The organism is Rhodococcus sp. 4CII (assembly GCF_014256275.1).
Classification (GTDB): Bacteria; Actinomycetota; Actinomycetes; order Mycobacteriales; family Mycobacteriaceae; genus Rhodococcus_F; species Rhodococcus_F wratislaviensis_A.
Genome location: NZ_JACCFE010000002.1, coordinates 6322308 through 6378998, shown reverse-complemented (window position 1 = coordinate 6378998; position 56691 = coordinate 6322308). Strand labels below are relative to the sequence as shown.

Genomic DNA, 56691 nt, shown 5'->3' with positions numbered 1-56691 from the left:
AGGCGCGGCTGAAGTTCCTGATCAAGGACTGGGGCATCGAGAAGTTCCGCGAGGTGCTCGAGACCGAGTACCTGAAGCGGAAGCTGATCGACGGGCCGGCACCGGCCAAGCCGGAGCGCCCGATCGACCACATCGGGGTGCAGAAGCTGCGCAATGGGCTCAACGCGATCGGCTTCTCCCCGATCGCGGGCCGGGTGTCGGGCACCATTCTGACCAAGGTTGCCGAGGCGGTGGCCGCCGTCGGTTCCGACCGCGTCCGCTTCACCCCGTACCAGAAGCTGATCGTGCTCGACGTGCCGGACGACAAGGTCGAATGGCTGATCGACGAGCTCAGGCCCCTCGGGCTGCACGGGCGTCCGTCGCACTGGCGTCGAAACCTGCTGGCATGCAGCGGCATCGAGTTCTGCAAGCTGTCGTTCACCGAGACCCGCAAGCGTTCGCAGGTGCTCGCGCCGGAACTCGAGGAGCGCTTGGCGGACATCAACGCCAACCTGGACGTGCCGATCACGGTGAACATCAACGGCTGCCCCAACTCCTGCGGCCGGTCCCAGATCGCCGACATCGGGTTCAAGGGCATGCTCGTCGACGACGGTGCGGGCAACCAGATCGAGGGCTTCCAGGTGCACCTGGGCGGCAGCCTCGGCCTCGACGCCGGTTTCGGCCGCAAGCTGCGCCAGCACAAGGTGACCAGCGGGGAGCTGGGCGACTACATCGAGCGCGTGGTGCGCCAGTTCGTCAAGCACCGCAACGAGGGCGAGCGATTCGCCGAGTGGACCGTCCGAGCAGACGAGGAGGACCTGCGATGAGCGTCGACCTTTCCAGCGCAACCGAGGACGACCTGAGGCTCCTTGCCGCGCAGGCGGCGGCGAGTCTCGAGGGGGCGTCCGCTCGCGAATTGTTGCAGTGGACGGAGGACACGTTCGGGAACGGGGCGAGCGAAGCGACGGGGTATCGCAATAGCTTCATCGTCGCGTCGAACATGCAGGACGGCGTTCTGGTTCACCTCGCCGCCCAGGTTCATCCCGGTGTGGACGTGCTGTTCCTCGACACCGGCTACCACTTCGCGGAGACCATCGGCACCCGTGACGCGGTCGAGCAGGTGTACGGCGTCAACGTGATCAACGCGCGCGCCGAGGCGAGTGTCGCCGAGCAGGATGCGGCGGAGGGCAAGGATCTGTTCGCCCGCGAACCCAACCGGTGCTGCGCGCTGCGGAAGGTCGCCCCGCTGAAGAAGACGCTCGCCGGCTACAAGGCGTGGGTCACCGGGATCCGCCGGGTCGAGGCCCCCACACGCGCCAACGCCCCCCTGATCTCGTTCGACGACGCGTTCGGTCTGGTGAAGATCAATCCGATCGCCGCGTGGTCGGACGAAGACATGCAGTCCTACATCGACGAGCACTCGATTCTGGTGAATCCCCTCGTCGACGAGGGCTATCCGTCCATCGGGTGCGCTCCGTGCACCAGCAAGCCAGCCCCCGGCAGCGATCCGCGCAGCGGTCGCTGGGCCGGTCAGGCCAAGACAGAATGCGGGTTGCACGCCTCATGACCATCGACATCTCCACTTCCCTCGCAGAAGCCGACGCCCGGCCGCAACTGGACGGGACGCAGTTCGACACGCTCGACGCACTCGAGTCGGAAGCGATCCACATCTTCCGTGAGGTCGCGGGCGAGTTCGAGCGCCCGGTGATCCTGTTCTCCGGCGGCAAGGACTCCACGGTGCTGCTGCACCTGGCGATCAAGGCGTTCTGGCCTGCGCCGCTGCCGTTCGCGCTGCTGCACGTCGACACCGGGCACAACCTGCAGGAAGTCCTCGATTTCCGCGATCACGTCGTGTCCAAGTACAACCTGCGCCTGCACGTGGCGAAGGTCGAGGACTACCTGGCGGACGGCCGGCTCACCGAGCGTCCCGACGGGATCCGGAACCCGCTGCAGACGGTTCCGCTGCTCGACGCGATCTCCGAGAACCGTTTCGACGCGGTCTTCGGCGGCGCTCGCCGCGACGAGGAGCGGGCCCGGGCCAAGGAGCGCATCTTCTCGCTGCGCAACAGTTTCGGCCAGTGGGATCCGAAGAAGCAGCGCCCCGAACTGTGGAACCTGTACAACGGCAAGCACTCCCCCGGTGAGCAGGTCCGCGTCTTCCCCCTCAGCAACTTCACCGAACTCGACATCTGGCGGTACATCGCCCGCGACAACGTCGAACTGGCCAGCATCTACTACGCGCATCAGCGCGAGGTGTACCAGCGTGACGGCATGTGGATGACGCCCGGCGTGTGGGGCGGACCGTCCGAGGGTGAAGACCTGCAGACGCTGTCGGTGCGCTACCGCACCGTCGGCGACGGGTCGACCACCGGCGCAGTGCTGTCCGAGGCCGGCGACAACGAGGCGATCCTCGCCGAGGTCGCGGCGTCCCGGCTGACCGAGCGCGGCGCGACCCGCGGCGACGACCGAGTTTCCGAAGCGGCCATGGAAGACCGCAAGCGAGAGGGCTATTTCTGATCATGAGCGACCTCCAGGCGCGTAGCCCGCGAAGCGCGCAGTTACTTCGGCTTGCCACCGCCGGCAGTGTGGACGACGGCAAGTCGACCCTCGTCGGCCGTCTGCTGTACGACACGAAGTCGGTTCTCGCCGACCAGATCGACGCCGTCACCCGCGCGTCGGTGGACAAGGGCCTGTCCACTCCGGACCTGTCCCTGCTGGTCGACGGCCTGCGCGCGGAGCGCGAGCAGGGCATCACGATCGACGTGGCGTACCGGTACTTCGCGACGCCCAATCGCACCTTCGTGCTCGCCGACACCCCCGGGCACGTGCAGTACACCCGGAACACCGTGTCGGGTGCGTCCACCGCGCAGTTGGTCATCCTGCTGGTCGATGCCCGCAAGGGTGTCATCTCGCAAACGCGGAAGCACGCCGCCGTCCTGGCCCTGCTGGGTGTCCCCAAGCTGGTGCTGGCCGTCAACAAGATCGACCTCGTCGAGGACCCGGCCACCGTGTTCGCGAACATCTCGGCGGAATTCAACTCGCTGACCAGTTCGCTCGGCTGGGCGTCCGAGGACGTCGTCGAAATCCCCGTGTCGGCCCTGCACGGCGACAACGTGGCCGTGCGCTCCGAGAACACCCCGTACTACGACGGTCCCACCCTGATCGAACACCTCGAGTCGATCCCAGTGGACGCCGAACCCCACCGGGTCGGTCTCCGTTTCCCCGTCCAGTACGTGATCCGTCCGCGGACCGCCGAATTCCCGGATTACCGCGGGTACGCGGGACAGGTCGCCGCGGGTGAGGTGACCCCGGGCGACGAGGTCGTGATCCTGCCGTCGGGTGTCCGCACCACGGTCACCCGCATCGACACGGCGGACGGCGAGCTCGACAGTGCCCACGCCGGCCGCAGCGTCACCCTCGTGCTGGCCGATGACGTCGACGTCTCTCGCGGCGACGTCATCGCCTCTCCCGCCGACGCCCCGGAGCCGCTCGGCGAGTTCGACGCGACCGTCTGCTGGCTGGCAGAGAAGCCGCTCCGTCCCGGTGCGCGCCTGCTGCTCAAGCACGGCACCCGCACCACGCAGGCTATCGTGGGCACGCTCGTCGAGCGTTTCAACGAGCAGGAGCTCACGTCGGAGCCCGCACCGGAGTCTTTGGAACTCAACGAGATCGGCAAGATCTCGGTGCGTGTCGCGGAGCCGATCGTCGCGGACGACTACACCGTCAACCGCCACACCGGCAGCTTCCTGCTGATCGATCCCGCCGGCGGAAACACGCTCGCCGCCGGTCTCGTCGGAGATGCCATCGCAGCGGTGGAGCTCGGCGAGCGCGTCTAGTGCGATGACCCCGCTGATCGCTGTCGCCCACGGCAGTCGCGACCCCCGCAGTGCGCGGGTGGTGGCGGCTGCAGTGTCGGCGCTTCGCGTGCGGCGACCGGACCTCGACGTCCGCCTGTGCTTCCTCGATCTCAACGCACCGTCCGTCGACCAGGTGATCGACGCGGTCGCCGCCGAGGGTCATGCTTCGGCGGTGGTCGTTCCGTTGCTGCTGGGCAGTGCATTCCATGCCCGCGTCGACCTTCCGGCGCTCCTCGACGCCGCCCGCCTCCGTCATCCGCACCTGCACGTCCGGCAGGCCGATGTCCTCGGGCACGACGCGCGGCTGGTCGACGCGGTCCGTGAGCGGATCGTCGAAGCCGGCGGTCCTCTGGGCGAGTCCGGCCTCGGGGTGGTGCTCGCCGCAGTCGGTTCGTCCGATCCCGCGGCGAACGGCCGGACCCGCGGGCTGGCCGAGTCCGTCGTGGCGGGCACCCGTTGGTCGGGTGGCGTCACGTGTTTCGCGACAGCGGCCGAACCGACGGTCCGGCAAGCGATCTCGACTCTGCGCCGCACGGGGGCCGAGCGCATCGTGATCGCACCGTGGTTCCTCGCGCCCGGACTGCTCACCGACCGGTTGAGCCGCGCCGCAGAATCCTGCGGCCCCGGCATCACCTACGCCGCCACCATCGGGCCGCATCCCCGGCTGCTCGACGTCATCCTCGACCGGTACTCGCACACCCGGGTGGAGTTGCAGCGGGACCGCGCACTGTCGGCCTGAGCGCGTCGGCCACCGCCCGCCCGGCGTCCGGATCCCCGACCGCGATCCGCGCGTCACCGTGGGGATAGGTGCGCGCGTGAATTCCGGCGCGGGCCAGCGCGTCGCCGACACCGGAACCGGGGAGATACAGGAAGTTGGCGTGACTGCGCGGGGCCGGAACCCCCGCCGCGCGCACGATGCGCCACAGTTCCTCGCGCTCGACGACGATGGCGGACACCCGGGCACGAAGCTCGTCCTCGGCGGCGTACGACGCCGCGACCGCGGGAACGGCGGCGCTGCCCATCCCGAACGGCAGTTGCCGTTGTCGAATCGTTTGCGCCAGAGCCGCATTCGCGAAGCCGAATCCGATGCGCAACCCGGCCAGTCCGTACGCTTTGGAGAACGTGCGCAGGAACACGACATTCGGATGTTCGGCGATGATGCGGTGCACGTCCAGGATCAGCCCGCGGTCGACGAATTCGACGTACGCCTCGTCGAGGATCACGATCACCCGTTCCGGGACACACCGGAGGAAGGCCCGCAACTCGGCGGCGTCGACGAGCGTGCCGGTGGGGTTGTGCGGACGGCACACGACGACGAGCCGGGTGCGGTCGTCGATCGCGGCCGCCATCGCCGCCAGATCCTGCCCTCCGTCGGGGAGGATCGGCACCGGCACGGCGTCGAGCGACGCAATGTCCGCCATGATCGGGTACCCGTCGAATGTCGGGGCGGTGTAGACGATCCGCTCCCCCGGCTCGGCGACGGAGTGCATGATCTGCAGGGCGACGCCGGTGGCGCCTGCCCCGACCATTACCTGATCCTGTTCGAGCGCTTCGTGATTCGCGATGATCTCGACGAGCCGGTCGGGCAGGAACTCCGGGTAGCGGTGCGCGCGGCGCATCACGTCGTCGAGCGCGGCGAGCACAGACGGCAGCGGCGCGAACGGGTTCTCGCTCAGGGCGAGATCGAATCGGACACCGGGCCCCGCGAGGGTCGGCGCCGTCATCGCACACCCCCGGCCGGGGCGGCGCCCCATCGGATCGCCCCGGCGCCGGCGAAATCGCCGGCGTGCGCGAACGCGGACATCATGACCAGCGATCCGTTGGGGATCCGGCCTGCCCGGTTCTCGATGTCGAGCGTCACGGGGATCGCGGCGCCGAACAGATTGCCGCACTCGTCGAAGGTGTCGGGGTGTCGTTCCGCCGGGAGTTCGAGTGCGTCACGCCAGTTGCGGAGGAACAATCGGTTGGGCTGGTTGGTCACAAGGGTGTCGATCTCGTCCGGGGCGATGCCGATCTGCTTGCACACCGCCATCGCCACCTCGGGGACGAGCCGGTTTCCCCGGGCGAACACCTTCGCGATCTTCGATTCGGTGAATCCGATGTGCAGTTGACCGGTTCCGGTCTCCCAGTATTTGCGGGGCGGATCGACCGCGGCGGTCATGTCCCCCGCGAACTCGGGGTAAGTCCGGCACTCGAGGCCGAGTACGGGCGCCGCGGCCGACTTCACGAGCAGGCAGGCACCGGCGCCGTCCCCCGGCACCGCCGACTGCGCCAGCGTGCGCACCTCGGATTGCGTGAAGATCTGACCCGCACTGTTCTGCACCGACACGATCAGCGCCGTCGAGGCGTCGCTGGTCTGCATGATCTGACGCGCCAGTTTGATCATGTACACGAACGACGCACAGCCACCGTTGTGCAGGTCCACCACCCACTCCGGGGTGATGCCCATCCGGCGCGCCAGTTCGCCTCCGGTGCCCAGGATCGGGACGTCGGGCAGCTGGGTGTGCGTGATGAGGATGTCGACGTTGGAGATCAGCTCGGCACCGTTCCGTTCGGTGAGCGGGGCGACCGCACGCTCGGCCATGTCGACGGCGTTCTCGTCGCTCGCGATGTGGTGGCGGAACTTCGGCGCCCGGAACATGATGTTGTCGGCCAACCGGTCGGTGGCGGCGAACTGGGCGAAATAGTCGGCGCCCACCCTGTTCTCGGGCAGATAGCCGGCGATGTCGATGAGGCTGACGGTGTCCATGCTCACTCACCCATCCAGTTCGGGGTCACCGGCAGGTTGTTCGCCCACCGGTATTCGCAGATGGCCTTGAGGTTGCTCATCTCGAGTTGGTGTCCGGCGGCGAACATGTCCCAGAAATCGCCGACCCACGGCACCCGGTCCGCCGGCGCGGTCTCGGGGTACGGATTCTCGTCGTAGAACGGGTGGTGGCAGTTCGTCCACAGCACGACCGATCCCTCGACGTCGAGTACCGTGCGGGCGTCCACCACCCGCATCAGGTACACCATCCACAGGTGCTTTCCCTGGTCCCAGGCGCAGTGATAGTCGACCGTGCGCGCATCGGCGTGAGCGACGGTGCGCGTGTAGATCTCGGTCGAGTCGCCGAGGCGGTCGTACGCGAGCCACAGCCCGTCCTCGTCGGTGGGGGTGAATCCCCGCAGGCTGTACGTCCACTCCTCCAGGCTGCGCGTGTCCGAGAGGTAGCGGAACACCTCGTCGGGTGGGCAGTCGATGTATTCGTTGACGGTGCAGTACTTTCCGAACACCTGGTCGTGGGGGTACACCGACCGGAGCATGTCCATGATGATCGGTGTCGTGGCGTGTCGGTCGGAGGTCTCGATGCGGACGAGGCCGGGCAGGTCGGCGGGAAGGTCGGGCAGGGCTGCGATCTCGTGGGCGGTCATCGGCGTGCTCCTTCTCGGGTTTCGGTTCTCTCGGCGGTGCCTCGGGCGGGCAGGAACGGCAGGAACGGTGGTAGCTCGTCGGCATCGCAGACGACTTCGATGACGGCAGGCCCCACCGATTCCGTCGTGGTCCGCAGAGCGTCGGCCAGGGCGGCACGAGTGTGGGCCGTGTGCGAGGGCAGCCCGGGAAACAGGGCGCCGACACCCGCCGCGATGTGGGCCGGGCGAAACCGGCTGAAGGTGTAGGTGCCCTCGAAATACACCTGTTCGCGTGTCAGGCACATCGCGTGGGCGTTGTTGTTGAACACGACGAACGTGACCGGTACGTCGTACTCGACCGCGGTGTGGATCTCGAGCCCGTGCGCGTAGAACGCGCCGTCGCCCGCGATCACGAAAGTGCGGCGGCCGCGGGAGAACGCGGACCCGATCGCCGCGCCGAACGTGTAGCCCATCCCGCCCATTCCCAGTGCCACGACGAACCGGCCTCCGGGCCGAACCGGAAGGTGATGCACCACAGCCGCACCCGTGTTGCCTGCGTCCGCGAACACGTCGGCGTCGTCGGGCAATGCCCCGGCGAGCGTCCGCACCGCGTCCGTGTAGTGCAGGCCGGACGTGTCCGATCGTGGTACGTCGATCGACGTCGGCTCGCCCGGCACGACGGGTACCGGCGAGGCCGGCGGGCCGATCTCCGTGACGAGCCTGCGCAGCGTCGCCCGCAGATCACGGGTCGGCAGGTGACGCGTCTGCAGATACGGTTGCGCCGACCCGACGCTGTACACCAGTGTCTTCTCCAGTGCGGCGTCGAGCCCGCCGCGTGCCATCACCGGCAGTCGCGTGCCGACGAGCAGGCAGACGTCGGAATCCTGCAGCGCGTCGATCACATCCGGGTTTCCCATCGCGCCGGTCACCCCGAGCCGCCCCGCCGCGGCGGGATCGATCACGTCCTTCGCGTCGGGAGTGACGGCCACCCGCGCACCGAGTGTGTGTGCGAGCGCGGCGAGTTCGGTGCGCGCGTCTGCGCGTGCGATTTCGTCTCCGGCGATCACCGTGATCCGGCCGTAGTCGTCCCGGAGCGCCTCGGCGAGCCGCGTGACATCCGTCGCGGCGGCGCATGGTTCCGACCACACCGTACGCGACGGCACGTGAAATTCACCGACTGCTTGCTGAATGTTCTTCGGCAACAGCAATACTGCCGGCCCCCCGCGACGTGCTGCTGCCAGCGCCTCGGCGAGCCGGCGCGGGGCGTCGAGTGGCGACTCGACGCGCGCGCAGTACAGCGACACCTCGCCGAACAACCGGGACGCGTCGATCGACCCCGCCAGTCCACTCGTGTCCTGGAACGCGCCCGCCCCCTCCAGCATCGTCGGTGGTTGGCCGACCAGGGCGAGGAGCGGCACCCGCGAGGCGAAGGACTCACCGAGCCCGGCTACCAGATTGAGTGCTCCCCCGCCGGACGTCGCCGCGACGACGCCGATTCGGTTCGAAGTCCGGGCATACCCGTCGGCCATCGTCGTCGCCGAGAATTCGTGCTTGGCGACGACGCCCTCGACGTCGTGGGAACGGTGCAGCGCGTCGTACAGGTCCTCGATGTTCGCGCCGCCCACACCGAAGACGTGGGTCACCCCCTCCGCGGCCAGTGCCGCGACGATGTAGTCGGCGACGCGCATGCTCTGCTGGGATTTCCGCGGCTCGTGATAGGTGGGATTCATCGGCAGACCCCCGTGTCGTGGATCGGGTCGGGGCGACCTGCGGCCGCCCACTGGATATACACACGAACGACGTACCGGTCGGGTTCACCGGTGGCAGAACATTTTTCCGGGAACAATCACGATGAACGAAACACGGCGACGAACCGTGGAAGGAGTATGAAACCCTCCACCGCACCTTTCCTCGCGTCGGTGTTCGTCGCTGTGTGCGCACTCGCCGCCTGTAGCGACGACGGCGCCTCGTCGACCCCGTCGTCGGACACGACCATGCCCACGACCATGACCATGCCCGCGGCGGCGACCGGAACCGCCGCAGCACCGGACGAGATCGTGATCGCGGGATTCGCGTTTTCCGTTCCCGCGACGGTGTCGCCCGGTGATCGGATCACCGTTCGCAACGACGACACCGCGGAACACACCGTGACCTCGGACGTGGCGGGTGCGTTCGACGTCGAGATCGAGGGCGGCGAGACGGCCACCCTCACCGTTCCGTCGACGCCGGGAACCTACGGGTTCCACTGCACGTATCACCCGAACATGCACGCCGGCCTCGTCGTCGGCTGACCGATTGCCGCACCCGCTCCGGAATCGGAGGAGCCCCGGCCCCATCGGCCGGGGCTCCTCCGTCCGTGGCCCACTCTCACAGCGTCAATTTTTCACAGCATCGCGGTCAGCAGCACCTGGTGATCGTCCGAGGACCGCACGTCGATGCTCGCGATCGAGTCGACGGGCAGGCTGGTGGTGGCGGTGGGCCGCACCGTGCGGCCGGCCTCACCGGTCCAGGTCGCCAGGGTCGTCACGGCTCCCGTGCGATCGGTGACGGTCAAGGTGTACTCCTCGGTGGCGGCGCCGTACCGATCGTCGCCCGGCCACGTCTCCTTGTAGGAGCATTCGACGAAGACCACCGTGCCCCAGGACGTCGACGCGACGGAGGCACTCGCGGTGATCGCGGTCGGAACCACGGGTGTGAACACCGCGTCGACGGTGTTCGCGCGGTCCGGGGCAGGCATCGCTGTCGCGGGCGTGGCCGGGGGCCGGTCCTGCGTCGCCAGCACCGCGGCGGGGACGGCGACGGCCACCACGGCGGCAGCGGCAGCGAGTGCGGTGGCCGCCCGCCGGCGGCGTCTGCTCCGCTGCACCGTGCCCACCAGTTGGGTCAGCACGCGGGGTGCGGGCGCCTGCTCGTCCTCGCGTGCCTCGTTCCCGGGCAGCGTTCCGAACGCCTCCTCGGGCGTGATGAGCGCAAGCAACCCCGGCATTCCCGCCAGTTCCGACACGGCCTGCGAGCACTCCGCGCAGTGCGCGAGGTGCGCCTCGTATTCGCGCCGATCGCCGGCGGACATCGCCCCCAGCACGTACGCCGCGTCCCATCGGGCGTAGGGATCCTCGTGCGACTCGAAGTCGTCGAACGTCATCGGGTCACCCCCATTTCCTGCAGTGCCAATCGAAGGGCCCGCAATCCGTAATGCATGCGGGATTTCACCGTTCCTTCCGGGATCCCGAGTTCGCCGGCGATCTGATGCGTCGACATTCCCCGGTAGTAGCCGAGGACGAGGACGGCACGGTGGTCGGGGGTCAGCCGGGCGAGCGCGTCGCCCATCATCCAGGCGTCGAGCGCACCGTCCGAACTGTCGGGTGCGGCTCGTTCGGGTGTCGAGCTCATGCCGATTTCCCGCTGGGAGCGGGCGCTGCGGTGCTCGTCGAACACGAGATTCCGGGCGACGGTGAACAGCCAGGCCCGGGCCGACGATTCCGATTGGTCGAGCACGTTCGGGTGCTTCCAGGCTCGCAGCAGCACTTCCTGCACGATGTCCTCGGCGCGGACGCGGTCGCCGGTCAGCCTCAGGGCATACCTCCATACCGCGGGGGCATGCTCCTCGTACAGGGCATGCATGAGCTCCGTCTGGGCATCCGGCATCGGTCACCACCTCCCAGCTGTACACACGCTACAACCGTGCTTCCGGTTCACCGTTCGGCCGGAACCTGGTGAATCCCCAGGTGACACCGGAACGGCCGACCGCATCGCGCGCGCGGTCGGCGATTTGCCTCTGGCGCGCCACCGCCGTCCTGGATCAGACTGGAATGGAGGTGAGGAGCACCCCCATGACCACAGCACGGATTCGACGCGGCATCGTGGCAGGTATCGACGGATCGGACGGGGCGTTGGAGGCAGCGGCGTGGGCCGCATCCGCGGCGCGGCGGTTCGAGGAACCGCTTCGCCTCGTGCACGTGCTACCGAAGCATCCGAACTCCCGCGGCGGCGACGGCGCCCCGGACGGCGACGAGTTACTCGCCGCAGCCGAGAAGGCCGTCCTCGACGGGCAGCGAGACCTCGAGGTGGAGCGGAGCACCCATCCCGGCCCTCCCGCCCAGGCGCTGGTGGAACTGTCCAAGACGGCCCGCATGCTGGTACTCGGACCCGCGGCGACGAGCGAGATGAAATCGGTGGTCGCCGGTTCCGACGTCGTGCGGGTGTCGAATCGCGCCGAATGCCCGGTCGTCGTCTGGCGCGGCATCCAGGGCCACGAGGTCAGCGGAACCCGTCCCGTCGTGGTGGGGGTGGACGGAAGCGAACTGAGCGACATGGCCGTTGCCCATGCGTTCGAGTTCGCGGCGTTCTTCGGCGTTCCCCTCGTCGCGGTCCACACCTGGGCCGAGCACTCCACGCTCGGGGCGTGGTATTCGGAGGAACGACGTTTCACCGACTGGTCGGATCTGGTGCAGCACGAGGAAGCCTGGCTCGCCGAGAGCCTCGCGGGGTGGCGTGAGAAGTATCCCGACGTAGAGGTCACCCGCTGCCTCGAGCGCGGTGGGCCGATGAAGGTGCTCCTCGAGTACTCGTTCGGGGCGCAGTTGATCGCCGTCGGCAGTCACGGGCGCAACCCGTTCACCGCCTCGATCGTGGGCTCGACGAGCCAGAGCCTCATCCACCACGCGCGGTGCCCGGTCCTCATTTGCCGCAAGGGCTGACACAACGCCATATTCGCACCTCATTGCGATCAGCCTGATTCTTTGTTCGCACGCCGCAGCGTCATTGCTCGGGTGAGAATCGGCGCCCCGGTCCACTGCCGGAAAACGGCCGTGAACTGCGGAATCGGAATACGCCGCGTCGCGTGTCCGACGAATACATATGTCGCGGAATAATCAAGTGTTTCGATCACGATAATTTGATTTCGCTCCGATTGCTGCCCCCGATTCCGCGTTTATAGTTTCCGGCATGTCGGAGCCACGCTCGTATCTCGTTTGCGCGTCTCAGCGCAGCGGCAGCACCCTGCTCGTCGAATCCCTGCGCGCCACGACCGTGGCCGGCAACCCCGAAGAATTCTTCCAGTACCTGCCGTCCACCAGTCGCTCACCGCAACCGCGGCAGTGGTTCGACGGGGTCACCGACGAGGCGGTGCTCTCGCGGCTCGCCCCGCTCGAACCGGGAACGGTCGACACCCGGACGTCCGAACAGTGGCGCGACCAACTACTCAGCCTCGGGCGCACACCCAACGGCGTGTGGGGCGGCAAGCTGATGTGGAACCAGGTCCCGCTACTGCTCGATCGCGTTGCCGGACTGCCGAATCGCACCGGCAGCGGTCTGCGCTCCGCGCTGGGCGACCTGTTCGGGTCCGACCCGACGTTCGTCCACGTGTTCCGGCCGGACCTCGTTGGACAGGCGGTGTCCATGTGGCGCGCCGTGCAGACGCAGGTGTGGCGCGACGACGCCACCCCACCCGCCCCGAACGACGGAGCCGAGTACAACGCCGAAGGCATCGCGCACCTCGCCGCGATTCTGCGTGACCAGGAACTCCGCTGGCGCAACTGGTTCGCGGCCGAAGACATCTCACCTCTGGAGATCAGCTTCACCGACCTGGTGGCGGACCCGCAGGCCACGACGGCGAAAGTGCTTGTGGAACTGGGCCTCGACGCCGACCTCGCGCCCCCGCCACCCCTGAAACGGCAGAGCGACGGCCGCTCCCGGGAATGGGCGGAGCGCTACCGCATCGAGGCGGCCGAGAAGGGGTATCCGGCATGACCACCACCGCTCTCCTTGCGGCCGTCGACGAACTCCGCGCGCTCGAAGCCGAGGCGGTGCACATCATTCGCGAGGTGGTCGCCGAACTCGAACGACCCGTGCTGCTGTTCTCCGCGGGCAAGGACTCGATCGTTCTCCTCAGGCTGGCGGAGAAGGCGTTTCGGCCCACACCCGTGCCGTTTCCGGTGCTGCACGTCGATACCGGCCACAACTTCCCCGAGGTGATCGAATTCCGCGACCGCCGGCTCGCCGAGGACGGGCACCGGCTGATCGTCGCGTCGGTGCAGGAGTCGATCGACAAGGGCCGCGTCACCGAATCGGGCAGCCCGGGCGCGTCCCGCAACCGCCTGCAGATCCGCACCCTGCTCGACGCTCTCGAGGAATACCGCTTCGACGCCGCATTCGGTGGGGCGCGCAGAGATGAGGAACGAGCCCGCGCGAAGGAGCGGGTGCTCAGCTTCCGCGACGAGTTCGGGCAGTGGGATCCGCGTGCCCAGCGTCCCGAACCGTGGTCGCTGTACAACGGGAGAATCCGCCGGGGCGAACAGGTTCGGGTGTTCCCGCTCAGCAACTGGACCGAACTCGACATCTGGCGGTACATCGAACTCGAGAACCTCGAACTGCCGTCGATCTACTTCGCCCACGAGCGGCAGGTGTTCGAACGGGACGGCATCCTGCTCGGGTTGTCCGAATACACGCTGCCCACCGAAGACGAACTGGTGCAACGACTCCGGGTGCGGTACCGCACGGTCGGAGACCTCACCATCACCGGTGCCGTGCGCTCGGACGCCGGCGACGTCGCCGGGGTGATCGAGGAGATCGCCGCGGCCACGGTCTCCGAACGCGGCGAGACCCGGGCCGACGACAGGACTTCCGTCGCCGCGATGGAAGACCGCAAACGCGAGGGGTACTTCTGATGACCACCATCGGCCGGCCCCGCCAATTGCTGCGCCTCGCCACGGCGGGCAGCGTCGACGACGGCAAGAGCACCCTGATCGGGCGGCTCCTCCACGACACGGGCAGCCTGCCCACCGACCACCTCGAGGCGGTGACCGACGCCGACGGCGAGGCCGACCTCGCCGCCCTGTCCGACGGACTGCGGGCCGAACGCGAGCAGGGCATCACCATCGACGTCGCGTACCGCTTCTTCTCCACCCCCACCCGGAGTTTCGTCCTCGCCGACACCCCCGGCCACGAGCGGTACACCCGCAACATGTTCACCGGCGCGTCGAACACCCACGTGGCCGTGCTGCTGGTGGACGCGCGTGCCGGTGTGCTCCGGCAGACCCGGCGCCACGCCCGGATCGCCGACCTCCTCGGCGTGCCGCACCTGGTCGCGGTGGTCAACAAGATCGACCTCGTCGACTTCGACGAGACCCGGTTCAAGGAAGTCGAGGCCGAACTGGGCCTGCTCGCGCAGCGCCTCGGCGGCCGCGACCTCACGGTGATCCCGGTGTCCGCCACCCGTGGCGACAACGTCGTGGCCCGGTCGGATTCGACACCCTGGTACGACGGACCCACGATCCTCGAGTACCTCGAGGGGGTGGAACTGGCCGCACCGTCGGCCGTCGCGTCCGAACTGCGACTGCCGATCCAATGGGTCGCGCGTCCCACGGACCACCAGCGGCGCCGCTACACCGGGCGACTGTCCGCGGGCACCCTCTCCGTCGGGGACGAGGTGCTGGTGCTGCCCGCCGGTTCCCGCAGCGCGGTCACCGCCCTCGACACGCTCGATCCGAACCGGGCCGTCGCGGTCGCACCGCTGTCGGTGTCGTTCGAACTCGCCGACGACCTCGACGTCGCCCGCGGTGATCTCGTCGTCAGCGCGGCCGCCGACGCCACCGCGCCCGTCGCCGCCCGCGAGATCGACGCGACCGTGTGCTGGCTCAGCGAGACCCCGCTGCGGGCGGGCGACCGGGTGGCGCTGAAGCACACGAGCCGGATGGTCCGCGCCACCGTCCAGGCGCTACATACCCGGCTCGACCCGGAGACCCTCGAAGAACACGACTCCCCCGGCGAGCTCGCCCTCAACGACATCGGCCGGATCACGCTCCGGACGAGCACGGTGGTGCTCGCCGACCCCTACGCCACCAATCGCGACGCAGGCGCCTTCATCCTCATCGACGAGCAGAGCAACGACACCGTCGGCGCCGGCACCGTCAGCGACACCCGCGAAGTCGTGCCCGGCGCGCAGACCCGCAACGACATCAAGTGGCACCCGTCGTCGCTCGATCGGGAGCGCCGCTGGACGGCCACCGGGCAGCGGGGCGCCACGATCTGGCTGACCGGGCTGCCGGCCTCCGGCAAGTCGACGGTGGCGGTCGCGCTGGAACGGACCCTCGTCGATGCCGGTCGCGCCGCGTACCTCCTCGACGGCGACAACGTCCGGCACGGAATCTCGGACGACCTCGGGTTCACCCCGGGCGACCGTGCCGAAAACATCCGGCGCGTCGGCCATCTCACCCGGTTGTTCGCCGATGCCGGGGTGGTGGCGATCGCCTCGATGGTGTCGCCGCTCCGATCGGACCGGGCAATCGCCCGCGCCCTGAACGAGGCCGCGGACCTGCCGTTCCTCGAGATTCACGTCAGCACCCCCGTCGAGGAGTGCGAGCGACGCGACCCGAAGGGCCTCTACGCCCGCGCGCGGGCCGGCGAACTCCGCGGCCTCACCGGTATCGACGCCCCGTACGAGGCCCCCGAGAACCCGGACCTCGCGTTCGACACCACCGGCGCCGACCTCGACGACCTCGTCGCACGCGTCCTCGCCGAACTCGCCCGGCACGAGGCCCGGCGGTAGCTCAGCGTTCGGCGAGGCTGAGCAGGGCCTCCCGGAGCGCGCCGCGGTCGTCCTGTAACCGTCGGTGGCGGCCGCACTCCTGGACCGGATCGTGCCCGCGGCCGGTGATCACCACGACCTCGCCCGGGCCGGCGAGCCGAGCCGAGCGGCCGAGTCTGCACACCACCTCGCGCAGACGCGTCGGTGGATTCCACCGCGGGCCGTCGGCGCTCACGGTTCCTGTGCACCACCGCCGTGCAGGTCGCGAGCGCGGAACCGGCACATCATCCGCTCGCGGCACCTACGTGACCACGCCGCTCCGCGGCTCGTCGAGGATTCCGCGTTCCGCGCTGTAGGCCGAACGCACGTCCGGCACCCGACCGAGAGTGGCGAGGTATTCCTCCATGGCCTTCCGGGCGTACGCCGTTCCCTCCTCCTCGCTCGGGATCGAGTCACCCGTCGACCGCCGCCACGCCGCCAGTTCCAGCGCGAGCTCGGCCTGGGTCTCCGCGAACTCCTCGGTGTCGGCGAGGTTGTCGCGCTCGCCGGGATCGGCGCCGAGGTCGTAGAGTTCCCTGCTCGGGCGGGGATCGAGATGCTCGGGGCCCAATGCCTCCCCGGACAGGCTGTTCGCGATGTCGAGGGGCAGGTCGAGCCTGGGCCGGGGCGCGTAATTCTCGATGTAGCTGAACCGCTTGGTGCGGACGGCCCGGATCGGGTCGAAGCTGTCGTGGAAGGTCTTCTCCGTGAACAGCGCGTCGCGCGCGGTCGACGCCGATCGCCCCAGCAACTGCGCGGCGTGGGAGATGCCTTCCACTTCCTCGGGTACCGGCACTCCGAGCAGTTCGAGGAGCGTGGGAACCAGATCCACCCCGCTGAACAGGTCATCGTACACGCGGGGCTCCGCCCGCAACCGTCGCGGGGGCCGAATGATCGTCGCGATTCCGGTACCCGGCGCGTACAGGGTCGACTTCGCGCCGGGGAATGCCTCACCGTGGTCGGTGAGGAACACGACCCACGTGCTGTCGTCGAGGTGCTCGTCGTCCAGTGTCTGCAGCAACCGGCCGACAGCGGCGTCTGCCACCTCGATCGAACCGTGGAATCCGGCCAGATCCTCGCGGACCTTCGGTCGGTCGGGGAGGTACGACGGGACGTCGAACCCGTCGGGATCGGCGGCGGGATAGCGGTCCACCGGGTACGGGCGGTGTGTCTCGAAGAAGCCCGCCGTCAGCAGGAACGGTCGCGTCGGGAAGCGCGCCAGCCACCGCGACGCTCGATCGGTGACGTAATCGCAGTAAGAATTGGTGACGTCGTACTCGTGGTAGCCGAGCCGCGTGGGATAGGCGGTCTCGTGCTGCATCCCGAACAGCGCCGTGTACCAGCCCGACTCCGCCAGCAGGGACGGCAGGGTGCGGACGTCGTCGTGGTACTGCCAGCCGTGGTGGGCGAGACCGATCAGGCCGTTGCTGTGCGGATACCGGCCCGAGAACAGGGCGCCGCGCGACGGCGAGCACAGCGGTGCCGCCGCGTGGGCGTCGGTGAGCAGGACGCCCTCGGCGGCGAGCCGGTCGAGGTGGGGACTGTGCACCCCGGACGCCCCGTAACATCCGAGGTGACGGCCGAGGTCGTGCCAGTGCACGATCAGGACGTTGTCACGGACGGGATTCGCCGGGGTCGGCACAGTCGCCTCCTACCTCACTCGGAAATTACAGGGATACCGGAACTTCGGCCTCCGGGAGTTCGGGGACCCGCGTCGCCCGGGCGTACACGGTCTCGCCTTCCTGCAGGCCCAGCGCGGCGCTGTCGCCGCGCGTCACCTGCGCGGAGAAGGGTTCGCCGGTGGCCTCGTTGCGCAGGTCCACCCGCACCTCGAAACCCAGATGCACCACCCGCTCGACCGTCGCCCGCGTGACGCCCAGCGATTCGGCCGTCCCCGACTGCTGCGCGAGGGCCATGTCGGGGTCGCGGCCGAGGCGGATGTCGTGCGGGCGGACCAGTTGCCCGTTGAGCTTGGCAACCGACCCGAGGAACGACATCACGAAATCGTTGTCGGGCCGGTCGTAGAGGTCTTCCGGTTGACCGATCTGCTCGATGCGGCCCTTGTTGAGAACCGCGATGCGGTCGGCGACGTCGAGCGCCTCCTCCTGGTCGTGGGTTACGAGCACGGTGGTCACGTGCACCTCGTCGTGCAGCCGGCGCAGCCAGGTGCGCAGGTCGGTGCGGACCTTCGCGTCGAGCGCGCCGAACGGCTCGTCGAGGAGAAGGACCTTCGGGTCCACGGCCAGTGCCCGCGCGAGCGCCATGCGCTGACGCTGACCGCCCGACAGTTGCGCCGGGTAGCGGTGCTGGAATCCGTCGAGGCCGACGATCTCGAGAAGCTCGTTGACCTTCTTGTCGATCTCCGGCTTCGGACGCTTGCGGATCTTCAGACCGAACGCGACGTTGTCGCGCACCGTCATGTGCTTGAACGCCGCGTAGTGCTGGAACACGAACCCGATGTCCCGCTTCTGCGGCGAGATGTTCGTGACGTCGGTCCCGCCGATCACCACGGTTCCGGAGTCGAGGGTTTCCAGGCCGGCGATCGACCGGAGCAGGGTCGACTTGCCGGAACCGCTCGGCCCGAGGAGCGCGGTCAGCGAACCCGAGGGGATGTCGATGGTGACGTCGTCGAGGGCAGCGAAGGACCCGTAGTTCTTCCGGGCGCCGGTCACGGTGATCATGTGGTGCTCCTCTTGCGGTCGAGCAGGGTCATCAGAAGCAGGGTGATCAGCGCGATGCCCATCAGCAGGGTGGCTGCGGAGTACGCACCGAACGTGTTGTGGTCGTCGATGTAGCGCGAATGCACCAGCAGGGTCAGGGTCTGGGAGACGCCGGGGAATCCCGACGACACCATGATCACCGCACCGAACTCGCCCAGCGACCGGGCGACGGTCAGGACCACGCCGTACGTCAGGCCCCAGCGGATGGCGGGCAGGGTGATCAGCCAGAAGGTCTGCCAGCGGCTCGCGCCGAGCGTCGCCGCGGCCTGTTCCTGTTCCTCGCCGATCTCGTGCAGGACGGGCTCCACCTCCCGCACGACGAACGGCAGCGTCACGAACAGGGTGGCGATGACCATGCCGGGCAGCCCGAAGATCACCCTGAATCCCAGCGATTCGAGTCCGCCGAACCAGCCGTTGGCGCCCCACAGCAGGATCAGCGACACACCGACCACGATCGGCGACACGGCGAACGGCAGGTCGACCACCGCCTGCACCAGACCACGTCCGGGAAAGCGGCCCCGCACCAGTGCCAGGGCCGTCACGATCCCGAACACCACGTTGACCGGGACGACGATGGCCACGATCAGCAGGGACAGATTGAGCGCGGAAATCGTGGCGGGCGTGCTGATCGATTCGACGAAGGCGCCGATACCGTTCTCGAACGTGCGGAACAGGATGATGACGATCGGCACCACCAGCAGCCCGAACAGATAGAGCAGCGCGACCGCACGCAGCGTGATCCGGGTCGATCCCGAGAGCTTCATTCCGCCTGCTCCTCACGACGCTGCCCCCGGCTGGCGAAGACCCGGAGGACGAACAACGTCACGAACGCGATGGCCAGGAGGGCCACCGACACGGCCGCCGCAGCGGCCGGCCGATCGATTTCGATCTGCTGTTGAATGTACTGGGAAGCGACCTGAGTCTCTCGGGGAATGTTTCCGCCGATCAGGACGACCGATCCGTATTCACCGATCGCGCGGGCGAACGCGAGCCCGGCGCCGCTGATGACGGCCGGTGTCAGGGTCGGGAGCACCACCCGGCGGAAGATCGTCACATTGTCCGCGCCCAGTGAGGCCGCGGCTTCCTCCACCTCCTTGTCCACCTCGATCAGCACCGGCTGCACCGAGCGGACGACGAACGGCAACGTCACGAATGCCAGGGCCACGATCAGACCGGGCTGCGTGGCGTTGAGATGAATCCCGATCGGGCTCTCCGGGCCGTACAGCGACAGCAGCACGATGCTGGCCACGATCGTCGGCAACGCGAACGGTAGGTCGATCAACGCGTTCACGATCCGCTTCCCGGGGAACTCGTCGCGGACGAGAACCCACGCGATGAGTGTGCCCATGACCACGTTGATCACGGCCACCACCACCGACACCAGCACGGTGACGCGCAGGGATGCCAGCGCCACCGGGGAGGTGATCGCGTCCACGAACCCGCCGATCCCGTCGCCGAACGACGCCACGGTGAGTGCGGCGAGAGGCAGAACCACGATGATGCTCAGCCAGAGCGTCGCGATGCCGATGCCGAGCGGGCCCACCGCACCGGTGACCCGGGCGACCTTCTTGCGAGCGGGCGGAGCGGGCGGAGACGGCACCGTGGTGCCGCGTCCGCCCGCCGTCGTCGTCGTCGGTGTGTTGCTCATGTCGGTCTTACTTGGTGGCGTTGTCGTAGATCACAGCGATCGACCCGGTGTCCTTGGCGAATACCTCGGAGTCGACCTTGGCCCAGCCGCCGAGATCGGCGATGGTCCACAGCTTGGCCGGCGCCGGGAACTTGTCCGCGAACTCCGTGGCCACGGCGGGATCGACCGGCCGGAATCCGGCCTCGGCCCACAGCTTCTGGCCGTCGGTGGTGTACAGGAAGTCCTTGAACGCGTTGGCCTTCGCCAGGTTCTTGCTGTTCGACAGCACCGCTACCGGGTTCTCGATCTTGAACGTGGTCGGCGGGGTCACGTGCTCGACGGGGTCACCGTTGCCCTCGATGAACAGCGCCTCGTTCTCGTAGCTGAGCAGCACGTCACCGGTGCCCTGCAGGAACGCCTCGGACGCCTCGCGGCCCGACTTCGGCTGAATCTTGACGTGGTCGTTGACCAGCGAGTTGATGTAGTCGAGACCGGCGGCCGGGTCCTGGCCGCCGTTGCTCTTCGCCGCGTACGGTGCGAGCAGGTTCCACTTCGCGGATCCGGAGCTGAACGGGTTGGGGGTGACCACCTCGACGCCGGGACGCAGCAGGTCGTCCCAGTCGTGAATGTTCTTCGGGTTGCCGTCGCGCACGATCATGGTGACCACCGAGCCGAACGGAATTCCGTTGTAGGCGTCCTGGTTCCAGCTCTTGTCGACCAATCCGGCGTCGACGAGGCGGGTGATGTCGGGTTCGACGGAGAAGTTGACGAAGTCTGCGTCGGCGCCGTCCTTCACCTTGCGGGACTGGTCGCCGGAAGCGCCGTAGGACGGCTGGAAGGCGACGCCCTTGCCCTCGTCGGTGGAGTTGAACGCGGGGATCAGCTTGTCGAAGCCCGGCTTCGGCACCGCGTACGCGTACAGGTTGATGGTGCCGGCACTGCCGTCGGCACCGGCGGAGTCGCCGCCGACCGTGTCGCTCGCGCCACCGCTGCACGCGGTCAAGGCCACGGCTCCGAGCGTCACGAGGGCCGTGAGAAGACTACGAGAACGGCGTTTCATGGGAGAAACCTTCCTGGGAACTGTCACAGAGGAGTGGTGCGAAAAAAAATTCGATGAAGATGCCGAGCGAGGGAACGCAGAGACGGCCCGAGCGGGCAGTCAGGGGTGCGGACGACGATCGGTGGTGCGAGGCAGGTCGAGCGTGCGTGGCGCCACCCGGGCGCATTCGTGTGCGCGGGGAGAAATCAACAACAGTCGATGTCGGCGACTGCGAGCATGCCGACAGCGATCAACGCCAATTCATGGCGGACCTGATGTACAGCGGCTTCAGACACGCCGTGGACTGTAGCAGAGGCTGAACCAAGTGCTCACATCGAACGGGATTTACCGGCTGAGCAGCCACGCGACGACGACGAGGACGAGCAGCGCGAGCAGCGCGAGTGTGACGCGTGAGCGCGGCATCAGGGTTCCTCCACCTTCGAGACGTCCCGCCTGAGCAGGACGAAGACTGCGGCCAGGCCACGATCGAGCAGCCACGCCAGTCCTCGGCACACCGGCACCGTCACCAGCAGCACGAGAGCGACCTGCGGAACGAACGGGAGCCCGGCGATCCACAGCTCGAAGCCGTCCCACCAACTCGCCATCCGGTCCACCGTGCCACCCTATCGTTCGCCGGCACGTGGTCGGCGCACAGGTGGACGCCGCGACGACGACGGCCGATGATGAGGAGATGGTGTCTCTCGACGCGCACTCGGACGACCAGCCCCGCTCCGCCGCGCATCGCCACCGTCGCGTGTTTCCGCCGATCGACGATTACGCATTCCTGTCGGACTGCGAGACCACCTGCCTGATCGCCCGGAACGGGGCCGTCGAGTGGATGTGCCTCCCCCGGCCCGACTCGCCCAGCATTTTCGGCGCCGTCCTCGACCGCAGCGCCGGCCACTTCCGGATCGCACCGTACGGGCAGAACGTGCCCGCCGCCCGCCGCTACCTGCCGGGCGGACTGATCGTCGAGACGACGTGGCAGACCGAGACGGGGTGGCTCATCGTGCGCGACGCCCTCGTGCTCGGACCGTGGCACAACGTCCAGCAGCGCTCGCGCTCGCACCGCCGCACCCCCACCGACTGGGACGCCGAGCACATCCTGCTGCGGACGGTGAAGTGCGTCAACGGCACCGTGGAACTGGGGATGAGCTGCGAGCCCGCGTTCGACTACCACCGCGGCGACGCGGTGTGGGAGTACACCGGCAAGGTCTACGAGGAAGCCACCGCCACCTGCAAGTCGAGCGGTCCGGGCGACCACCCGACACTCCGGCTGACCAGCAACATGAAGCTCGGGCTGGAAGGGCGCGAGGCCCGCGCCCGGACCCGGATGGTCGAGGACGACACCGTGTTCGTCGCACTGTCCTGGTCGCACCTGCCTGCGCCGCAGACGTACGACGAGGCTGCCGAGAAGATGTGGCAGACGGCGAAGTTCTGGCGGGAATGGATCACGACCGGCCGATTCCCCGACCACAAGTGGCGTGGCTACCTGCAGCGCAGCGCCCTGGCCCTGAAGGGGTTGACGTACGCCCCCACCGGCGCACTGCTCGCCGCGTCGACCACGTCGCTTCCGGAAACCCCCGGTGGCGAACGGAACTGGGACTACCGGTACGCGTGGGTGCGCGATTCGACGTTCGCCCTGTGGGGTCTGTACAGCCTCGGACTCGACCGGGAGGCCAACGATTTCTTCGCGTTCCTCTACGACGTGTCCAGTGCCGACGACGGCAAGTACCGGCCGCTGCAGGTGATGTACGGCGTCGGCGGCGAGCGGACCCTCGTCGAGGAGGAACTGCCGCACCTGTCCGGCTACGACGGCGCGCGTCCGGTCCGGATCGGAAACGGCGCGTACGACCAGGACCAGCACGACATCTGGGGAACGATCCTCGATTCCGTGTACCTGCACGTGCGATCGCGCGAGCGGGTGCCCGAGACGCTGTGGCCGATGCTCAAACGTCAGGTCGAGGAGGCGATCGAGCACTGGCGGCTCCCCGACCGCGGAATCTGGGAGGTGCGTGGTGAGCCGCAGCACTTCACATCGTCGAAGATCATGTGCTGGGTGGCGCTCGACCGGGGCGCGAAACTCGCCGAACAGCAGGGCGAGACGAGTTACGCGGACCGGTGGGCCGAACTCGCCGACGAGATCAAGGCCGACATTCTCGAGCACGGCGTCGACGCACGCGGAGTCCTCACCCAGCGGTACGGCAGCGACGAACTCGACGCCTCACTCCTCCTCGCTCCGCTCCTGCGGTTCCTGCCCGCCGACGACCCGCGCATCCGCACCACCGTGCTCGCCATCGCGGACGAGCTGACCGAGGGCGGGCTGGTGCTGCGCTACCGGGTGGAGACCACGGACGACGGGCTGACGGGCAAGGAGGGCACGTTCACGATCTGTTCGTTCTGGCTCGTGTCGGCGCTGGTGGAGATCGGCGAGGTCGACCGCGCCAAACGCCTGTGCGAGCGGCTCCTCGGGTTCGCCAGCCCCCTCGAGTTGTACGCGGAGGAGATCGATCCCGAGTCGGGGCGGCACCTGGGCAACTTCCCGCAGGCGTTCACCCACCTGGCACTGATCAACGCGGTGGTCCACGTCATCCGCGCCGAGGAGGCGGCAGCGGGCGGCTTCCAACCCGCCCACAACACCGTCTGATCACGCCCCGACCGCCTCTTTCGGCGCCACGGGTTACTCCGCGAAGCGGTGCAGCAACCGCTGCGCGTCGGTGGCGATGCGGCGCACCACGTCACCCGCCGGGCGCTCCGACGTGACGAGGCCTGCCGCCTCCCCGGCGTAAACGACGCCGAGGTCCTGGTTCGCGGGGTCGTACGCGGTGGCGAGTTCCGTGTCGGGCGCATCGGCGCCGTGCCAGCGCGACGTGAACTCGTTGGCGAGGGCCCGTCCGCCCCACCGGGCGGGCCACGGCTGGCTGCGCGCCTGGTCGAACACCGACGTGTACACCGTGTCGGCACTGCCGGCGGCGATCAGCCTGGCGCGGGCGTACTCCGGTCCGATGGTTTCGGGGCTGGCCAGCAGCGCGGTCCCGATCATCGCGCCCTCGGCGCCGGCGGCGAGGACCGCGGCGAGTCCGCGGCCCGCCGCGATCCCGCCCGCGGCCAGCACCGGCAGCGCGGTGGCCTCCAGGACCTCCTGCAGCAGCGGCAACGTCCCGATGCGGCCGGTGTGGCCGCCCGCCTCACCGCCCTGGGCGATGACGACGTCGACGCCCGCCGTCTCCGCGACCCGCAGGTCGTCGATCGTATTCACCTGCGACACCACCAGCGCCCCGACCGCGTGCACCCGCTCCACGTACGGCGCCGGATCGCCGAACGACAGCGACACGACGCGGGGATTCTCGGCCAGCGCGGCGTCGAGCAGAGTGTCGTCGTCATCGAGTGCCCAGGTCATCAACCCGATCCCGAACGCGTCGCCGCCGATGCTCCGCGCGACCGCCGTCTCCTTCGCGACCCACTCCGGGGTGGCGTAGCGGGCCGCGCCGAGCAGTCCGAGCCCGCCCGCCTTCGACACCTCACCGACGAGGGTCCCGCCTGCCCGTCCGCCCATCGGGGCACCGAAGATCGGCACCTCGATTCCCAGTGTTCGGGTGAGCCAGGTTTCGAGGGCCACGGGCAGCACCTACTTTCGATCGGACGTCAGGGCAACAGGATCGAGCGACTACTTCTTCGGCTTGTCCCCGACCGACTCGGACGACAACGCCGCCACGAAGGCCTCCTGCGGAACCTCGACGCGACCGATGGTCTTCATCCGCTTCTTGCCCTCCTTCTGCTTCTCGAGCAACTTGCGCTTACGGCTGATGTCGCCGCCGTAGCACTTGGCGAGCACGTCCTTGCGGATGGCGCGGATGTTCTCGCGAGAGATGATCTTCGACCCGATTGCCGCCTGGATCGGCACCTCGAACTGCTGACGGGGAATGAGCTCGCGCAGCTTCGACGTCATCCGGCCGCCGTACGCGCCGGCCGCGGAGCGGTGCACGATCGACGAGAACGCGTCGACGGCCTCGCCCTGCAGCAGGATGTCCACCTTCACCAGATCTGCCTGCTGCTCGCCCGCCTCCTCGTAGTCGAGGCTGGCGTAGCCCTTGGTCCGCGACTTCAGGGCGTCGAAGAAGTCGAACATGATCTCGCCCATGGGCATCTCGTAGCGCAACTCGACACGGGTCTCGGACAGGTAGTCCATCCCTCCGAGTTCGCCGCGCCGGTTCTGGCAGAGCTCCATGATCGCGCCGATGAATTCGCTGGGCGCGATGACGGTGCACTTCACCATCGGCTCGTACACCTCGCGGATCTTGCCCTCCGGCCAGTACGACGGGTTGGTGACGACGTGCTCGGAGCCGTCCTCCATCACCACCCGGTACACCACGTTCGGCGACGTCGAGATCAGTTCGAGCCCGAACTCGCGCTCGAGCCGGTCCCGGGTGATCTCCATGTGCAGCAGCCCGAGGAATCCGCAGCGGAACCCGAATCCGAGCGCCACCGACGTCTCCGGCTCGTAGGCGAGGGCGGCGTCGTTCAGACGCAACTTGTCGAGGGCGTCGCGCAGCACCGGATAGTCCGAGCCGTCGAGCGGGTAGAGGCCGGAATAGACCATCGGCTTGGGGTCGCGGTAGCCGACGAGGGGTTCCGTCGCGCCGCCCCGCGCGGCGGTGACCGTGTCACCGACCCGCGACTGGCGCACGTCTTTCACACCTGTGATCAGGTAGCCCACCTCGCCGACGCCGAGGCCGATACTGGCCTTCGGTTCGGGCGAGATGATGCCGACCTCGATCAGGTCGTGGGTGGTACCCGTCGACATCATCGTGATCTTCTCGCGGGGCGAGATCCGGCCGTCGACGACCCGGACGTAGGTGACCACGCCGCGGTAGGCGTCGTAGACCGAGTCGAAGATCATGGCACGCGCCGGACCGTCGGGATCGCCGACGGGAGCCGGAATCTGCTTCACGACCTCGTCGAGCAGTTCCTTCACGCCCATGCCCGTCTTGCCGGACACGCGCAGCACGTCCCCCGGCTCGCAGCCGGTGATGTGCGCGATCTCCTCGGCGTAGCGGTCGGGGTCGGCCGCGGGCAGGTCGATCTTGTTGAGCACCGGGATGATGGTGAGGTCCTTCTCCATCGCCAGGTACAGGTTGGCGAGAGTCTGCGCCTCGATGCCCTGCGCGGCGTCCACCAGCAGGATCGCGCCCTCGCACGCCTCGAGCGCACGGGAGACCTCGTACGTGAAGTCGACGTGCCCCGGCGTGTCGATGAGGTGGATGACGTACTCCTCGTCGCCCACCTTCCACGGGAGCCGGACGTTCTGCGCCTTGATCGTGATTCCGCGCTCGCGCTCGATGTCCATGCGGTCGAGGTACTGGGCACGCATCTGCCGCTCCTCGACCACGCCGGTGAGCTGAAGCATGCGGTCGGCCAGCGTCGACTTGCCGTGATCGATGTGCGCGATGATGCAGAAATTCCGGATCCGGGCAGGATCCGTGAACGTCTTGTCGGCGAAGCTGCTGATGGGGGACCCCTTACCTGGACCGGCACCGGCCCGGTTCCGGGCCACTGTCACCTGTCAGGATATCCAAGTCACCGCATTGCGGCTGCTGCGGCATACACGCACTAAGCTCGGCGGCCATGGCGAGCACGTGGAGCAGCATCGGGAAGACGTTGGGCCGACTTGTACGAGACAAGGGCCCCCAGCTTCTGGCGCAGTTACAGAAGTCCGGCGCACTGGACCGCGCGGCCGGTGTCCTCACCGGGTCGGCCGCGACCGCACCGAAGCCCGCCCCGGGGCGTCCGGTCACCGCCGATTCCGCGCCGACGGCTCATCGGGCCCGGAAGATCGAGTACTCCCCCGACCTCGACGGCCGCGCGGATCCGGGCGAGATCGTCTGGACGTGGGTGGCGTACGAGGAGGATCCCAGCCAGGGCAAGGACCGGCCGGTGCTCGTGGTGGGGCGCGACGGCGACACCCTGCTCGGGTTGATGTTGTCGTCGCAGAGCAAGCACGACGGCGACCGGGACTGGATCGCGGTCGGGTCGGGCTCGTGGGACGCGGAGGGCCGTCCGAGCTGGATCCGTCTCGACCGGGTGCTGGATGTGCCGGAGGCGGGGATCCGCCGCGAGGGCGCCGTCATGGACCGCGACAAGTTCGAGGTCGTGGCGACCCGTCTGCGCGCCGATTTCAGCTGGCACTGACGGCTCACCGTCGCAGGTCGTCGGCGACCATCTCGGCGATCGCCGTCATCGCGAGCGCGTTCGGGTGCGCCGGCTCCGCGGGTGACTGCGGCACCATCCCCTCGAACCAGCGCTGTCCCGTCGGCGCGCACGCGTCGTGGCCGCCCTCGACGGCGGCCTTCGCGATGTCGATGTAATGGACTCCGTACCGGGCGGCGGCGTCGACGTAGATCTGGTTGAACCGCTCGAAGTACCGCTCGAGCCAGACCGCGTCGGCGTCGGACACCGGCAGGTTGGGCCGGCATCCACGGTGCCCGACGGAACCGCCGTGCCCGATCACGTACACCTCGGCACGCGGCGCCTTCGCGACGATCGCGGCCACCACGGCGTCGACCTGGGGCGCCATCTTCGCGATCCCCTCGACCGTGAGCTGCTCCGCCCGCGGGTCGTCGCGGCAACCGGCGTCCGCGCCCGGAACGACGGCGACGCAGCGCACCGACACGGGCAGGTGGTTCGAGCCGCCCCCGCCGATGCTCAGCGTCACGACGTCGGTATCCGCCCGGAGCGCATCGATCTGCGGCGGAGCGAAGTGCGTCCCCACGAACTGCGGGGTACTGATCACGTGCGCGGGTGTGGCCGCGGAACAGGTGACGTCGGTGACGGTGGCGGCGCCGATCAGCCGTCCGAGCTTCGCCGGATAGTTCAGGTCCGGCGACCGCAGGCACAGGTCCCGGTGCGCGGACACCTCGATCAGCGGCCCGGCGGCCCGGGAGTCGCCGAGAGCGACGTAATTCGGCCCCCGCCGCGGTGTCTCCTCGGCTGCCGCCGCCGCGGGCATCGCCCCGGTGAGCACGAGCATTGCGCACGCGAGAATGCCGGCACGCATGGATTCGGGCGACGCTCAGCTCTGCAGTCGGTCGTACCGGCCGAACAGCGATCGGTAGGCCAGGGCGCCCACCGCGCCGCCGATCAACGGGAACACGATGAACAGCCACACCTGGGCGAGCGCGCCGTTCTGGTAGGGCGCGACGGCGAGGCTGCGGGCGGGGTTGACGGACGTGTTGTCGATCGGGATCGACGCGAGGTGGATCACGGCGAGGGTGAATCCGATGGAGACGCCCGCCAGGGGGACGTCGGAGATCTGGTCGGTGGAGGCGAGAACCACGAACACCAGCAGCGCGGTGAGGAGGATTTCGATGATCATCGCCGCACCGATGCCGTAGCCGTTCTCGATGACCCCGCCGAGCGGTCCCTTGATCGCCGACGGGCTGTGGGCGCCCCAGCCGTTGGCGCCGAGACCGTCGGCGGCCCTGTTGTAGGACGGCAGACTCTGCGCGATCGCGTAGATCACCACGCCGGCGACGAGGCCACCGACGACCTGGGCGACGACGTACAAGCCGGCCTTCGCGACCGACAACCGGCCGAGCGCGAGGTGCCCGACGGTGACGGCCGGGTTGACGTGGCAGCCCGAGATGGGGCCGATGGCGTAGACGAGGAAGAGGAGAGTCAGTCCGAATGCCAGTGCCACACCGAGGTTCCCGACCTTGGCGCCGGCGAAGACAGCCGTCCCCACCGCCGCGAAGACCAGTACGAACGTACCGATCGCCTCTGCTACGTATTTCTTGAGGTCCGAGATCGGTTCGACTTCTACGTATTCCTGTGCGGTTGGAGACATTGAACCCACCTTCGTCCGTCGAAATGGATCGTTAGTCCTGCTTTCCACAGAGATCTGGGTGGCACTTTACGCCAGACGCGTGATCTCCACGACGACTTCGAGATCAGTTGCCCGGCCTCCGGAGAAGATGCCCTTGAGCGGCGGAACGTCCGCGTAGTCCCGTCCGATGCCCACCGACACGTGCTGTTCGTTGACCGCCACCGCGTTGGTGGGGTCGTATCCCCACCACGCACCGGTCCACGCCTCCACCCAGGCGTGACTCTCGCCGGCCACCGTGTCGTCCACCGCCGCATCGGGTTTCGGGTGCAGATAGCCGGACACGTACCGGCTCGGAATTCCCATGCTGCGCAACAACACCAGCGTCAGGTGCGCGTAGTCCTGGCACACGCCCTGCCGCTCGGCCCACGCGTCGACGGCGGACGTGTGGACGCCCGTCGTCCCCGGGACGTAGTCCATTTCCCGATGCACCCAGTCCGCCGCCGCGACAACGGCTTCGTCGGGAGTGCGGCCCTTGCGCAGGTCCCGGGCGATGCCGTCGAGTTTGCGGCTGCGCGGCACGAACGTGGTGTTGCTCAGCTGTTCGTTGAACCGGTCGGTGAGCGGTGGACTGGCCAGCTCGTCCCAGTCCGCCTTCTCCTCCGGCTCCCAGAACGGTTCGGTCTCAACGACGGACAGCCCGGTGACCTCGAGTTCCTTGTGCGGCGCATGGAGATCGAATGCGGTGACGGCGGTGCCCCAGTAGTCGGTGTAGCGGTACGAGCGCGTGGCGGGCGTCGTCTCTACCCGGTTCAGGATCACCGTCTGTCTGCTGTCACCGCGCGGGGTCAGTCGCGCCTCGTTGTACGAGGACGTGACCGGTGCGTCGTAGGCATACCCGGTGGTGTGCACGACTCTCATACGCCAACTCACAGTTCTCCCTCCACCACGGCGTCGTCGCCGGCGGCCCGTGCATCGGTCCACGCCACCCACGGCGCGGCGTGAAAATATTGCAGCGCGATGGCTTCTCCGAGCTCGCGGCAGGTTTCCTGCAACCCCGCGAGCCGATCCTGGAGATCCTCGAGCAGCACGCCGGGCGGCAGGAACTCGAGTTCACTCCGGGCCCGGCCGAGGAGACGTTGCGCCTCGGCCCGGGGGCCGACGCGGCTGTCGGGCTGGTGGTCGAGTTCGGCCAGGCACAACTCCGCCTGCCGGATGGCGTGGAACACCGACCGCGGGAACAGGCGGTCCAGCAGGATGAACTCGACCACCCGGTTGGCGTCCAGCGCACCGCGGTACGTCCGCAGATACGTGTCGTGGGCTCCCGCGGAACGCAGCACCGTGACCCACGCCGGCGACGACGGGCGGTCGCCGGCACGGGAGAGCAGCATTCGCGCGAGCATGTCGACGCGTTCGATCGAGCGGCCCAGCAGCAGGAAGCGGTACCCGTCGTCGCGGCTCAGGGTCGAGTCGGCCAGACCCGCGAACATCGCCGCACGTTCCTCCACGTACCGGAAGAACTCGTGCGGCCCGAGACGCTTGGCCGCCCGCTCCCGTTCCGCGAGCCCGTTGTACGTGGTGTTGAGGCACTCCCACATCTCGCTGGACGTGACCTCGCGGGCGCCGCGCGCGTTCTCGCGGGCACTGGCGAGGGAATCGATGATCGAGCCCACCTGGTTGCGGCTGAACGCCACCAGTTCGGTCACCGACCGGACGTCGAGCGGGGTGTCGGGCGCGTCGATGCCGAGGACCCGCAGCAGCAACCGCGACGTGCGGTCGGGGTCCACCGAGGCGTCGTCGAGGAGTTGGTGCACGGCGACGTCGAGAATGCGGGCCATGTCGTCGGCCCGCTCCACATACCTGCCGATCCAGTACAGCGATTCCGCGTTCCTCGCCAGCATCAGCAACCACCTCCCTGCCCCTGTTGCTGCTGCTGTTGCTGTTGTTGCTGAAGTTGGGTGGTGCTGAGTTCGGGCCCCTGCTCGGCCTCGGCGGACTGCGCCGGCTCGGCCACGAGTTCCTCGCCGGCGAGTTCCCGCTCCTCGTCCGAGCTTCTGCTCGCCAGCACCCACGTGTCCTTGCTGCCGCCGCCCTGGCTGGAGTTCACCACGAGCGACCCCTCGGGCAGGGCCACCCGGGTGAGCCCGCCCGGCAGCACCCACACGTCGTCGCCGTCGTTGACCGCGAAGGGCCGCAGGTCGACGTGCCGGGGAACCAGTTCGTCCCCGATCTTCGTCGGCACCGTGGACAGCTGGACCACCGGCTGGGCGATCCACCCGCGCGGATCCGCCTTGATCTTCCGCGTGATCGTGTTCAGTTCCTTGGGCGACGCGTCGGGGCCGAAGACGATGCCGTAGCCGCCGGAGCCCTCCACCGGTTTGATCACCAGTTCGTCGACCCGGTCCAGGACCTGTTCGCACTCCTCGTCCAGCCAGCAGCGGAGCGTGTCGACGTTCGCGAGCAACGGCTTCTCCCCGAGGTAGTAGTCGATGATCTGCGGGACATACGTGTAGACGAGTTTGTCGTCGCCGACGCCGTTCCCGACGGCACTCGAGATGACGACGTTGCCCGCGCGCGCCGCGTTGAGGACGCCGGCCACCCCCAGCACGGAGTCCGGCCGGAAGTGCATGGGGTCGAGGTAGTCGTCGTCGATGCGGCGGTAGATGACGTCGACCTGCCGCTCCCCCTCCGTCGTGCGCATGTAGACCATGTTGTCGCGGCAGAAGAGGTCACGGCCCTCGACCAGTTCGACACCCATCTGCCGTGCGAGCAGCGAATGCTCGAAGTACGCGGAGTTCGCGACGCCGGGGGTCAGCACGACGACGGTCGGATCGGCTTCGTTCAGGGCAGCCGACGCGCGCAGCGCCCGCAGCAGGTGCGAGGCGTAGTCGCCGACCGACCGCACGCGGTGCGACATGAACAGGTCGGGGAAGACCCGCGCCATCGTGCGACGATTTTCCATGACGTACGACACCCCGGACGGGGAACGCAGGTTGTCCTCGAGAACGCGGAACACTCCGTTCTCGTCGCGGACGAGGTCGATCCCGGCGACGTGGATCCGCACACCGTTCGGCGGGACGATCCCCGCGGCCTCCCGGTGGAAGTGCTCGCACGACGTGACCAGCCGCTTCGGCAGGACGTGGTCACGCAGGATGCGCTGTTCCCCGTAGACATCGTCAAGGAACAGCTCGAGCGCATGCACGCGCTGTTTGATGCCCTTCTCGAGGCGCGTCCATTCCGCTGCGGCGATGACCCGCGGCACCAGGTCGAGCGGGAAGGGCCGCTCCTGACCGGACAGCGAGAACGTCACACCCTGGTCGATGAACGCCCTGCCCAGGGCGTCGGAGCGGGCGGCGAGGTCGGCTCGGTCCGCCGGCTCGAGCGCTTTGAACACGCCCTTGTACGGCGGGCGGACGGTGCCGTCGCGGTCGAACATCTCGTCGAACGCCAGCCCGTACCGCCCGATGTCGGTGTAACCGTCGAACACGTGGGCGGGTTCTGCCGGCTTGCGCGGCCGGGCAGTCACCCGAGTCCGCGACTGGGTTCCCGATGCCTTCGCACCCGCCGCTGCGCTTCCCCCCGATTTTCGGACGGGGGCTTTCGCGGTTGCCGACGATTTCGCTACTGTTGACGACTTCGATGCTGGGGGCGTCATCCCAGACATGCTGCTACATGCACACCCGTTCAGCAGCACAGCTGCAGGATTTGTCGGCGCGTCCCCGCGCCGGTTTGAGATCGGACACCGATCACTGGTAATCTCGCCTGTCGGTGCATATGTGTGCGCCCAGAGCTTTCTCGACCGTAACCAGCTTAAGACGACAGGATTTTACGCGTGGCCAACATCAAGTCCCAGGTGAAGCGGATCCGTACCAACGAGGCGGCCCGACTCCGTAACCAGTCGGTGAAGTCCTCGCTGCGCACGGCGATCCGCTCGTTCCGCGAGGCTGCGGCGGCCGGTGACAAGGACAAGGCCAACGAGCTCCTCGTCGCCACCAGCCGCAAGCTCGACAAGGCAGCCAGCAAGGGCGTCATTCACGCCAACCAGGCTGCCAACAAGAAGTCTGCTCTCGCGCAGGCTGTCAACAAGATCTGACGGTTCTTCCGTCGTAGGCTCCGACAGCCGCTCGATCCTCGGATCGAGCGGCTGTTGTCGTGTCTGCGTCCGTCGTGTCGCCGTCAGATCTGACGTAACCGGGAGACGCGTCCCACAGCACTCTCCACGGCGTAGTCGGCGTCGGCGGCGGCGCCTTTGACGTCGGCGTTGAGTGCGGCGACCACGCGCAGGGCCTCCCCCACCGAGGTGGGCGTCCACCCCTTCGCGAGGGCCTGCGCCTTCTTGATCTTCCAGGGCGGCATACCCAGTTCCGATGCCATCCGGAACGGGTCTCCCCGCCCGGCCGGAGCCACCCGAGCGATCGAGTGCACCGCATCGGCGAGTGCATCCGCCAGCAGCACGTGCGGCACACCCCGCAGCATCGCCCAGCGCAGCGCCTCGATCGCACCCGCGGTGTCGCCGGCGACGGCCTTGTCCGCGACGTCGAATCCGCTGACCTCGGCCTTGCCCGAGTAGTACCGCTGCACCGCCGCGACGTCGATCTTGCCGCCGGTGTCCGCCGTGAGCTGCGAGCACGCCGCGGCCAATTCCCGCAGATTCGATCCCACCCCTTCGAACACGGTCTGCACCACGTCCGGCGACACCCGGACCCCGAGAGTGCGGAACTCGCCGCGGATGAAGCCGATGATGTCGCCGGACTTCAGTTTGGCGCACGGGTGGACCGCGGCCCCGAGCTTCTCCAACGCCCCGGCCATCGCCTTCGCGCGTCCGCCGCCCGAGTGGAGAACGACGAGAACGACGCCCGGCGGCGGGTCTCCGGCAGCGTCGAGGACCAAGGCCACCGCGTCCTTGCCCGCCTCGGCCGCGGCCTCCAGCACCACCACCCGGTCCTCGGCGAACAGGGAGGGACTGAGCAGTTCGGCGAGTTCCGCCGCCCCCGCATCCCCCGCCCGCAGCCGGTTGACGGGAAGGTCCGCGCCCGCGGCCACGTCGGCCGTCGCGCGGACCCGGCTGATGATCTGCGCGACCGCGCGTTCGACGAGGAACTCCTCGTCACCGAGGACCAGATGGAGCTGTTCGAGCTGAGTTGGAGTGCTCACGCGACGATCGTGCCACGTGGGGCGGACACGTTCGCCGACACCCCGGAACCGACTATCGCCATCGCCGCCCGGACACCGCGTCGGCGGTGGACACTCGATCACATGACCGCGGATATCGGGGTGGACGGCATCGCCCCCGAGGATTACGCGCACACGATCGACCTCGACGACGATCGCGCGGCCGGGCAACGGTACGAGCTCGGTCTGCGGTACACCTGCCGCGGCGGCCTGCTCGTCCGCTGGTCGGTGCAATTGGTGGCCCGCTGCTCCGTGACCGGGCATACCGAGACCGTGTTCGCTCGCGGTCACGGCCCCCTCGAACCCGAGCCGGACGGGTCGGGAAGCAGCGCCGCGAAGCGCACCGACTTCGACGCCGCGTGCGAGTACTTCGAAACGCAGTGGCGGACGCTGCTCGACCTGCCGCGCGGCACGGTGAGACCGGTCACCGATCAGCGGCACCACACCGACGCGCTCACCCGGTACGGGCAGACGTGGCGCAGCGTATCCGGGCGCGAGGTCGCGGACCGGCTCGCGTCGTTCGCCGAGATCACCGTGCTCGCCCTGGCCACCGACCCCGCACTGCAGGTGATGCGACGCGCCGCCGCCCACCACCCCGAACCGGTGATCCTCGCGCTCTACCACCCCGCCCCGCAGCGCATCGACCTCGCCCTCGTCGACACCGCGACCATGGAGGCGTTGAGCGACGACCCGGGACCGCTCCGCGCCGGGCCCGATTCCAGTGCGGGCACCCTGTTCACGGGGCCCCGCTCCGCCGGGCTGCTGCATCCCGGCTACCTCAGCTCCCTACCGGCTCTCAGCTGACCACTTCGCGGGTCAGGAGGCCCACCACCGAGGCCAGGGCGCCACCGCGTTCGAACTCGGCGCGTTGCCGCTCGGCGCCCGTCCCCTCCCGCAGAACGGAGTCGAGTCCCGATTCGAGGAAGGCGCGGTCGCTAGCCCCCAGTCCGGGGGCGATGCACTCGTTCAGCAGTTCCAATTGCCGGCGGATCGGCAACGACCGGTCAGCGGCGGGACTGGTGCATTCACCATCGAGTCCGTCGCGGGCCGCACGCCACAACTGCGCGCGCAGCAGCTCGACACGCAACCACGGGACGGCGACACCCTCCTCCGCCAACCGCAACGCCCACCCGACCAGACCCTTCACGACCACGGCATAGAGGGCCGCATGCGCCGCCGTCATCGCGACGTCCGCGATCCTGACCTCGATGGTCGGTTGCTTGTCGGAGAGCCGGACGTGCCAGTAGATCATTCCGCGATCCATCGCGGCGCCGGTCCCGATCATTGCACCGACGACCGACTCGTACTCGTCCGCGGAATCGAAATGCGGCGGCGGTCCCGCCGACGGCCAGCGCGACCACAGGATGTGCCGCCAACTGTGGTAGCCCGTATCGCGCCCACCGTGGAACGGCGAATTCCCCGTGAGGGCGAGGAGCACCGGGAGCCAACTGCGAACCTGATTGCCCACCCGGACACCGATCTCGCGGCTCGGGATGCCGACGTGCACGTGGCAGCCGCACGTGATCACCGTGTCCACGATCGACCCGAAGTGGCGGGCCATCTCCTCGTACCGCGGGCTCGGGGTGATCGCCGGAGGCACGCTCTCGGCCATCGGCGGCGTTCCGCTCGGCAGCAGCGACAGGTCGCGGCCGGCGGCAGCCTTCGTCAGCCTGCACCGCAAGCTGCGCAACTCCTCGTGCAGTTCCTGTCCGGTGTGGCACACGCCGGTCGCCGTCTCGATCTGGGAGCGGGCGAGCTCACGCTGCAGCCCCCGAATGTCGTGGCCCGCTTCCGCGACCACGTCGGGCCCGGCCGCGGACAGGTGCCCGGATCGGTCGACGAGGAAGAACTCCTCCTCGACCCCGATACTGAGGTCGCGACCCGATTCCGTTGCTGCAGGGCTCATTCAGAAGGTATCCCCCCGTTCGGCCGAGCCGAAACCGGCGGCCCGGCGGACTCAGCTGAAACCGATCACGTCCTCACCCCAAGCCCGGCGAAGTTCGCGGTCCGGGTCCGCGACCACGGCGTCGGATTTGCCGATCAGCAGGGTCGTGCGATCCGCTTCGTCGTACCGGGGCCAGTCGACCTCGGCGTCCGTTCCGTCCGGGGTGCCGTCCACGGCGAAGGACAGCCAGCGCCGCTGGACGTGTTCCGACACGTGCCCGGCGGTTCGATGTCCCCCGAGCTTGAACGTGGGGTCGTGCGGGACGACGCCGAAGTTCCCGAAGACGTACGGCACCTCGGTGCCGTGAGTGGCGCCGATCCGCGCTGCGCGCAGGAACGGAGTGGCGTAGTCGAAGCGATACAGCCACGTCGGTGCGAGGCGGCTGTGCGCCTCCGCGATCCACAGCGTCGGCATCCGGAATGCGGCGTCGCGCGAGATCTCCATGGCCGAACGCTTCTTCGGGTAGCCCGGATACGCCGCCGCCACTTCCTGTTCCTCGTCCGCGGGCAGGTCGGGGTGGTCGGCCGCGATCGCCACGAACATCTGATGGACGGCGTCCGGGGTGATCGGCATCAGCGGCGACTTCATCAGCCGGAACATCGACGCCTCGTCCTTGTTCGTCCCGATCAGCAGGGGAATCCGGTGCGCGAGACCCTTCCGGAATGCCGCCACGGGGTAGTGCGGGACCACGTCCCCGTCGACCGTGGGAGCAACCGCGAGAGTGCCTGGCACTCGGGCGGGCACCTGCTGGACGAGTTCCACGCAGGCCTTCGTCAGCACGTCGACGGGGAGGTCGCGCAGACGTCCCGCGTCGGCCGGTGCGATGTCGAGCAGCTCGAGAAAGGACTCGGCGATGCTCGCGGCGCGGTCGGGGCCGTACACGGACGTGGCGGGTGAACTCTCGGCGATGGCGCGCTGGAACAACCCCTCCGCGCGCGGGGACGTCATCAGGGTGGTGACCGCGCCGCCGCCTGCGGACTCCCCGAACAGCGTCACCTCGTCCGGGTCGCCGCCGAAAACCGCGATGTTGTCGCGGACCCAGGTGAGTGCCGCGATCTGATCGCGCAGGCCGAGGTTCGTGTCGAACGGATGCTGCTCCGTCGAGAACGAGGAGAAGTCCAGGAATCCCAGCGCACCGAGGCGGTAGTTGAACGTCACCACCACGACCTCGCCCCGCTCGACCAGGTGGGTGGGGTCGAACATGCGCTGCCCCGATGACCCGAGGTAGTACGCACCGCCGTGTATCCACACCATCACGGGCCGCGGTCGGTCCGTACTCGTTGCCGGGGCGAACACGTTCAGGGACAGGCAGTCCTCGTCGAGAGTCAGTCCTGGGTCGATGGGCAGTGGCCCGTGCTCGTTCTGCGGTGCGATGGGGCCGAACCGGGTGCAGTCGCGCACGTCGGTGAACGGTTCGGGCGCGCGTGGCGAGCGCAGCCTCCACTCGCCGACCGGTGGCGCGGCGTAGGGAATGCCCTTCCACGACAGAACCCCGCCGAGGCGGGTGCCCCGCAGCGTTCCCTCGGCAACGGTCACGAGTGGGCTCTCGGCGGGCGACACCATGGCGCCATCTTCCGCCCAGGCGACTACTTCCGGCGGCCGATCGCGAATTCTTCCCGGCCGGTCCGGCGACGACCCCCCACTCTGGCAGACTGACATCACAGAGCCGGGCGCAGACCCGGAAGCGGGAGGACAGGATGCGAGAGAGAGTGCCCGATCCGGCGCGCTTCGAGGCCGTCGGCAAGTCGGCCGCGACGTTTGCGGCCCTCGCGGATCTCCTCTACGCCGGTCAGGATTTCGGGCACGTCCATCAGGCCGTCTGCGACGCCGCACCGCGCCTGGTCGAGGGTTGTGCACACGCCAGCCTGATGCTCCGGGAAGGGTCGCGCTACGTGACCGCTGCCGCCAGTGACGAGGTCGCCGCTCGCGTCGACGAGTTCGAGCGCATCGAGAACGAGGGGCCGTGCGTCGACGCCATCGTCAGCGACACCCCCCAGTTCGAGACGGACCTGGCCGCCGGTTCGCAGTGGCCCCGCCTGTCACAGCGGGTTCTGGCCCACACACCGGTGCGCGGGGCCGCCGGATTCCGCCTCGTCATTCTGGGACGCAAGGTCGGAGCGCTCAATCTGTTCTCCGACACCCCGGGAGCCCTGACCACCACTTCCGTCGAGCAGGGCATCATGCTCGCATCGTTCGCGGCGGTGGCCTTGGCGGCCGTGCACGAGCACGTCGAGGCCGAGACGCTGCGCGCCGGCCTCGTCAGCAACCGGGAGATCGGCAAGGCGGTGGGTCTGCTGATGGCCTTCCACAATATTTCCGAGAACCAGGCGATGGAGATTCTCAAAACCACGTCACAGGACATGAACCTCAAACTGGCGACGGTGGCGCAGGAGATCGTTGCTCATCACCACCGCAAGGTGACCTGACCGCAGGTCAGTCGGACTCCGGCGCATCGGGGTTGCCCGCGATCCCCAGCATCGACAGGAGCATGCGGCAGTCGGCGGCGTCGAGCGACAGTGCCGCCACGACGCGCTGCGCTCTCCGCACCTGCACGGCGTCCAGTTCGTCGTCCACATCGAGATCTGTCCGCTCCGATTCCGACATCCCCCTCGCCCTCCAATGCGGGTGCGTTCCACGACCGTTCACCGCTCGATCTGCCACCGGATGGTAGTCGGTGTTTCGGTTTCGCATACCCACATCGGGAATCGAAGTCGAAACGATACAGAACGTGGCCTCTCCCCTCGCGCCGAGCGCTCCGAACAGCATTCTCCAGCCGCGCCGCACCGGGGTGAGGACGACGAAATATACAGCAGCACAGGGAAAGTCACGGCGTCGCCAATGCCCGCAGAGGCTCCTTCAGTTCGTTGGCGAAGAACTCGAAGAATCCGTCCACGTCGGGTCCGGCGTTGATCAACGCCAGACGATCGAACCCGGCGTCCACGAACGTGCCTGCCACGTCGAGGTGCCGCCGGACGTCCGGCCCGCAGGCCATGGCATCCCGGACGTCCTCCGTGCGGATCGAGGACGACGCCGCTTCGAAGTTGATCGGATTCGGCAGCTCGGCCTGCACCTTCCACCCGGTCAACCCGAACCGGAACAGCCGGTGCGCCGATTCGACCGCGGACTGCTCGTCGCGCGCCCACGCGAGCGGCACCTCCCCGTACCGCGGTCCAGTCCCGCCTGCCGCGGTGTAGGCCTTCACCAGATCGGGGTCGGGTTCGGTGGCGAACAGTCCGTCGCCGAGTTCGGCGGCGATACCGACGGCCTCCGTTCCCCCCGCCGCGACCGCGATGGTGGGCGGCACGTCCGGAAGATCGAAGACGCGGGCATCGTCGAGGGTGAGATGCCGTCCTTCGTAGGAGTGGTAGCCGCCCGACCACAGCAGCCGGATGATGTCGATCGCCTCGCGAAGCATCTGGTGCCGGACGGTGACCGACGGCCAACCCCCGCCGACGACGTGCTCGTTCAGGCGTTCCCCCGAGCCGAGCCCCAGTGTGAAGCGACCCTCGCTGAGAACGGCGGTGGTGGCCGCGGCCTGCGCGATGATCGCCGGGTGGTAGCGGACGAACGGGCAGGTGACGCCGGTGGCCAGACCGATCCGGCTGGTACCTGCCGCTGCGGCCGCCAGCATCGACCACACGAACCCCGAGTGGCCGTGGCTGTAGAGCCAGGGGTGGTAGTGATCGCTCACCTCGACGAAGTCGAATCCGGCGCGTTCGGCTTCGACCGCCTGCCGCACGATCTCGCGGGGATCGAATGTCTCGGCCATCAGCTTGAAACCCACCTGCACGGTTCGCCCCTTTCCTCGAGTTCTGCGGAGGTTGCCCGGATTCGACGACACTCACACAAGACGGCCGAGTGACGACGGCCAGATCGGCGCCCACAGCACCAGCGCACCGACGGTGATTCCGACGAGCACCAGCCGGGGCCCGCGACTGCGGAGCGCCACACCGGCAGCGAGCACGGCGCCGAGAACGACAACCGCACCGGCCGGCCCGGAGGGCACCGGAATCGACGCCCCGGGGATCCGCGCACCCCCTTCGGCCACGGTCACGAGCCACCACAGCGGCCAGTGCGTCAGGCGCACCACGACGGCCGCGGCGGGGACGCTGACCGCCGCGATCAGAGCCGCGACCGCCCCGACCACGGTGATCACCCCGACCACGGGGGCGACCAGCACGTTCGCACAGATCGACACCAGGCTCACGGTCCCCGCCATCGCGGCGACGATCGGTGCGGTCACGACGAAGGCGGCGACGGTCACCGCCACCGACTCGGCCACCGCGCGCGGCCATCCGCGGCCCACGAGCCGGTCCACCCATACCGGCGCGATCACGATCAGCGCCGCGGTGGCCGACGCAGAGAGGATGAATCCGAAGTCCACTGCCAACGCCGGTGACCATGTCAGGAGGGCGATGACGCCCGCGGCCAGGGCGGGCATCGCCTGTTTCCGTCGTCCGCTCACCAGCGCCAGCAGTGCGACCGAACCCATCGCTGCGGCGCGCAGCACGCTGGGAGACGGTCTCGCGATCACGACGAAGGCGATCAGGGCCGCGGCGGCGAGCGCCGCGCCGGTGCGGGGACCGATCCCCACCGCTCGCACCAGGAGCAGAACCGCACCCAGCAGGATGCTGACGTTCGCCCCCGACACCGCAGTCAGGTGCGTCAGCCCGGTCGCGGTAAAATCTTCCTTCAGGTCCGGCGGCAGCGCGGACGTATCGCCCACCACCAGCCCCGGCAGGAGTCCGGCTTCGTCCTCGGGCAGAACGGCGGCGGCCGCGGCGAACCGCGCGCGCAGGGCGCCGGCCCACCGCTGATGCGGGGGCGCGAGCCCGACCTCGATGGGCGGCCCCGACACCCGGACGGTGGCCACGCTGAGGTCCCGGTGCCGTGGCGGACTCAACTGTCCACGCAGAACCACCTCCTGTCCCGGTAGCAGTCCGAGCCACCCCTCCGCCGGGGCGAGGACGACCACCGCGCCGCTCGTGGAGATCGTCTCGGTGGCCCGCCGGATCTCGACGACGTCGGCGTGCACGAGCACACGACGTCCGAATCCGGCGATCGGCCGCGGATCCTCGACCGGGGTCACGACCAACGTCACCCACGTCCCGTTCCGCGCGAGTTCGGTCAGCGGGTGCCGTTCCAGGTTCTGTACCCGCCAGGCCACGCCGCCACCGCAGCACGATCCGAACAGCAGGATCGCCACCGCTCCCGCCGTCCACCGCCGTGGCCCGCGCAGAATGTGTCCGGCCGTGAGGAGAATTCCCGTGCCCGACAGTGCGACCACCCAGGTCCACGCCGCCGCGGACCCGCCGAGAATACCGATCACTGTTGCCGCCCAACAAATCCCGGCGAACGGGAGAAGCCGCAGATCCAGGGGCCGGGGTTCACCCTCCGACATCAGAGCGTTACCTGACCGCGCAGCTTCTCGAGCCGCACCGGTCCGATCCCGTCCACCTCCCCCAGTTGGGAAATGTCGGTGAACGTGCCGTTGGTCGTGCGCCACGCGACGATCGCCGCCGCCGTGACCGGACCCACGCCGGGCAGCGCGTCGAGTTCCGTCGCCGTCGCCGTGTTGAGGTTCACGAGCCCACCGGCCGCGGCGATCGCACCGCCCGCCGACGGGGACCCGGTGGAGGTACCGCCCACCGCGCTCGGGGGCGCCTGCGTCGTCGCGGCCCCCACGAGCACCTGGTCGCCGTCCGACAGTCGTTGTGCCAGATTCAATCCGAGGGTGTCGGCGCCGTCGCGTACTCCGCCGGCCGCGGCGAGGGCGTCCGCCACCCGGGAACCCGGCGGAAGCCGGACCAGACCCGCCGCGGTCACCAGACCGACGACACTCACGACGATCTCCTCCGCGGGGGCCGCCGCGGGCGCCGCGCCAGCGGACGGGGTCGTCGAGTCGGCCGCGGCGGCCGTGGACTGCCCGCTTGCGGCTGGCAACGACGGGACGGACTGCGTCTCGGGCCGATCGCTGCGTACTCCCACCACGGTGGCCACCGCGACGACGATTCCGACCACGATCAGTGCGACCGCCCCGGAACGCCCCGGATCGAACCGGGCGTCACGCCACCGGTCGGGTAGCGAGAACACACCCCGGCGGCGTTCGGCCGACCATGTGGTGTCGCCGTCGAATCCGGTTCCGCCGGGCTCGGCGAGCCATTCCGGCGCCGCCGGCGTGGCCGGAACGGGCTCACGTTCCCCCGACGTGAGGAACGCGAGACGGGTCCGGCCTCTCGAGCGTTCTTCCCTGATACCCATGACGCGACAGTAGAGCGGCCCGCCCACGACGATGCCCGGACGACCTGGCTGCGCGAATCGGCCTGTGGATCAGTGCGAAGTTGTGGATGAATCGTGGTTTTCGTGGTGCAGGACGGGCTCGGGGCACAGCACGATGCCGATGGCGCCCACCCCGACGTGGGCTCCGATGACCGAGCTGAAATCGGTGACGACGAGATCGCTGACCTGCGGAATCCGGTCTTTCAGTTGGTGCGCCACCGCTTCCGCGCGCTGCAGGGCGTGCATGTGATGCACAGCGACGGCCGTCCTGTCCAGACCCGCCTGCTCCACCGCGGCGTCCACCATGCGGGCCATGGCCCTCGTCGAGGTCCTCGTCTTCTCCTTGAGCACCAGCCGGCCGTCGACGAGATGCAGAACCGGTTTCATCGCCAGGGCGGTACCGAGCAGCGCCGCGGCGGTGCCGATCCGTCCCCCGCGGCGCAGCTGATCGAGCCGGTCCACGACGATCAGGCAACGTCCACGGCTCGCGACGTCGACCGCCCGCCGGTACACCGCCTCGAGGTCGGCCCCGCGCTGCGCCAGCCGCGCCGCCTCCAGCACCGGGTATCCCAATCCCATTCCGGCGGACTGGGAATCGACGATCCGCACGCGGCCGTCGAACTCCTGCGCCGCCTGGCGGCCGGCCTCCCAGGTGCCGGACAGTTGCCGCGAGATGTGGACGGCGAGGACTCCGGCGCCGTCGCTGAGTTCCAGCGCCGTCGCGTAGGCCTCGGAGAGTTCGCTCGGCGAGGCACCCGACGTGGTGACCCCGGCCAGCTCTTCCGGGACCTCGTCGATGCCCTCCCGGAAATCCTTTCCGCCGCTGAGGACGTGGAGCGGGACCACGTGGATCCCGTACTGCTCGACGAGTTCCGGCAGGATCGATGCCGACGAATCGGTGACGACGACGACGGGCATCGGACTACTCGGCTCCGCTCGACACGGGATCGGCCGGAACGGCGTCCCCGCGGACCTCCGGCACGGCACCCGCCGCGCGGAGGGCTGTCAGCATGGCCGCTGCGACCTCGGTGTGCCCGTCCCAGCCCCAGTGAATGCCGTCCGGATTGCCGTGATCGCTGAAGACGTTGGCGCGCACCGCCTCCGCGAGATCGACGAGGGGTACGTTCTTCTCCTCCGACCAGGCGGTGATGGCGGCCACGGCACCGGGACGGCCCGCATGCACCTTGCCGTAAGCCTCGCTGCGATGCACGGACGGCAGGGTCCCGATGACGGGAAGTTCGGGGCGCATGTACGCGAGCGCCGCCCGGGAACTCTCCAGGTATTCGACGCTCAGCCGCGGGGGCAACGCCACCGGCCAGCCCAGCGGCGACAACCGCGGCTGGAGCCATTGGTAGCCGGTCCGTACGACGCGACGCAGCGCGGGTGGGCGGACGTAGCGCAACTGCTCGCGCAGTGCGGTCGGCAGCGGAGACGGGAGCGAGTCCATGCCTCCGACGGCGAACACGACGGCGCCGGCCCGGGGTACCGCGGACCACACGCGCGGGTCCTGCGTCAGCGCCCACCACACGTCGCGACTGGTCCAGCCGATCCGCGCGACGAGCTCGACGTCCCAACCAAGCTGCCGTGCAACGATGTTGGGCCAGATGTCGGGGTGGTCGGACGGGAGACCGCCCTTGGGTCCGTAATACGACAGCGAATCGGCGAGCACGAGCAGGACGGGGCGTTCCCCGGAACCGGCGCCCACCTCAGAGGACGTCACTGGCCACACTCGCGGAAGCGTTCCACACGTCGAGACGCCAGCTGAGCGAATCGGGTTGTCCGTACGCGCTCAGTTGCACCCAGCTGGTGTTGCCCAGTCCGCCCAGCACCGGCCAGCGATCGACGGGCAGATCGAGCAGTGCCGCGGTCAGCGCGGCGATCAATCCACCGTGCGCGACCAGGATCACCGGCTTCTCGGCCCAGTCCTCGTGCTTCTCGACGAGTTCGGCGACGACCGGCGTGCTGCGCCGCGCGACGTCGATCCGGCTCTCCCCGCCGGGCGGCGCCCACGTCGCATCGCCGCGCCACGTGGCACGTGCCCCGGGGGCGCGGGCATCGACGTCGAGGTGGGTGAGTCCCTGCCAGTCCCCGAGATGCGTCTCACGGAGTCGATCGTCGATCTGCACCGGCAGGCCGGCGTTGTCGCCGACCTCGACGGCGGTGTCGTAGGCGCGGCGCAGATCGGAGGACACGATGGAGATCGGCCTGCGACCGACCAGCGCGGACGCGGCGGCGCGGGCCTGCGACCGACCCAGCTCCGACAGTTCGGTGTCGAGCTGGCCCTGCATGCGGTTGTCGGCGTTGTACTCGGTCTGCCCGTGGCGGAGCAGTATCAGACGCCGCGGGGCACGGGGAGCATCCGTCACAGTTCGGACTCCCCATTTTCGGCGGCGCCCGCACCGTTCGTGCCTGCCGGACCCTGCTGCCCGAGACCCTCGACGGGCACCGTCGGGCAGTCCTTCCACAGCCGGTCGAGGGCGTAGAAGTTGCGCTCCTCGTTGTGCTGGACGTGGATGACGACGTCCACGAAATCGAGCAGTGCCCAACGGCCTTCGCGGGTGCCCTCACGACGCACCGGCTTGTGACCTGCCTCACGCAGACGATCTTCGATGTTCTCGACGATCGCATTCACCTGGCGCTCGTTGGGCGCGGAGGCGATGACGAAGCAGTCGGTGATGACCAGCTGCTCGGAGACATCGAGCACCACCACATCGGAGGCCAGCTTCTCGTCGGCAGCCACTGCCGCGATGCGTGCCATCTCGATGGCTTCGGTCGTTGCGCTCACGCGATGTTCTCCCAGTTCGTTCGAAAAGTGCTGACTAGCTCTTGGTCTTGTCCGGCGCCGGTTCGGACATCGTCGTCGCGCCGTCGAGGCGCTCGGAGTCCGGTGGCCGGTACAGGTTCCGTTTGGAGATGTACTGGACCACACCGTCCGGCACGAGGTACCACACAGGACGGTGGCGACTGGCGCGCCGCCGACATTCCGTCGAGGAGATCGCCAGAGCCGGGATTTCGATCAACGTGACCGCGTCCTCGGGCAACGCCTCCAGATGACCCGCCAGATGTTCGGTGTTGAGATCGAATCCCGGACGTGACACCCCGACGAACTTCGCCAGCGAGAACAGTTCCTCCCAGTCCTGCCAGGACAGGATACTCGCCAGGGCGTCCGCACCGGTAATGAAGTACAGCTCGGCGTCCGGGTGGTAGCTGCGCAGATCCCGCAGGGTGTCGACGGTGTAGGTGACCTTCTCCCGGTCGACGTCGACCCGGCTGACCGAGAATCGCGGATTCGACGCGGTGGCGATGACCGTCATCAGGTACCGGTCCTCGGCGGGGCTGACACCCTTGCCCTGCTTCTGCCACGGCCTGCCGGTGGGCACGAACACGACCTCGTCGAGGCTGAATCGGTCGGCGACCTCGCTGGCCGCCACCAGGTGACCGTGATGAATGGGGTCGAAGGTGCCGCCCATGACTCCCAGGCGGCGCCGACGTGCGCCCGCTGCTCCCTGTTCCACGAGTGTCGAGCTTACGTGGTCACACCGGCAGCAACCCGGCGACCACCGACGCCAGCTGCTGAGCGGATCGGCATTCGTGCATGCTGATGACCTCGTTGTACACCGCGGCCGCCGAGTCCCCCGATCCCCACTGTCCGCGGGGCTCCGGGTTGAGCCAGTGCGCGTGTTTCGCCACCGAGACGAGCCGGGCGAGGGCCTCCAGGTTGGGGTCCCGGTAGTTGTTGCGGCCGTCGCCGAGCACCAGCAGCGACGAACGCGACGTGATGCTCTGGGAGAATCGCTCGGCGAACACCCCGAACGCGTTGCCGTAGTCGGAGTGACCGTCGTAGCCGACCAGGTCGGCTTCCCGGATCATCCGCGACATGGCACTGCCGAGGTCGGCGCCGGCGTCGAAGAACCGGGTGACCTCGTCGGTGGTGTCGATGAACGCGAACACCCGAACCCGCGAGAACTGTTCGCGCAGCGCGTGGACGAGCAGCAGCGTGAAGTGGCTGAACCCGGCGACCGATCCCGACACGTCGCACATCACGACCAGTTCGGGCCGCGCCCGCCGGGGCTTGCGCTGGACGAGGTCGATGGGCACTCCCCCGGTGGACATCGACTTGCGCAGGGTGCGGCGCAGGTCGATCGAACCGGCCCGGTTGCGGCTGCGCCGCACGGCCAGGCGGCTCGCGAGCAGCCGGGCCAGTGGGGTCACGTTGCGTTTCAGCGCGGTCAGTTCCGCGTCGGACGCGCGCAGGAAGTCGACTTCCTCGGCCAGCCGCGGCACACCGTACGACGCCACCCGCTCCTTGCCGAGGTTCTCGGCGGACCGTCGCCGCGTCTCCTTCTCGATCATCTTGCGAAAGTCGGCGATCCGCTGGGCGGCGGTGCGCTTGGCCACCTCGGACTCGTAGCTTTCCGTGCTCCTGGCCTCGCCGGCCTGCTGATTGCCGAGCAGGCCATCGAGGATCTTCTTCAGCAGGGTTTCCGGCGCCACATCGCGCAGCGCCTGGTACGCCGAGAACGACGGACCGTTCGCCGACTGGTACTGCCCGAGTTCCTCGACCATCTGCGCGGTGAGGAGCTCGGTGAGTTCGATCGCCTCCGGCGACCCGTCGGTGAGCAGTTCGACGATCAGCTCGCGCAGCGCCTCGTAGTCGATGTCACCGTTGGCGTTCCGCGGCAGGCTCGTGTCGATCGCCCCGTCCGCGCGGTTTCCGACCGCCGCCGGAAACCAGAGCTCGAACAACGCGTCGAATGTGGGCCGGTGGGTGGGCCGCCGCAGCAGCGCGCACGCGAGACCCTCGCGCAGCGATTCCCGGTCGAGCAGGTCGAGGACGGCCATGACCTGACCGGCATCGACCGTCTCGGACGGTCCGACCATGATGCCGCGCCGCCGCAACGCCTCGACGAAGTCGACGAGATGCCCGGGAAGGCCGTGCGGCGCGGCGGGACCGCCCGGCTTCGACCGAGACGCGAGTGGACCACCAGCAGCCATGGGGAGTCCTTCAGTTCAGTCGCAGCTCGGCAGCTGCCCGCAGCTGATCGGATTGGTGTTTGAGGACGACCCCCATCGTCGCGCGGACGGCGTCGTCGTCGAGGGTGTCGAGCCCCAACGCCAGGAGCGTGCGGCCCCAGTCGATGGTCTCGGCCACCGACGGCAGCTTCTTCAATTGCATGCCGCGCAGCACGCGGATCGTCTTGACCAGCTGCTCGGCGACCGCCTCGGGTAGCTGCGGCACGCGGCTCGCGAGGATGCGCCGCTCGAGGTCGGCGTCGGGGAAGTCGAGATGCAGGAAGAGGCAGCGGCGCTTGAGGGCCTCCGACAGTTCACGAGTGGCGTTCGAGGTGAGGACGACGAACGGCTTGCGCGTGGCCGTGATGGTGCCCAGTTCGGGGACGGTGACGGCGAAATCGCTGAGCACCTCGAGGAGCAGGCCCTCGATCTCGACGTCGGCCTTGTCGGTCTCGTCGATCAGCAGCACCGTCGGGTCCTCGCGCCGGATCGCGGTCAGCAGCGGCCGCGACAGCAGGAACTCCTCCGAGAAGACGTCCGCCTTGGTCGCATCCCAGCTGTGGTCGCTGCCGGCCTGGATGCGCAGAATCTGCTTCGCGTGATTCCACTCGTAGAGCGCGCGGGCCTCGTCGACGCCCTCGTAGCACTGCAACCGCACCAGTTCGGCGCCGGTGGTCTCGGCCACCGCGCGGGCGAGTTCGGTCTTACCGACCCCGGCGGGACCCTCGATGAGCAGGGGTTTCCCGAGCCGGTCGGCGAGGAACACCGCGGTCGCGGTGCCCTTGTCGGACAGGTACCCGGTTTCGGCGAGTCGGGCGACGACGTCGTCGACGCTCGCGAAGAACGGCGTCGTGGTGGGCAGCGCGCGGTCCACGCTCGCTCCTTTCGGCAGGGGTTACGGGCTGAGTGGCTCGACGGAAGGGACGGCCGGCACAGGTCTAGACCGGGCGGGTGTGCCCGTCACCCCACACGATCCACTTGGTGGAGGTCAGTTCGGGGAGACCCATCGGACCGCGCGCGTGCAGTTTCTGCGTGGAGATCCCGATCTCGGCGCCGAATCCGAACTGCTCACCGTCCGTGAAGGCGGTGGACGCGTTGACCATGACGGCGGCCGCGTCGACCCGGGCGGTGAATTCGCGGGCGGCCGCGAGGTCCGCCGTCACGATGGCCTCGGTGTGCCCGGTTCCGTACCTGTCGATGTGCTCGACCGCGGCGTTCAGGTCGTCGACCACCTTGAGCGCCAGATCCAGGGTGAGGTACTCCTCCGACCAGTCCGACTCGGTGGCGGGCACCAGTCCGGGCAGATCCCCGTGGACGGTCACGCTGTGCATCTGGAGGGCCTGCAGCAGCTTCGGGACGGCCGTCTCGGCGATCGCGGCGTCGATCAGCACCGTCTCGGCGGTATTGCAGACGCTCGGTCGTCGCGTCTTGGAGTTGAGCAGGATCCGTTCGGCCATCTCCAGGTCGGCCGCGGCGTGGACGTAGACGTGGCAGTTGCCGACGCCCGTCTCGATGGTCGGGACCGTCGCGTCGCGCACCACGGCGTCGATCAGACCGGCGCCGCCGCGGGGAATGACGACGTCCACCAGCCCGCGGGCCTGGATCAGGTGCGTCACGCTGGACCGATCCTCGCTCGGCAGCAACTGCACCGCGTCCTCGGGCAGCTCCTGCGCCGCCAGCGACGTCCGCAGTGCCGCGACCAGCGCCGCGTTCGACTTCGCCGCGGACGAGGACCCGCGCAGCAGGGCCGCGTTGCCCGACTTGAGTGCCAGCCCGAACGCGTCGACGGTGACGTTGGGCCGGGCTTCGTAGACCATGCCCACCACGCCGAGCGGAACACGCAGCTGACGGAGTTCGAGACCGTTCGGCAGTGTGGAACCGCGCACCACCTCACCGACCGGGTCGGGCAATCCGGCGACCTGACGCAGCCCGGACGCGATTCCCTCGATCCGGTCCGGCGTCAGCCGCAGCCGGTCGAGGAGGGAATCCTCGGTGCCCGACGCCCGGGCCGCCTCGATGTCGGCGGCGTTGGCGGCGAGGATGTCGTCCGCCGCGGCGAGCACGGTATCGGCCGCCGCGTGGAGCGCCGCGTCCTTCTGTGCGGTGGTGAGCAGCGCGAGGACCCGCGACGCGGTGCGGGCGCGACGGGCCGCTGCGTGGACGGCTTCACGGGTATCCACCGTGGCACCGGCCGACGAGGTGGAGGTCACTGCAGTCATGAAGACAGCCTATATACCGAGTCCGATACCCCGCGGGGCGGGAAGGGCCGGTACGTCGCGGGGCTGGACCGATCGGGAATGATTTCGTCCCTCGCGCAGGTTGCGACTGGTCGAGACCATCAGAGGCAGGAGTGCTGTAGTGAGCGTGTTGTTCGAGCCCATCACCTTCCGTGGAGTCACCATCCCCAATCGGGTGTGGATGGCGCCGATGTGCCAGTACTCGGCCGACGTGAGGGGCCGCGACGTGGGGGTGCCGGGCGACTGGCATCGGACGCACCTGGTGACCCGCGCCATCGGCGGCGCCGGACTGATCCTCACCGAAGCGACGGCCGTCAGCCCGGAGGGCCGCATCAGCGCGGCCGACCTCGGCATCTGGAACGACACTCAGACTCGGGCCTTCGCGGAGATCAACGCGCAACTCGAAGACTTCGGCGCGGTCCCGGGTATCCAGCTCGGTCACGCGGGACGGAAGGGGTCCGCGCACGTCCCGTGGCGCGGGGGCGGGAGCCTCGCCGGCGACGACGAGCTGGCGTGGCAGACGGTGGCGCCGAGCGCGATCGGATTCGGCGATCACACCCCACCCGCGGAGGCGACGGCGGACGACATCCGGAAGGTGGTCGCAGATTTCGCCGCCGCCGCCGAGCGGGCGTCCCGGGCCGGCTTCAAAGTCGTGGAAATCCATGCGGCACACGGCTATCTGCTTCACCAGTTCCTGTCACCGCTCAGCAACCACCGCACCGACGAGTACGGCGGCAGCTTCGCCGGACGCATCCGGCTGGTGCTCGAGGTCGTCGAGGCGGTGCGCGACGTGTGGCCCGCCGAGTTGCCCGTCTTCGTCCGGGTCTCGGCCACCGACTGGGTGTCGGAGGAAGCCGGTCTCGATGCGGACAGTTGGACGCCGGACCAGACCGTCGCCCTCGTGCAGGCGCTGGCCGACCTCGGTGTCGACCTAGTCGACGTCTCCAGCGGCGGCGTCGCCTCGGCGCGGATCCCCGTGGCGCCCGGATACCAGGTCCCGTTCGCCCGTCGTATCCAGACCGAGACCACGGTCCCGGCCGCTGCGGTCGGGCTCATCACCGAACCGGAGCAGGCCGAGCGGATCGTGGACGCCGGCGAAGCCGTCGCCGTGTTCCTCGGGCGCGAACTACTGCGAGACCCGTACTGGCCGCGAAAAGCCGCACTCGAATTGAATGCCCAGGTGACGCCGCAGATTCCGGCACAGTACGCCCGGGCGTACTGACGCTCGGGCCGACAAGCCCCCGGATCCTTTGCTACGGTAATCGCTCTTACAGCTGGTAGTCCCGCACCCCGGACGGTGGGGCGGGACCGAGCCACGAGCCAGAGCCGATCGGCGGGGGCCGCATCGCGCCGAAGGGCCGTGGGTTGCCGAACCCGACCAGCAATCGCCGTGCGGGCGACGAAAAGATGCGTGCATCAGGTACGTGCCCCGCGCGGGTGATAACTGCGCTGGGGAGCGCACGACATGAATGCACCAGACCACTCGATCACCTCGGCCGAGGTGGCCGAATCACCTGATGTCACAGTCACCGACGAGGCCTCCGTCAAACGCGCCGTCAAGGCCACCATGATCGGTAACGCCATGGAATGGTTCGACTTCGGCGTGTACGCCTACCTGGCGACCACCATCGGCAAGGTCTTCTTTCCCGAGGCCAGCGGTACCGCGCAGCTGTTGTCGACGTTCGCGATCTTCGCCGCAGCCTTCGTCGTCCGGCCGCTCGGCGGACTGTTCTTCGGTCCACTCGGCGACCGGATCGGCCGCAAGAAGGTCCTGGCCACGACGATCATCCTGATGGCGGGCAGCACGTTCGCGATCGGCCTGATCCCGAGCTACGGTTCCATCGGCCTCGTGGCACCGATCCTGCTGGTGCTGTTCCGGCTCGTGCAGGGATTCTCGACGGGCGGCGAGTACGGCGGCGCCAGCACTTTCGTCGCCGAGTACGCACCGGACAAGCGCCGCGGCTTCTTCGCGAGCTTCCTCGAGTTCGGAACCCTTGCCGGCTATGTCGCGGCCGCGGGCCTGGTCACCATCATCAGCACCGTCGTCAGCGCCGACGCGCTCGTCGACTGGGCGTGGCGGATCCCGTTCCTGCTCGCCGGTCCGCTCGGCCTGATCGGCCTCTACCTACGGCTGCGACTGGAGGAGACGCCCGCGTTCCAGCAGATGGAGCAGGCCGAAGAGCGTTCGCCGGCAGACGAATCCACGGGTGGCAAACTGCGCGAGACCCTGGTGGAGAACTGGCGTCCGCTCGTGTTGTGCGTCATCCTGGTCGCCACGTACAACATCGCGCACTACGGCCTGCTCAGCTACATGCCGACGTACCTGTCGAACACGCTCGGCTACGACGAATCGCACGGCCTGGTTCTCATGATCGTCGTGATGCTCATCATGATGGTCGGCATCAGCTTCGTCGGAAAGCTGTCCGACCGGGTGGGTCGTAAACCGTTGCTGCTGGCGGGTTTCGTCGGATTCTTCGCACTGTCGCTGCCCGCGTACCTCTTGATCGGGGTCGGCAACTACTTCACCGTCTTCCTCGGCCTCGCGATCCTCGGCGGGCTGCTGCTGCTCTTCGTGGGCGTCTTCCCGTCGGTCCTTCCCGCGTTGTTCCCCACCGGGATCCGCTACGGCGGCCTGGCGATCGGATACAACCTCGCGGTGTCGATCTTCGGTGGCACCACTCCCCTGGTCCTGACGGCCCTGCAGGACGCGACCGGCAGCGACCTCGTCGCGCCGATGTACATGATGGTCGCCGCGGTCGTCGGTGGCGTCGCGGTGCTGCTCATCTCGGAGACCGCCCGGAAGCCGCTGGAGGGTTCGCCGCCCGCCGTGGCCACGGACGCCGAGGCCCGTCGCATCCTCAAGCGTCTCCGCCGCAGCAAGAGCGACGCATCCGCGACGCACGCACCGGAGACGGCAGCCGTCGACGCGGGCTAGTCTCGGGATATGTCCGCTCCCAGGGTCGCCGTCGTCGGCAGCGTCAACATGGACATTCTGACGGCGACCGAGCGATTGCCCCGGCCGGGCGAAACGATTCTCGGCAGCGCCTTCGCCGCCACCCCCGGCGGCAAGGGCGCCAACCAGGCGATCGCAGCCGCGCGGGCGGGCGGTGACGTGACGTTCGTCGGCGCCGTCGGTTCCGACGTGTTCGCGCTCGACCTGCGTCAGGCCCTCGTCGACGCGGAAGTCGACACCGGTTTCCTGCGGGAGGTCGACGGGCCGAGCGGGATCGCGGCGATCACCGTCGACGCCGCCGGGGAGAACTGCATCGTCGTGGTCCCGGGTGCGAACAGCACCGTGGTGGATCTGACACCCGCGGAGCTCGCGGCGGTCGCCGATGCCGACGTCCTGCTCTGCCAACTCGAGATCCCGCTCGGCACCGTCGTGGCCGCGGCCGCGCACGCCGCGGCCCACGGCACCGTCGTCATGGTGAATCCGTCTCCCGCACAACCTCTTCCTCGCGAACTCGTGGAACTGGTCGACGTGCTGCTCGTCAACGAAACCGAGTCCGCACAACTCGGCGCCGACGTCACCGGCGCCGTCGCCCACCTGGTGACCACCCGGGGACCGGCGGGCGCCGACTACGCGGGCGGCGACGGCGTCACGCTCCACGCCGATTCCCCCGAGGTCGCGGTGGTCGACACGACCGGCGCCGGGGACGCTTTCGCCGGCGCCCTCGCGGTGTCCTGGCTGCGCGGGCCCGCCGCGGCGGTCCCGTTCGCGTGCACGGCCGGCGCGCTCGCCACCACGCGCCGCGGCGCCTCCACGTCGTCGCCGACCCTCGCCGAGATCGAGGCGGCCCTACCCGGCTGAGGCGCCCCCCGGATCTCCGCCGGCCTCGTCGATGTCACCCCTCTCGTGCACCATGGGGGCATGACGACCGCCACCGCACCCGCACTCCGTGACGAGGCCGAACGGCTGCTCCGCGAACTGGCAGGCGAGCACGCCACCCTCCGCGACGACCAGTGGACGGCGATCGAGGCGCTCGTGGTGGGCCGCAGGCGGGCGCTGGTCGTCCAGCGGACGGGCTGGGGCAAGTCGGCGGTCTATTTCATCGCCGCGAAGCTCCTGCGCGCGCACGGGCACGGTCCGACGGTCATCGTGTCGCCGCTCCTGGCCCTGATGCGGAACCAGGTGGCGTCGGCCGAGCGGGCGGGTGTGCGCGCCGCCACCATCAACTCCGGGAACGTCACCGAGTGGGACGAGATCCACACAAGGGTCGCCGAGAACGAACTCGACGTACTGCTGGTCAGCCCCGAACGCCTCAACAACCCCGACTTCCGGGACCAGGTCCTTCCTTCCCTCGCCGCCGACGCGGGACTGGTCGTCGTCGACGAGGCGCACTGCGTGTCGGACTGGGGGCACGACTTCCGTCCCGACTACCGGCGGATCCGCACCCTGATCGCGGAGCTCGGCGAGGGCATCCCCGTGCTCGCGACCACCGCCACCGCGAACGACCGCGTGGTCTCCGACGTCTCCACGCAGCTGGGGGTCGGCGGCGCGGAGACCCTCGTCCTCCGGGGTGGCCTCGAACGCGAATCGCTGCACCTGTCGGTCGTCCAGATTCCGGAGGCCACCGCCCGCGCGGCCTGGCTCGCCCAGAAGCTCGACAGCCTGCCCGGGTCGGGCATCATCTACGCACTCACCGTGTCGGCGGCGCGGGACCTGGCGAGCCTGCTGTCGGAGCAGGGCCACACGGTCGCCGCGTACACCGGGCAGACCGACGCCGCCGAACGGGAGAGCCTCGAACAGGATCTGCTCGGCAACCGGGTCAAGGCCCTCGTGGCCACGTCCGCGCTGGGAATGGGGTTCGACAAGCCCGACCTGGGGTTCGTCGTGCACCTCGGCGCACCCTCGTCCCCCATCTCCTACTACCAGCAGGTGGGGCGTGCGGGACGCTCCACCGATCGCGCCGAGGTGATCCTGCTGCCGGGATCCGAGGACAAGCAGATCTGGAGTTATTTCGCGTCCGTGGCGTTCCCCCGCGAGCACGTGGTGCGCCGGGTGATCGAGGTCCTCGACACCGACCGGCCGCAGTCGACGCAGGCGCTCGAGCCTCTGGTGGAGCTGGGGCGCACGCGCCTGGAGATGGTGTTGAAGGTCCTCGACGTCGACGGTGCGGTGCGCCGGGTGCGCGGGGGCTGGGTGGGCACCGGGCAGCCGTGGACGTACGACACCGACCGCTACGAGCGTCTCGAGCGGGCCCGTGAGTCCGAGCAGCGGGCGATGATCGACTACCAGCGGATCACCACGTGCCGGATGGCGTTCCTGCGCGAGCAGCTCGACGATCCGGGCCTGGCTGCGGGGACCGCGGACTGCGGGCGGTGCGACAACTGCACCGGAGTGCGCCACGACGCGACCGTGGACGCCGCGGCGGTGCAACAGACCAGATCGCGCCTCGAGCGGCCTGGTGTGGATCTGGCGCCCCGTAAACAGTGGCCCACGGGACTCGCGAAGCTCGGCGTGAAGCTGTCCGGGAAGATCACCGACGGCCCCGAACCGGGGCGCGTCCTGGGCCGGCTGTCCGACCTCGGCTGGGGTCAGCGGCTCCGTTCCCTCCTCGACGAACCGGACGGCCCGGCCCCCGACGCCGTCCTGAAGGCCTGCATCCAGGTGCTCGCGTCCTGGGACTGGGCCGAGCGGCCCACCGCGGTCATGGCCGTCGAATCCGCCACCCACCCGATCCTGTCGGCCTCGATCGCGGGGCAACTCGCAGCCGTCGGACGGCTCACCGACCTGGGAGTTCTGCGGCTGCGCCCGGAGCATCCGCCGGTGTCGGCGGCCAACTCCGCCTACCGGGTGGCCGGACTCGTCGACGCGTGGGAGGCCCCGGCCCTTCCCGAAGGCGCCGGTCCGGTGTTGCTCGTCGACACCCTCACGGACACCGGCTGGACCCTCACGATGGCCGCCAGAACGGTTCTTGCTGCAGGCGCCACCTCCGTCCTCCCCTTCGCGCTCGCGAGTCTCAAATAGGCGAAGTGTGTCGCTTGCGGTTTACCCAAGAGTTACATAATGTGATGAGCATCACTTTGCACGTCTCACCTGCAAAGCTCCGCCACCTGAACTGTCCAATTTCGCGAGGCACGTGAAATCGAAGGGGATGGTTGTTAGGTTCGAATTTCCAATGACGCCTGTTCAGAAGAGTGCCAACCCGACCACCGCGCCGGACGCGGTGTTGTTCAGAAGTCCAGAGATCACTGACGGAGTCCGGCTCTGGGAGATCGCCAGGAACACGGAAGTGCTCGACCTCAATTCGAGCTACGCATACCTGTTGTGGTGTAGAGATTTCAGCCGCTCGTCGGTCGTCGCAGTCGTCGACGAGCGCGTCGTGGGGTTCGTCACGGGGTTCATCCGTCCCGAATCCCCAGCGACGCTGTTCGTCTGGCAAGTTGCCGTAGACGCAGACCAGCGTGGCAAGGGAATTGCCGGTCGCATGCTGAGCGCGTTGCTCGATCGACTTGCACCCGAAGGTATTACCCACCTCGAGACGACGATCAGCCCCGACAACGAAGCGTCGATCGCGCTGTTCACCGCATTGGCGCGTCGCCGAGATACGGCGATCAACAAGCAAGATCTGTTCTCCCCTAACGATTTTCCCGATGGACACGAAGCCGAAGATCTGTACACGATCGGCTAAGAGCATGCCCCGGAGGAATGCAGCAACATGACTACTTTTGATATGAACATCTTCGAGAGCCTCGAGTCCGAGGTTCGCAGCTACAGCCGCGGCTGGCCCGCCGTCTTCGAGTCGGCGTCGGGATCGTGGATCCGCGACGAGAACGGCCGCGACTACCTCGATTTCTTCGCCGGCGCCGGTTCGCTGAACTACGGCCACAACAACCCGGTCCTGAAGTCGGCGCTGGTCGACTACATCGTCGGCGACGGCATCACGCACGGTCTCGACATGTCGACCGTGGCCAAACGCGAACTGCTCGAGACATTCGAGGACAAGATCTTGAAACCGCGAGGTCTCGACTACAAGGTCCAGTTCCCCGGACCCACCGGCACCAACACGGTCGAGGCCGCCCTGAAATTGGCCCGCAAGGTCACCGG

57 protein-coding genes (2 of these 57 running past the window's edge) are annotated in these 56691 nt (G+C 68.7%); 21 read left to right on the top strand and 36 right to left on the bottom strand.

What is annotated here, in order from left to right:
• The 5 genes in view from H0B43_RS30315 to H0B43_RS30295 are tightly spaced (at most 4 nt apart) and all read left to right on the top strand, a layout consistent with a single transcriptional unit that may run on beyond the window.
• Window positions 1-806, top strand: partial view of a nitrite/sulfite reductase gene (locus H0B43_RS30315; RefSeq protein WP_185724558.1) — the end only. The gene continues 916 nt to the left of window position 1, outside the view; only the last 806 of its 1722 coding nucleotides appear in the window; its start codon lies off the left edge, out of view; the stop codon is at window positions 804-806.
• Window positions 803-1546, top strand: a complete 744-nt coding sequence (locus H0B43_RS30310) for a phosphoadenylyl-sulfate reductase (protein ID WP_185724559.1) — start codon at window positions 803-805, stop codon at window positions 1544-1546. Before H0B43_RS30315 ends, H0B43_RS30310 begins: the two co-directional genes overlap by 4 nt.
• Window positions 1543-2496 (top strand): sulfate adenylyltransferase subunit CysD, encoded by a 954-nt coding sequence (gene cysD / locus H0B43_RS30305; protein WP_185724560.1) that lies wholly within the window; start codon window positions 1543-1545, stop codon window positions 2494-2496. Before H0B43_RS30310 ends, cysD (H0B43_RS30305) begins: the two co-directional genes overlap by 4 nt.
• A 2-nt stretch (window positions 2497-2498) precedes the next feature.
• Window positions 2499-3815 (top strand): sulfate adenylyltransferase subunit 1, encoded by a 1317-nt coding sequence (locus tag H0B43_RS30300; RefSeq protein ID WP_185724561.1) that lies wholly within the window; start codon window positions 2499-2501, stop codon window positions 3813-3815.
• Between the two features lie 4 nt (window positions 3816-3819).
• Complete coding sequence (locus tag H0B43_RS30295) at window positions 3820-4575, top strand: sirohydrochlorin chelatase (RefSeq protein ID WP_185724562.1); 756 nt, start codon at window positions 3820-3822, stop codon at window positions 4573-4575.
• Here the strand turns inward: H0B43_RS30295 and H0B43_RS30290 are convergent.
• The 4 genes from H0B43_RS30290 to H0B43_RS30275 are packed head-to-tail and all read right to left on the bottom strand — an operon-like array spanning window position 4511 to window position 8956.
• Complete coding sequence (locus H0B43_RS30290; RefSeq protein WP_185724563.1) at window positions 4511-5560, bottom strand: aminotransferase class I/II-fold pyridoxal phosphate-dependent enzyme; 1050 nt, start codon at window positions 5558-5560, stop codon at window positions 4511-4513. The genes H0B43_RS30295 and H0B43_RS30290 overlap by 65 nt on opposite strands.
• A complete protein-coding gene (locus H0B43_RS30285) occupies window positions 5557-6585 on the bottom strand; it encodes a 3-oxoacyl-ACP synthase III family protein (protein ID WP_185729745.1) in 1029 nt (342 codons plus the stop codon). The genes H0B43_RS30290 and H0B43_RS30285 overlap by 4 nt, the downstream gene beginning before the upstream one ends.
• A 2-nt stretch (window positions 6586-6587) precedes the next feature.
• Window positions 6588-7247 carry an SRPBCC family protein gene (locus H0B43_RS30280; RefSeq protein WP_185724564.1) on the bottom strand — a complete coding sequence of 220 codons (660 nt, stop codon included), beginning with the start codon at window positions 7245-7247 and terminating at the stop codon, window positions 6588-6590.
• Window positions 7244-8956, bottom strand: a complete 1713-nt coding sequence (locus H0B43_RS30275) for a thiamine pyrophosphate-binding protein (protein ID WP_185724565.1) — start codon at window positions 8954-8956, stop codon at window positions 7244-7246. Before H0B43_RS30275 ends, H0B43_RS30280 begins: the two co-directional genes overlap by 4 nt.
• Before the next feature lie 156 nt (window positions 8957-9112).
• On the opposite strand from H0B43_RS30275, the gene H0B43_RS30270 reads away from it, so the two are divergent.
• Entirely contained in the window at window positions 9113-9517 is a 405-nt protein-coding gene (locus H0B43_RS30270) for a cupredoxin domain-containing protein (protein ID WP_185724566.1), read from the top strand.
• A 92-nt stretch (window positions 9518-9609) separates the two neighbouring features.
• Here H0B43_RS30270 and H0B43_RS30265 read toward each other — a convergent pair whose 3' ends face one another.
• Both H0B43_RS30265 and H0B43_RS30260 read right to left on the bottom strand, forming a co-directional pair.
• A complete protein-coding gene (locus tag H0B43_RS30265) occupies window positions 9610-10368 on the bottom strand; it encodes an anti-sigma factor (RefSeq protein ID WP_185724567.1) in 759 nt (252 codons plus the stop codon).
• Window positions 10365-10871: a sigma-70 family RNA polymerase sigma factor gene (locus H0B43_RS30260; protein ID WP_185724568.1), complete on the bottom strand. Its 507-nt coding sequence runs from the start codon at window positions 10869-10871 to the stop codon at window positions 10365-10367. The genes H0B43_RS30265 and H0B43_RS30260 overlap by 4 nt, the downstream gene beginning before the upstream one ends.
• Window positions 10872-11056: 185 nt before the next feature.
• Here H0B43_RS30260 and H0B43_RS30255 point away from each other — a divergent pair, with 185 nt between their 5' ends.
• The 4 genes from H0B43_RS30255 to cysC all read left to right on the top strand — a co-directional run bounded on the left by H0B43_RS30255 (window position 11057) and on the right by cysC (window position 15771).
• Window positions 11057-11923 (top strand): universal stress protein, encoded by an 867-nt coding sequence (locus H0B43_RS30255; RefSeq protein WP_185724569.1) that lies wholly within the window; start codon window positions 11057-11059, stop codon window positions 11921-11923.
• A gap of 247 nt (window positions 11924-12170) precedes the next feature.
• Entirely contained in the window at window positions 12171-12974 is an 804-nt protein-coding gene (locus H0B43_RS30250; RefSeq protein ID WP_185724570.1) for a trehalose 2-sulfotransferase, read from the top strand.
• Window positions 12971-13891 carry a sulfate adenylyltransferase subunit CysD gene (cysD, locus tag H0B43_RS30245; protein ID WP_185724571.1) on the top strand — a complete coding sequence of 307 codons (921 nt, stop codon included), beginning with the start codon at window positions 12971-12973 and terminating at the stop codon, window positions 13889-13891. Before H0B43_RS30250 ends, cysD (H0B43_RS30245) begins: the two co-directional genes overlap by 4 nt.
• On the top strand, window positions 13891-15771 hold the full coding sequence (gene cysC / locus H0B43_RS30240; protein WP_185724572.1) for an adenylyl-sulfate kinase: 1881 nt from the start codon (window positions 13891-13893) through the stop codon (window positions 15769-15771). Before cysD (H0B43_RS30245) ends, cysC begins: the two co-directional genes overlap by 1 nt.
• A gap of 1 nt (window position 15772) precedes the next feature.
• On the opposite strand, the gene H0B43_RS30235 is transcribed toward cysC, so the two are convergent.
• From H0B43_RS30235 to H0B43_RS30205, 8 genes are all read right to left on the bottom strand, one after another.
• Window positions 15773-15985 carry a hypothetical protein gene (locus H0B43_RS30235; protein ID WP_185724573.1) on the bottom strand — a complete coding sequence of 71 codons (213 nt, stop codon included), beginning with the start codon at window positions 15983-15985 and terminating at the stop codon, window positions 15773-15775.
• Window positions 15986-16051: 66 nt separating this feature from the next.
• On the bottom strand, window positions 16052-17431 hold the full coding sequence (locus H0B43_RS30230) for a sulfatase (RefSeq protein ID WP_185724574.1): 1380 nt from the start codon (window positions 17429-17431) through the stop codon (window positions 16052-16054).
• Window positions 17432-17456: 25 nt separating this feature from the next.
• Window positions 17457-18470: a sulfate/molybdate ABC transporter ATP-binding protein gene (locus H0B43_RS30225; protein ID WP_185724575.1), complete on the bottom strand. Its 1014-nt coding sequence runs from the start codon at window positions 18468-18470 to the stop codon at window positions 17457-17459.
• Window positions 18467-19273 (bottom strand): sulfate ABC transporter permease subunit CysW, encoded by an 807-nt coding sequence (gene cysW, locus H0B43_RS30220; protein WP_185724576.1) that lies wholly within the window; start codon window positions 19271-19273, stop codon window positions 18467-18469. The genes H0B43_RS30225 and cysW overlap by 4 nt, the downstream gene beginning before the upstream one ends.
• Window positions 19270-20157 carry a sulfate ABC transporter permease subunit CysT gene (cysT, locus tag H0B43_RS30215; protein WP_185724577.1) on the bottom strand — a complete coding sequence of 296 codons (888 nt, stop codon included), beginning with the start codon at window positions 20155-20157 and terminating at the stop codon, window positions 19270-19272. The genes cysW and cysT overlap by 4 nt, the downstream gene beginning before the upstream one ends.
• Before the next feature lie 7 nt (window positions 20158-20164).
• Window positions 20165-21196 (bottom strand): sulfate ABC transporter substrate-binding protein, encoded by a 1032-nt coding sequence (locus H0B43_RS30210; protein ID WP_185724578.1) that lies wholly within the window; start codon window positions 21194-21196, stop codon window positions 20165-20167.
• A gap of 185 nt (window positions 21197-21381) precedes the next feature.
• Window positions 21382-21471, bottom strand: coding sequence for an Ms4533A family Cys-rich leader peptide (locus tag H0B43_RS43270; protein WP_317746273.1), 90 nt, complete (start codon window positions 21469-21471; stop codon window positions 21382-21384).
• A 126-nt stretch (window positions 21472-21597) separates the two neighbouring features.
• Entirely contained in the window at window positions 21598-21780 is a 183-nt protein-coding gene (locus H0B43_RS30205; RefSeq protein ID WP_213015278.1) for a hypothetical protein, read from the bottom strand.
• Between the two features lie 86 nt (window positions 21781-21866).
• Here H0B43_RS30205 and H0B43_RS30200 point away from each other — a divergent pair, with 86 nt between their 5' ends.
• Complete coding sequence (locus tag H0B43_RS30200) at window positions 21867-23822, top strand: glycoside hydrolase family 15 protein (protein WP_185724580.1); 1956 nt, start codon at window positions 21867-21869, stop codon at window positions 23820-23822.
• Window positions 23823-23855: 33 nt separating this feature from the next.
• Here H0B43_RS30200 and H0B43_RS30195 read toward each other — a convergent pair whose 3' ends face one another.
• Window positions 23856-24794: a nitronate monooxygenase family protein gene (locus H0B43_RS30195; RefSeq protein WP_185724581.1), complete on the bottom strand. Its 939-nt coding sequence runs from the start codon at window positions 24792-24794 to the stop codon at window positions 23856-23858.
• Window positions 24795-24842: 48 nt separating this feature from the next.
• A complete protein-coding gene (gene lepA / locus H0B43_RS30190; RefSeq protein WP_185724582.1) occupies window positions 24843-26735 on the bottom strand; it encodes a translation elongation factor 4 in 1893 nt (630 codons plus the stop codon).
• A gap of 65 nt (window positions 26736-26800) precedes the next feature.
• Here lepA and H0B43_RS30185 point away from each other — a divergent pair, with 65 nt between their 5' ends.
• The gene (locus tag H0B43_RS30185; protein WP_185724583.1) at window positions 26801-27364 is read left to right on the top strand and encodes a type II toxin-antitoxin system PemK/MazF family toxin; all 564 of its coding nucleotides are present in this window, start codon (window positions 26801-26803) and stop codon (window positions 27362-27364) included.
• A gap of 4 nt (window positions 27365-27368) precedes the next feature.
• Here H0B43_RS30185 and H0B43_RS30180 read toward each other — a convergent pair whose 3' ends face one another.
• The 5 genes from H0B43_RS30180 to H0B43_RS30160 form a co-directional block, all read right to left on the bottom strand.
• On the bottom strand, window positions 27369-28181 hold the full coding sequence (locus H0B43_RS30180) for an SGNH/GDSL hydrolase family protein (RefSeq protein WP_185729746.1): 813 nt from the start codon (window positions 28179-28181) through the stop codon (window positions 27369-27371).
• Between the two features lie 63 nt (window positions 28182-28244).
• Window positions 28245-29018, bottom strand: coding sequence for an aquaporin (locus H0B43_RS30175; protein WP_185724584.1), 774 nt, complete (start codon window positions 29016-29018; stop codon window positions 28245-28247).
• Between the two features lie 66 nt (window positions 29019-29084).
• A complete protein-coding gene (locus H0B43_RS30170; RefSeq protein ID WP_185724585.1) occupies window positions 29085-29915 on the bottom strand; it encodes a transglutaminase family protein in 831 nt (276 codons plus the stop codon).
• Window positions 29916-29923: 8 nt separating this feature from the next.
• Window positions 29924-30895 (bottom strand): alpha-E domain-containing protein, encoded by a 972-nt coding sequence (locus tag H0B43_RS30165; protein ID WP_185724586.1) that lies wholly within the window; start codon window positions 30893-30895, stop codon window positions 29924-29926.
• Window positions 30895-32520: a circularly permuted type 2 ATP-grasp protein gene (locus tag H0B43_RS30160; protein ID WP_185724587.1), complete on the bottom strand. Its 1626-nt coding sequence runs from the start codon at window positions 32518-32520 to the stop codon at window positions 30895-30897. Before H0B43_RS30160 ends, H0B43_RS30165 begins: the two co-directional genes overlap by 1 nt.
• 306 nt (window positions 32521-32826) lie before the next feature.
• Between H0B43_RS30160 and rpsT the strand changes: the two genes are divergently transcribed.
• Window positions 32827-33087 carry a 30S ribosomal protein S20 gene (rpsT, locus tag H0B43_RS30155; RefSeq protein WP_012688238.1) on the top strand — a complete coding sequence of 87 codons (261 nt, stop codon included), beginning with the start codon at window positions 32827-32829 and terminating at the stop codon, window positions 33085-33087.
• A gap of 83 nt (window positions 33088-33170) precedes the next feature.
• On the opposite strand, the gene holA is transcribed toward rpsT, so the two are convergent.
• Window positions 33171-34148, bottom strand: a complete 978-nt coding sequence (holA, locus tag H0B43_RS30150; RefSeq protein ID WP_185724588.1) for a DNA polymerase III subunit delta — start codon at window positions 34146-34148, stop codon at window positions 33171-33173.
• Window positions 34149-34250: 102 nt separating this feature from the next.
• Here holA and H0B43_RS30145 point away from each other — a divergent pair, with 102 nt between their 5' ends.
• Window positions 34251-34970: a hypothetical protein gene (locus H0B43_RS30145; protein WP_185724589.1), complete on the top strand. Its 720-nt coding sequence runs from the start codon at window positions 34251-34253 to the stop codon at window positions 34968-34970.
• On the opposite strand, the gene H0B43_RS30140 is transcribed toward H0B43_RS30145, so the two are convergent.
• Entirely contained in the window at window positions 34963-36072 is a 1110-nt protein-coding gene (locus H0B43_RS30140) for a glutamate--cysteine ligase (RefSeq protein WP_185724590.1), read from the bottom strand. The two genes, H0B43_RS30145 and H0B43_RS30140, sit on opposite strands and share 8 nt — an antisense overlap.
• Window positions 36073-36123: 51 nt before the next feature.
• A complete protein-coding gene (locus tag H0B43_RS30135; protein ID WP_185724591.1) occupies window positions 36124-37674 on the bottom strand; it encodes a carboxylesterase/lipase family protein in 1551 nt (516 codons plus the stop codon).
• Window positions 37675-37808: 134 nt separating this feature from the next.
• Between H0B43_RS30135 and H0B43_RS30130 the strand changes: the two genes are divergently transcribed.
• A complete protein-coding gene (locus H0B43_RS30130) occupies window positions 37809-38537 on the top strand; it encodes a GAF and ANTAR domain-containing protein (protein WP_185724592.1) in 729 nt (242 codons plus the stop codon).
• Window positions 38538-38544: 7 nt separating this feature from the next.
• Here H0B43_RS30130 and H0B43_RS30125 read toward each other — a convergent pair whose 3' ends face one another.
• From H0B43_RS30125 to H0B43_RS30070, 12 genes are all read right to left on the bottom strand, one after another.
• Complete coding sequence (locus tag H0B43_RS30125; RefSeq protein ID WP_185724593.1) at window positions 38545-38715, bottom strand: hypothetical protein; 171 nt, start codon at window positions 38713-38715, stop codon at window positions 38545-38547.
• A gap of 220 nt (window positions 38716-38935) precedes the next feature.
• Complete coding sequence (locus H0B43_RS30120; protein WP_185724594.1) at window positions 38936-39901, bottom strand: TIGR03557 family F420-dependent LLM class oxidoreductase; 966 nt, start codon at window positions 39899-39901, stop codon at window positions 38936-38938.
• 51 nt (window positions 39902-39952) lie between these two features.
• On the bottom strand, window positions 39953-41512 hold the full coding sequence (locus H0B43_RS30115) for a ComEC/Rec2 family competence protein (RefSeq protein ID WP_185724595.1): 1560 nt from the start codon (window positions 41510-41512) through the stop codon (window positions 39953-39955).
• Entirely contained in the window at window positions 41512-42372 is an 861-nt protein-coding gene (locus H0B43_RS30110) for a ComEA family DNA-binding protein (RefSeq protein WP_185724596.1), read from the bottom strand. Before H0B43_RS30110 ends, H0B43_RS30115 begins: the two co-directional genes overlap by 1 nt.
• 69 nt (window positions 42373-42441) lie before the next feature.
• Window positions 42442-43308 carry a DegV family protein gene (locus H0B43_RS30105; RefSeq protein WP_185724597.1) on the bottom strand — a complete coding sequence of 289 codons (867 nt, stop codon included), beginning with the start codon at window positions 43306-43308 and terminating at the stop codon, window positions 42442-42444.
• Window positions 43309-43312: 4 nt separating this feature from the next.
• Window positions 43313-44110, bottom strand: a complete 798-nt coding sequence (octT, locus tag H0B43_RS30100) for a diglucosylglycerate octanoyltransferase (RefSeq protein ID WP_185724598.1) — start codon at window positions 44108-44110, stop codon at window positions 43313-43315.
• Window positions 44097-44756, bottom strand: a complete 660-nt coding sequence (locus H0B43_RS30095; RefSeq protein WP_185724599.1) for a histidine phosphatase family protein — start codon at window positions 44754-44756, stop codon at window positions 44097-44099. Before H0B43_RS30095 ends, octT begins: the two co-directional genes overlap by 14 nt.
• Entirely contained in the window at window positions 44753-45175 is a 423-nt protein-coding gene (gene rsfS, locus H0B43_RS30090) for a ribosome silencing factor (RefSeq protein WP_185724600.1), read from the bottom strand. The genes H0B43_RS30095 and rsfS overlap by 4 nt, the downstream gene beginning before the upstream one ends.
• Before the next feature lie 34 nt (window positions 45176-45209).
• Complete coding sequence (nadD, locus tag H0B43_RS30085) at window positions 45210-45905, bottom strand: nicotinate-nucleotide adenylyltransferase (RefSeq protein ID WP_185724601.1); 696 nt, start codon at window positions 45903-45905, stop codon at window positions 45210-45212.
• Between the two features lie 19 nt (window positions 45906-45924).
• On the bottom strand, window positions 45925-47385 hold the full coding sequence (locus H0B43_RS30080; RefSeq protein ID WP_185724602.1) for a VWA domain-containing protein: 1461 nt from the start codon (window positions 47383-47385) through the stop codon (window positions 45925-45927).
• 10 nt (window positions 47386-47395) lie between these two features.
• Window positions 47396-48277, bottom strand: a complete 882-nt coding sequence (locus H0B43_RS30075; protein ID WP_185724603.1) for a MoxR family ATPase — start codon at window positions 48275-48277, stop codon at window positions 47396-47398.
• 64 nt (window positions 48278-48341) lie between these two features.
• On the bottom strand, window positions 48342-49622 hold the full coding sequence (locus tag H0B43_RS30070; RefSeq protein ID WP_185724604.1) for a glutamate-5-semialdehyde dehydrogenase: 1281 nt from the start codon (window positions 49620-49622) through the stop codon (window positions 48342-48344).
• A gap of 139 nt (window positions 49623-49761) precedes the next feature.
• Here H0B43_RS30070 and H0B43_RS30065 point away from each other — a divergent pair, with 139 nt between their 5' ends.
• The 6 genes from H0B43_RS30065 to ectB form a co-directional block, all read left to right on the top strand.
• On the top strand, window positions 49762-50862 hold the full coding sequence (locus tag H0B43_RS30065) for an NADH:flavin oxidoreductase/NADH oxidase (RefSeq protein ID WP_185724605.1): 1101 nt from the start codon (window positions 49762-49764) through the stop codon (window positions 50860-50862).
• A 243-nt stretch (window positions 50863-51105) separates the two neighbouring features.
• A complete protein-coding gene (locus H0B43_RS30060) occupies window positions 51106-52575 on the top strand; it encodes an MFS transporter (RefSeq protein ID WP_185724606.1) in 1470 nt (489 codons plus the stop codon).
• A 9-nt stretch (window positions 52576-52584) separates the two neighbouring features.
• A complete protein-coding gene (locus H0B43_RS30055) occupies window positions 52585-53451 on the top strand; it encodes a ribokinase (RefSeq protein WP_185724607.1) in 867 nt (288 codons plus the stop codon).
• A 60-nt stretch (window positions 53452-53511) separates the two neighbouring features.
• Complete coding sequence (locus H0B43_RS30050) at window positions 53512-55611, top strand: ATP-dependent DNA helicase RecQ (protein ID WP_185724608.1); 2100 nt, start codon at window positions 53512-53514, stop codon at window positions 55609-55611.
• A 151-nt stretch (window positions 55612-55762) separates the two neighbouring features.
• Entirely contained in the window at window positions 55763-56275 is a 513-nt protein-coding gene (gene ectA, locus H0B43_RS30045) for a diaminobutyrate acetyltransferase (RefSeq protein ID WP_185724609.1), read from the top strand.
• Window positions 56276-56302: 27 nt separating this feature from the next.
• A protein-coding gene (gene ectB / locus H0B43_RS30040; protein ID WP_185724610.1) for a diaminobutyrate--2-oxoglutarate transaminase crosses the window boundary here: on the top strand, window positions 56303-56691 show its beginning. It continues 874 nt past the right edge of the window; the window shows 389 of its 1263 coding nt (coding positions 1-389); it begins with the start codon at window positions 56303-56305; the stop codon falls past the right edge of the window.

Coding starts and splice junctions, on each gene's coding strand:
- H0B43_RS30310 (WP_185724559.1), top strand. CDS start 803: ATGAGCGTCGACCTTTCCAGCGCAACCGAGGACGACCTGAGGCTCCTT.
- cysD (WP_185724560.1), top strand. CDS start 1,543: ATGACCATCGACATCTCCACTTCCCTCGCAGAAGCCGACGCCCGGCCG.
- H0B43_RS30300 (WP_185724561.1), top strand. CDS start 2,499: ATGAGCGACCTCCAGGCGCGTAGCCCGCGAAGCGCGCAGTTACTTCGG.
- H0B43_RS30295 (WP_185724562.1), top strand. CDS start 3,820: ATGACCCCGCTGATCGCTGTCGCCCACGGCAGTCGCGACCCCCGCAGT.
- H0B43_RS30290 (WP_185724563.1), bottom strand. CDS start 5,560: ATGACGGCGCCGACCCTCGCGGGGCCCGGTGTCCGATTCGATCTCGCC.
- H0B43_RS30285 (WP_185729745.1), bottom strand. CDS start 6,585: ATGGACACCGTCAGCCTCATCGACATCGCCGGCTATCTGCCCGAGAAC.
- H0B43_RS30280 (WP_185724564.1), bottom strand. CDS start 7,247: ATGACCGCCCACGAGATCGCAGCCCTGCCCGACCTTCCCGCCGACCTG.
- H0B43_RS30275 (WP_185724565.1), bottom strand. CDS start 8,956: ATGAATCCCACCTATCACGAGCCGCGGAAATCCCAGCAGAGCATGCGC.
- H0B43_RS30270 (WP_185724566.1), top strand. CDS start 9,113: ATGAAACCCTCCACCGCACCTTTCCTCGCGTCGGTGTTCGTCGCTGTG.
- H0B43_RS30265 (WP_185724567.1), bottom strand. CDS start 10,368: ATGACGTTCGACGACTTCGAGTCGCACGAGGATCCCTACGCCCGATGG.
- H0B43_RS30260 (WP_185724568.1), bottom strand. CDS start 10,871: ATGCCGGATGCCCAGACGGAGCTCATGCATGCCCTGTACGAGGAGCAT.
- H0B43_RS30255 (WP_185724569.1), top strand. CDS start 11,057: ATGACCACAGCACGGATTCGACGCGGCATCGTGGCAGGTATCGACGGA.
- H0B43_RS30250 (WP_185724570.1), top strand. CDS start 12,171: ATGTCGGAGCCACGCTCGTATCTCGTTTGCGCGTCTCAGCGCAGCGGC.
- cysD (WP_185724571.1), top strand. CDS start 12,971: ATGACCACCACCGCTCTCCTTGCGGCCGTCGACGAACTCCGCGCGCTC.
- cysC (WP_185724572.1), top strand. CDS start 13,891: ATGACCACCATCGGCCGGCCCCGCCAATTGCTGCGCCTCGCCACGGCG.
- H0B43_RS30225 (WP_185724575.1), bottom strand. CDS start 18,470: ATGATCACCGTGACCGGCGCCCGGAAGAACTACGGGTCCTTCGCTGCC.
- cysW (WP_185724576.1), bottom strand. CDS start 19,273: ATGAAGCTCTCGGGATCGACCCGGATCACGCTGCGTGCGGTCGCGCTG.
- cysT (WP_185724577.1), bottom strand. CDS start 20,157: ATGAGCAACACACCGACGACGACGACGGCGGGCGGACGCGGCACCACG.
- H0B43_RS30210 (WP_185724578.1), bottom strand. CDS start 21,196: ATGAAACGCCGTTCTCGTAGTCTTCTCACGGCCCTCGTGACGCTCGGA.
- H0B43_RS30205 (WP_213015278.1), bottom strand. CDS start 21,780: ATGGCGAGTTGGTGGGACGGCTTCGAGCTGTGGATCGCCGGGCTCCCG.
- H0B43_RS30200 (WP_185724580.1), top strand. CDS start 21,867: ATGGTGTCTCTCGACGCGCACTCGGACGACCAGCCCCGCTCCGCCGCG.
- H0B43_RS30185 (WP_185724583.1), top strand. CDS start 26,801: ATGGCGAGCACGTGGAGCAGCATCGGGAAGACGTTGGGCCGACTTGTA.
- H0B43_RS30180 (WP_185729746.1), bottom strand. CDS start 28,181: ATGCCCGCGGCGGCGGCAGCCGAGGAGACACCGCGGCGGGGGCCGAAT.
- H0B43_RS30175 (WP_185724584.1), bottom strand. CDS start 29,018: ATGTCTCCAACCGCACAGGAATACGTAGAAGTCGAACCGATCTCGGAC.
- H0B43_RS30170 (WP_185724585.1), bottom strand. CDS start 29,915: ATGAGAGTCGTGCACACCACCGGGTATGCCTACGACGCACCGGTCACG.
- H0B43_RS30165 (WP_185724586.1), bottom strand. CDS start 30,895: ATGCTGGCGAGGAACGCGGAATCGCTGTACTGGATCGGCAGGTATGTG.
- H0B43_RS30145 (WP_185724589.1), top strand. CDS start 34,251: ATGACCGCGGATATCGGGGTGGACGGCATCGCCCCCGAGGATTACGCG.
- H0B43_RS30140 (WP_185724590.1), bottom strand. CDS start 36,072: ATGAGCCCTGCAGCAACGGAATCGGGTCGCGACCTCAGTATCGGGGTC.
- H0B43_RS30135 (WP_185724591.1), bottom strand. CDS start 37,674: ATGGTGTCGCCCGCCGAGAGCCCACTCGTGACCGTTGCCGAGGGAACG.
- H0B43_RS30130 (WP_185724592.1), top strand. CDS start 37,809: ATGCGAGAGAGAGTGCCCGATCCGGCGCGCTTCGAGGCCGTCGGCAAG.
- H0B43_RS30125 (WP_185724593.1), bottom strand. CDS start 38,715: ATGTCGGAATCGGAGCGGACAGATCTCGATGTGGACGACGAACTGGAC.
- H0B43_RS30115 (WP_185724595.1), bottom strand. CDS start 41,512: ATGTCGGAGGGTGAACCCCGGCCCCTGGATCTGCGGCTTCTCCCGTTC.
- H0B43_RS30110 (WP_185724596.1), bottom strand. CDS start 42,372: ATGGGTATCAGGGAAGAACGCTCGAGAGGCCGGACCCGTCTCGCGTTC.
- H0B43_RS30105 (WP_185724597.1), bottom strand. CDS start 43,308: ATGCCCGTCGTCGTCGTCACCGATTCGTCGGCATCGATCCTGCCGGAA.
- H0B43_RS30080 (WP_185724602.1), bottom strand. CDS start 47,385: ATGGCTGCTGGTGGTCCACTCGCGTCTCGGTCGAAGCCGGGCGGTCCC.
- H0B43_RS30070 (WP_185724604.1), bottom strand. CDS start 49,622: ATGACTGCAGTGACCTCCACCTCGTCGGCCGGTGCCACGGTGGATACC.
- H0B43_RS30060 (WP_185724606.1), top strand. CDS start 51,106: ATGAATGCACCAGACCACTCGATCACCTCGGCCGAGGTGGCCGAATCA.
- H0B43_RS30055 (WP_185724607.1), top strand. CDS start 52,585: ATGTCCGCTCCCAGGGTCGCCGTCGTCGGCAGCGTCAACATGGACATT.
- H0B43_RS30050 (WP_185724608.1), top strand. CDS start 53,512: ATGACGACCGCCACCGCACCCGCACTCCGTGACGAGGCCGAACGGCTG.
- ectA (WP_185724609.1), top strand. CDS start 55,763: ATGACGCCTGTTCAGAAGAGTGCCAACCCGACCACCGCGCCGGACGCG.